The sequence below is a fragment of the Burkholderia sp. JP2-270 genome, assembly GCF_003233675.1.
Lineage (GTDB): Bacteria > Pseudomonadota > Gammaproteobacteria > Burkholderiales > Burkholderiaceae > Burkholderia > Burkholderia pyrrocinia_C.
In genome coordinates, this window is record NZ_CP029826.1 from 1,379,596 (window position 1) to 1,437,266 (window position 57,671).

Here is a 57,671-nt window from a genome sequence, read left to right on the forward strand (position 1 = left end):
GCCGCGCCGGCCGCGGCCGGCGCGGCGGCGGAGGTCGGCCTATACGCCGTCGAATGGCGCGAGCAGCCGCTCGAACACGAATCCGAGGCCACCGGCGGCGACTGGCTGGTGCTGCTGACCGAGCCGTTCGCGGCGGCCCGAGCGGCGCTCGCCGCGCTGCCGGCCGCGCCGCGCTGCCAGGTGTTCGCGCGGCCCGGAGGCGATCTCGGCGCGCGCTACGAGGCGCTCGCCGCGCAGGTGCTGGCGGCCTTGCAGGCGCCGCTGCGCGAACCGGTGTCGACACCGTTGCGGGTGCAACTGGTGATCCCCGCCGCGGCCGAGGACGAGCCGCTGTTTGGCCTCGCCGCGCTGCTGCGCAGCGTCGAGCAGGAGAATCCGCGGATCCGCGCGCAGGTGATCGGCGTCGATCCCGAGCGTATGGACGCGTCCGACCTGGCGATCCTGCTGGCCGCCGAGCGCGTGCACCACGGTCCGGCCGCGATCCGTCATCGCGACGGCGCGCGCAGCGTGCTGCATCACGCGCCGCTGCCGGCCGCCACCGGTGCGCCCGCGCCGTGGCGCGACAGCGGCGTGTATCTGCTCACCGGGGGCGCGGGCGGCCTCGGCGCGCTGTTCGCGCGCGAGATCCTGCGTCACGCGCCCGGCGCAAGGGTGGTGCTGGCCGCGCGTGCGGGCTGGCCCGACCCGGCACGCGCCGCGCTGGCCCCGCTCGGGCCGCGGCTGCAGCTACGCACGCTCGACGTGACCGATGCGGGCGCCGTCGAGGCGCTGCTGCATGACCTGCACCGCGAGCACGGCACGCTCACCGGCATCCTCCACGCCGCCGGCGCGCTGCGCGACGGCTTCGCGCTCGGCAAGTCGGCCGCCGATCTGGCCGCCGTCTGCGCGCCCAAGGTGCGCGGCCTGCTGAACCTCGAACGCGCCAGCCGCGCGCTGCCGGTCGAGTTCCTGGCGAGCTTCTCGTCGCTGGCCGGCGTGCTCGGCAACGTCGGCCAGTCCGACTACGCGCTCGCCAACGCGTTTCTCGACCGCCGCGCGCTGCAGACCCGCCGCAGCATCTCGATCGCCTGGCCGCTATGGCGCGAGGGCGGCATGCGCATCGACGCGGAGACCGAACGCGCGCTGCGCGAGAACCTCGGCCTCGCGCCGATCGACAGCGAACGCGGCTTCGCGGCGTTCTATCAGGCGCTCGCCGCCGCCCGGCCGCAGGTGCTGGTGGCCTGCGGCGATCTGGCGAGGCTGGCCGCGCGCTTCAACGGCGCCGCGCCCGTCGCGGCGGCCCCGGCGCTCGAGGCCGCCGGGACCGCCGCCTCGGCCGAGCTGCGCGCCGCGCTGTTCGCGCGGCTCAAGGCGCTGTTCTCCGAGTGCACGCGCTACCGAGTCGAGGAACTCGACGCGCTGGAGCCGCTGGAGAGCTACGGCATCGATTCGATCATGATCACGCGGCTGAACCAGCGGCTCGCCGCGTTCTACGCGAGCCTGCCGAAGACGCTGCTTTATGAGCACCGCACGCTGGCCGCACTGGCCGGCTATCTGCTCGACCAGCACGCGGCGGCGAGCCGGCGCTGGGCCGGGCTCGATGCCGCGCCGGCCGCATCGGCACGGGCGGCCGGCGCGGCCGATCCGGCACGCGGCGCCGTCACCGGTGCGGCCGCCGCCGGGCCAGCCCGGGCCGCCACGGCCTCCGGCCGCGCGGCCGAGGCGCACGACGATGCGATCGCGATCATCGGTTTGAGCGGCCGCTATCCACGCGCCGCCTCGCCGACCGAATTCTGGAACAACCTGCGCGACGGCCGCGACTGCGTCGGCGAGATCCCGCCCGAGCGCTGGCCGCTCGAGGGCTTCTACGAGGCCGACCGCAAGCTCGCGCTCGCGCAGGGCAAGAGCTACGGCAAGTGGGGGGGCTTCCTCGACGGCTTCGCCGATTTCGATCCGCTGTTCTTCGGCATCTCGCCGCGCGAGGCGAGCGGCATGGATCCGCAGGAACGTCTGTTCATGCAGGCCTGCTGGGACGTGCTGGAGGACGCCGCGATCAGCCGCGAGACGCTCGCCACGCAGTACGGCGGCAAGGTCGGCGTCTACGCCGGCATCACCAAGACCGGCTTCAACCTATACGGCCCCGCGCTGTGGCGCGACGGCGAGACGCTGCATCCGCGCACCAGCTTCAGCTCGGTGGCGAACCGCGTCTCGTACACGCTGAACCTGAACGGCCCAAGCCTGCCGCTCGACACCATGTGCTCGTCGTCGCTGACGGCGATCCACGAGGCCTGCCGCGCGCTGCGCGCCGGCGACTGCGAGCTGGCGATCGCGGGCGGCGTGAACCTCTACCTGCATCCGTCGAGCTTCGTCGAGCTGAGCGCCTCGCAGATGCTCTCGTCCGATGGCCGCTGCAAGAGCTTCGGCGAGGGCGGCAACGGTTTCGTGCCGGGCGAGGGCGTGGGCGCGGTGCTGCTCAAGCCGCTGGCGCAGGCGCAGGCCGACGGCGACCCCATCCACGCCGTGATCCTCGCCACCCAGATCAACCACGGCGGCAAGACCCACGGCTACACCGTGCCGAACCCGTCGGCGCAGCGCGACGTCGTGCGCGCCGCCCTGGAGCGCGCCGGCATCGACGCGCGCAGCATCGGTTTCGTCGAGGCGCACGGCACCGGCACCGAGATGGGCGACCCGATCGAGATCGAGGGGCTGACCCAGGCCTTCCGCGGCGATACCGACGCGCTCGGCTACTGCGCGATCGGCTCGGTGAAGTCGAACATCGGCCATCTGGAGGCGGCCGCCGGCATCGCCGGGCTGACCAAGGTGGTAATGCAGATGAAGCATCGCCACCTGGTGCCGAGCCTCAACGCCGACGTCATCAATCCCAACATCGATTTCGAGCGCACGCCGTTCGTGCTGCAGCGCACCTCCGCGCCATGGCGGCGAATGGCCGGCCCGCGCGGGGAATGGCCGCTGCGCGCCGGGGTCAGCTCGTTCGGCGCGGGCGGCGCCAACGCGCACGTGATCGTCGAGGAATTCGTGCCGCTCGCGCGGCCCGCGCGTGCGGCCGCCACCACGCCGAGCCTGGTGGTACTGTCGGCGCGCACCGAGGCGGCGCTGCGCGGGCGCACCGGGCGTCTGCTGTCGTACCTGTCGCGCACCGATCGCACGCCGGCCGTCAGCCTCGAACCGCTGATCGCCGAACAACTGGCCGGCGTGCTGCACGTCGCGCCGGCGCAGATCGAGGCCGACGTCGGCTTCAGCGACTACGGGGTCGGCGAGTTCGAGCTGCGGCAACTGCTGGAGCGGCTTGCCGAGACCGCCGGGCTGGTGGCGCCGGACGACGCGTGGCGCGACTGCGGCAGCGTCGCCGAACTGGCGGCCTGCCTGCAGCCGGCCACCGTCGACGGCGGCCGCCTGGAGGACATCGCCTACACGCTGCAGGTCGGCCGCGAGCCGATGGAATGGCGGCTGGCCTGCGTGGCAGGCAGCCTCGCCGAACTGACCACGCGCCTCGAGCAGTATCTGGCCGGCGACGTCGGCGCGCCCGGCGTCCACGCCGGGCAGGCGGCGCAGGGCGGCGAGGAGCGCGAGGCGCTGGCGCACCGCAACCAGCACGCCGTCGAAGCGGCGGTGGCCGCGCGCGACCTCGGCACGCTCGCGAGCCTGTGGGTGAGCGGACAGCGCATCGAGTGGGCCGCGCTGCATCGCGACGCGCAACCGCGCCGCATGCATCTGCCGAGCTATCCGTACGCCCGCAACACCTACTGGATCGCGGAACGCTATCGCGGCCTCGCGCCCTCGTCGGCTGCATCGGCTGCATCGGCTGCATCGGCCGCCGTCGGGCCGGCGGCACCGGTCGCGGCGCCCGTGAGCGCCGCACCGGTCGCGCCGGCAGTGGCGCCCAGCGCCGCCGAGACCCGCGAGTACGTCGAGCGGATCGTGGTGGAGCGGCTCTGCGCCTCGCTCGACCTGCGCCCCGACGAGGTGCGCGCCGATCAGTCGTTCGCCGACTATGGCCTCGACTCGATCCTCGGCGTCGAACTGGTCGACGGCCTCAACGCGACGCTCGGCCTGGATCTCGACACCACCTGCCTGTTCGACTACAGCACGCTGCAGCGGCTCGTCGAGCACCTCGTCTCGCAATACAAGGGGCCGGTCGCGGCGGCAACCGCCCCGCGCGAGGCGGCCGTGGCCGCGGCCTCCGGCGCGGCGTCCGTCACCCCGGCGGCGACGCGCGAGGACGCCATCGCGATCGTCGGCATCAGCGGCCGGTTCGGCCGCTCCGACGATCTCGACGCGCTCTGGGAGCACCTCGCGCAGGGCCGCGACCTGATCGAGCCGGTCACGCGCTGGCCGCTGCCGGCCGACGCCGAAGCGAGCGAGGCCGCCTGCCGTCACGGCAGTTTCGTGGAGGGCATCGCGGAATTCGACCCGCTGTTCTTCAACATCTCGGGGCTCGAGGCGACCTACATGGATCCGCAGCAGCGGCATTTCCTGCAGGAAGCCTGGAAGGCGCTGGAGAACGCCGGCTACGCCGGCTCGCAGGTGGCCGGCACCGATTGCGGCGTGTACGTCGGCTGCTGCGGCGGCGATTACCAGGACCTCTTCCTCGGCAAGCCGTCGCCGCAATCGCTGTGGGGCAACATGGCCTCGGTGATCCCGTCGCGGATCGCCTACTACCTGGACCTGAAGGGCCCCTCGATGGCGATCGACAGCGCCTGCTCCAGCTCGCTCGTCGCGATCGACCTGGCATGCAAGGACCTGCGCAGCGGCGACACGCGCATGGCGCTGGCGGGCGGCGTGTTCCTGCAGGCAACCCCGAAGCTCTACACGGCCGCCCATCGCGCCGGGATGCTGTCGGCCACCGGCCGCTGCCACACCTTCGACGCCAGCGCCGACGGCTTCGTGCCGGGCGAGGGCGTGGGCGTACTGGTGCTCAAGCGGCTTTCCGACGCGCTGGCCGACGGCGATCACGTCCACGGCGTGATCCGCGGCTCGGGCGTCAACCAGGACGGCACCACCAACGGCATCACGGCGCCCAGCGCGCGCTCGCAGGAGGCGCTGCTGCGCCGCATCTACGAGCGCTTCGGCATCGACGCCAGCGAGATCGGCATGGTCGAGGCGCATGGCACCGGCACCCGGCTCGGCGACCCGATCGAGTTCGGCGCGCTCACCCGTGCGTTCCGTGCAGACACCGAGCGCCGCGAATACTGCGCGATCGGTTCGCTGAAGACCAATCTCGGCCACACCCAGTACGCCGCCGGCGTGGCGGGCGTGCTGAAGATCCTGCTGGCGCTCGAGCACGAGCAGATCCCGCCGTCGCTGCACTACCGCAGCGGCAATCCGGCGATCCGCTTCGCCGACAGCCCGTTCTACGTCAACACGCGCCTGCAGCCGTGGGCACGCGAGGCGCAGCGGCCGCGGCTGGCCGCGGTCAGCTCGTTTGGCGCGGGCGGCACCAACGCGCATCTGGTGATCGGCGACGCGCCGGCCAGCACGCTGCGCCATGCCGACAAGCCGGCGTGGCTCGTCACGCTGTCGGCCCGCACCCCGGGTCAACTGCGCCAGCAGATCGAACGCCTGCGCGCGCACTGCCTGCGCAAGCCGTCGCTCGACCTCGGCAACCTCAGCTTCACGCTGCTGGCGGGCCGCAAGCACTTCGGCCGCCGCGCGGCCTGGGTGGTGCGCGATCTCGCCGAGCTGGTGGCGGCGCTCGGCACCGCGCTCGACGCGGGCCGCGAGACGGCGGCCGCGGCCGTCGCGGCGCCGGCGAGCGCCTGGGCGGAGCAAGTGACGGCACTCGCCGCCGCAGGCTCCGACGGCGAGTACCGCGCTGCGCTCGGCGCGCTGGCCGACGCCTATCTGCAGGGCGCCGAGCCGGAGTGGCGCACGCTGTACGCCGACGGCGACTATCGACGCATGCCGCTGCCGACCTACCCGTTCGCGCGTGAGCGCTACTGGCTCGACGCGGCGGCCATGACGCTGGCGCTCGACGCGCGTCCGATCGAGCCGTGCGCGCTGCCGGTCCCGCTGCCCGCGCCGGCCTCGGCCGTGACGCAGGCGGTGGCGGGCGCGCATCCGTGGCTCGCGGCGGGCGCCGTCGGCAGCGGCACACCATCGCTGCGCGCCAACTTCAGCGGGCGCGAGTTCTTCGTCGTCGATCACGTCGTGCAGGGGCGCACCATCATGCCGGGCGTCGTCTCGCTGGAGCTGGCGCGCGCCGCGTTCGCGGCCGTCACCGGCAAGCAGACCGGCGTCGAGATCTCCGACGTGGTGTGGGTACGGCCGTTCGTGACCGGCGAGCCGATGCCCGAGGTCTGTGTCGACCTGCTGCCCGACACGGCGGGCCGCTACGAATTCCGCGTGCGCGCGGCCGGCGACGCCGAGTTCATCTATACCCAGGGCTTCGTGCAGGCCGGCTCGGCCGCGCCGGCCGTGCTCGATCTGGCCGCGTGGCACGCGCGTTGCGCGAGCGCGACAGTCTCGCGCGAGCGCTGCTACGACGCGATCCGCGCGATGGGCATCGATCACGGCCCGAGCCTGCGCGCCATCGAGTCGGTGCAGACCGGCGCCGGCCTCGCCCTGGCGCGGCTGGTGCAGTCGGCCGGCGCGCAGGCCGGCGGCGTGGTGCTGCATCCGGCCCTGCTCGACGCCGCGATCCAAGCCTCGATCGCGCTGCTGATGGGCGAGAACCGCACCGCGCTACCGTTCGCGCTGCGCTCGCTCGACGTGCTGGCGCCGTGCGTGGGCACGTTGTGGGCGGCGATCCGCCTGCACGAGCCGCGCGCGGGCTGGCAGGAGCTCGACATCGAGCTGTGCGACGAAGCTGGCACGCTGTGCGCGCGCTTGAGCGGCTACAGCTCGCGGATCCTCGCGCCGCGTCCCGACGCCGACGGCGCGGCCAACGCGGCATCCGCCGCACGCGGCAACGCGGCACCGGCGGGCACGGCGGCGCAAGGCGCGAACGCCGTCGCCGACGGCGCGGCGTTCCCGGTGCTGCTGCAGCCGGTGTGGGACGTCACGCCGCTGCCGAGCGCCGCGCTGCAAGTGGGCCGGCTGCTCGTGATCGGCGCCGAGCCGGCGCTCGTCGACGCGCTGCGGCGCTTCGATCCCGAGTTGCAGAGGCTCGCGTTCGCGGCCGACGAGAGCCGCGACGCGTTGGTCGCGCGGCTGGCCGCGCTGCGCGGCTTCGATCATGTGGTGTGGGCCGGCGACACGGCACCCACCGTGCCGGGCGAGGAGGACGCCCTGCTGGCGCGTCAGCCGCTCGGTGTGCTGCGCGCATTCCGGCTGATCAAGGCGCTGCTGGCCGCGGGCCGCGACGAGCACGCGCTGCACTGGACCCTGCTCACCACGCGCACCCACGGCTGCGACGCGAACGACACGGTGCAGCCGGGTGATGCCGGCCTGCACGGCTTGTTCGGCTCCCTCGCGCGTGAATATCCGAACTGGCCGGTGCGCGTGATCGATCTCGACTCGCGAGGCGCCGCGCCGCTGCAGCAGGTGTTCGAGCTGCCGTTCGACGCGCACGGCGACGCGTGGCTGTATCGCGGCGGTCAGTGGTATCGCCGCCAATACGTGCCGCTGGTGCCGCAGGCCGAGGCACTGCCGCCGTATCGCGAGGGCGGCGTCTACGTGGTGATCGGCGGCGCCGGCGGGGTGGGCGGGGCGTGGAGCGAGGCGCTGGTGCAGGACCATCGCGCGCAGATCGTCTGGCTTGGCCGCTCCGCCGCCGACGCGCGCGTCGAGGCGCGCCTCGACGCGCTCGCGGCGCACGGCCCGCGCCCGCTCTACCTGAGCGCGGACGCCGGCGACCGCGCGTCGTTGCAGGCCGCGCGCGACGAGGTACTGCGCCGCTTCGGCCGCATCGACGGCGTGCTGCACTCGGCGATCGTGCTGCAGGACCGCACGCTCGCGCGCATGGACGAGCAGGCGTTCCTGTCTAGCTACCGCGCGAAGGCGGACGTCAGCGTGCGGATGGCGCAGGTGTTCGGCGAGCTGCCGCTCGATTTCATGCTGTTCTTCTCGTCGATCCAGTCGTTCGCGCGCATGCCGGGTCAGGCCAACTACGCGGCCGGCTGCGTGTTCAAGGACGCGTTCGCGACCTATCTCGACCAGACCGGGCGCTTCCCGGTGCGCATCATGAACTGGGGCTACTGGGGCGAGGTCGGGGTAGCCGCGACGGCCGACTATCAGGCGCGCATGGCGCGCGCCGGGATCGCCTCGGTCGAACCGCCCGAGGCGATGACCGCGCTCGACGTGCTGCTCGCCGGCCCCAGCCGGCAGCTCGCGCTGATCAAGGTCACGCGCCTGTCGGCGATGGACGGCACCAGCCAGAGCGAGGCCATGACGGCCGCCGCCGCGCCGCTGCCCGCGCTGGTCGCGACGCTGCCGGACCCGGCCGCCGACGCCGGCGTGACGAGCCTGTGCGAGCGCGTGGTCGCGCAGACCGCGGAGATGGACCGCCATCTCGCCAAACTGCTCTACGCGCAACTGCGCGAGTTCGGCCTGTTCGGCGCGGAGGGCGCCACGCTGGCGGGCCTGCGCGCGCGGCTGCCGGCCATGTACGAGCGCTGGCTCGACGAGACCCTGGCCGTGCTGCAACGCCATGGCTGGATCGCGCGGCACGCCGACGGTGCCTATCACGCGCTGCAGCCGGTGGATGCCGGGGCGGCCTGGGCCGACTGGGAGCGCGACACCGCCGGATGGCTGTCCGACGACAACCGGCGCTCGCGCGTGCAGCTGGTCGAGGCGATGCTGCGCGCGCTGCCCGAGATTCTGGGCGAGCGCCGACCGGCCACCGCGGTGATGTTCCCGAAGTCGTCGTTGAAGCTGGTCGAGGGGGTGTACAAGAACAACCCCGTCTCCGACCATTTCAACGCCGTGCTGGTGGATGCGCTGGTGGCCTGGGTGAAGGCGCGCGTGGCGCGCGATCCGGCCGCACGGGTGCGCATCCTGGAGGTGGGCGCCGGCACCGGCGGCACCAGCGCGCGCGTGTTCCCGGCGCTGCGCCCGTACCAGGACAATATCGCCGAGTACTGCTACACCGACCTGTCGAAGGCGTTCCTGATGCACGCGCAGCGTGAGTTCGGGCCCGCCAATCCGTATCTGGCCTACCGGCTGTTCGACGCCGGCAAGCCGCTCGACGGGCAGGGCATCGACGCGCAGGCCTACGACGTGGTGATCGCCACCAACGTGCTGCACGCCACCGTCAACATCCGGAACACGCTGCGCAACGTGAAGGCCACGCTGCGTCCGAACGGCATGCTGCTGCTCAACGAGATGAGCGACAACCTGCTGTTCAGTCATTTGACCTTCGGCCTGCTCGAGGGCTGGTGGCTCTACGACGATCCCGCGCTGCGGCAGCCGGGCTCGCCCGGCCTCTATCCGGAGGTCTGGCAGGCCGTGATGGAAGCCGAGGGCTTCCGCTCGGTGCGCCTGCCGGCCGCCTCGGCGCGCGCGCTCGCCCAGCAGATCATCGTCGGCGAGAGCGATGGCCTGGCGCGTCAGCCGGTCGGCCCGGGCACCACGGTGGCGATGCGCCTGCCGGCGCGCGCCGCGCGGCGGCGGGCGACGCTCGTCGCCAGCGCGGCGTCGCGCGTCGCGCGTGCCAGCGTGAGCGTCGCGCCGCGAAGCGCGGAGGCGACCGCCGCTGTCGCTTCGGCGCCGGCGGTGCTGTCGCGCGGAGCGGCGAACGACTATCTGCGCGAGCTGGTGGCGGAGGTGATCCGCATTCCGGCCGCCGAGATCGATCCGGCCGAGCCGCTGGAAAGCTACGGCATCGATTCGGTGCTGGTGGTGCAGCTGACGGCCAAGCTGCGCAGCGTGCTGCCGAACATCGGCGGCACGCTGCTGTTCGAAGTGGCGACCATCGACGCGCTGAGCGAGCGCCTGCTGTCGACACATACGGAGCCGCTACGCTCGCTGCTGACCGGCGCCGAGGCGGCGGCGCCGGTCGCGGCCGACGCGGCGGGCGCGGTGAACGAGACCATCGTGCCGGCGGCACCGGCGCCCGTCGCGACCGAGCCGGACGACGCGGTTGCGCCCGAGGCGCCCGCCGCGTCGTCCGATGCCGACGGTGGCGCCGCGCTGCGCGCCGGTGCGCTCGACTACCTGCGCGGGCTGGTGGCGGAGGTGATCCGCATCCCGGCCGTCGAGATCGATCCGGCCGAGCCGCTGGAAAGCTACGGCATCGATTCGGTGCTGGTGGTGCAGCTAACGGCCAAGCTGCGCAGCGTGCTGTCGAACATCGGCGGCACGCTGCTGTTCGAGGTGGCAAGCGTGGCCGGGCTGGCCGACCGTCTGCTCGTCACGCACGCGCAGGCCTTGCACGCGCTGCTGGCCGGCACCGAGGCGGCGCCTGTCGTCGAGACGGCAGCCCCCGTCACCGCGTCGCCGGTCGAGGCGGCCGCAGCCGAGGCGGCCGTCGCCGCGCCGACAGTCCAGCCGACCGCGCCGGCCGCCGTCGCGGCGGCCCTGCCGGCTGCGGCGCCGCGCGAGGACATCGCGATCGTCGGCCTGTCGGGCCGCTATCCGAAGGCCGAGAACGTGCGGCGCTTCTGGGAGAACCTGCGCGACGGCCGTCACTGCATCGGCGAGATCCCGGCCGAGCGCTGGAACTGGCGCGACTACTTCGACGAGCAGAAGGGCAAGGAAGGCGCGATGTACAGCAAGTTCGGCGGCTTCCTCGACGACTTCTCGAAGTTCGATCCGCTGTTCTTCCGCATCTCGCCGGCCGAAGCCGAGCGCATGGATCCGCAGGAGCGCCTGTTCCTGATGCAGGCTCACGCGGTGATCGAGGACGCGGGCTACACGCCGGCGCAACTGGCCGACGCGCATCCGCGCATGGGCGTGTTCGTCGGCATCATGAACGGCCGCTACGCCACCAGCGCGGCCTACTGGTCGGCAGCCAACCGCGTCTCGTACCTGTTCAACTTCACCGGCCCGAGCCTGGCCGTCGACACCGCGTGCTCGTCGTCGCTGACGGCGCTGCACCTGGCCGTCGAGAGCCTGCACAGCGGCGCGAGTGATTGCGCGATCGCCGGCGGCGTGAACCTGATCTCGGTGCCGCAGCACTACATCACGCTCTCCGAGATGGTGATGCTGACGCCCTCGGACAAGTGCCATTCGTTCGGCGCCGGCGCGCAGGGATTCGTCGACGGCGAGGGCGTGGGCGCGGTGCTGCTCAAGCCGCTGTCGCGAGCGATCGCCGATGGCGACCACATCTACGGCCTGATCAAGGGCACCGCGATCAACGCGGGCGGCAAGACTCACAGCTACACGGTGCCGAGCCCCGCGGCGCAGGCCGCGCTGGTGCGCACCGCGTTCGAGCGCGCCGGCGTCGATCCGCGCACCGTCAGCTACATCGAGGCGCACGGCACCGGCACATCGCTGGGCGATCCGATCGAGATCAGCGGGCTCACGCGTGCGTTCGGCGAGCACACCGCCGACACCGGTTTCTGCGCGATCGGTTCGGTCAAGTCGAACATCGGTCACGCCGAGAGCGCGGCCGGCATCGCCGGCCTGACCAAGGTGCTGATGCAGATGAAGCACCGCCAGATCGCGCCGTCGCTGCATGCCGAGACGGTCAATCCGGAGATCGACTTCGCCGCCACGCCGTTCGTGCTGCAACAGGCGCTCGGCCCATGGGAGCGGCCCGTGATCGACGGCCGCGAGGTGCCGCTGCGCGCGGGCATCAGTTCGTTCGGCGCGGGCGGCGCGAACGCCCATGTGATCGTCGAGGAATACCTGCCGGCGCAGAGGGCCGCCGCGCCGGCCATGGCCGACGCGGCTCCGCACGCGGTGCTGCTGTCGGCGCGCGACGCCGACCGGCTGCGCGAGATGGCCCAGGCGCTGCACGACTTCCTCGGCGAGCCACAGGCGCCCGCGCTGGCCGATCTCGCGCACACGCTGCAGGTCGGCCGGGTCGCGCTCGACCAGCGGCTCGCCTTCGTGGCCGCCAGCCTCGACGAGGCGCGCGACAAGCTGGCCGCCTATCTGGCCGGCCGCCACGACGAGGCCGGCCTCTGGCTCGGCCGCCGCGAGACGCGCCGCGGCGCCGCGGCCGCGCGCGACGACGGCCTGCCGGCGCGCTGCGCGGCCTGGGCCGCCGAGCGCCGCTACGACGCGTTACTGCCGCTGTGGGTGAGCGGCACGGCGCTCGACTGGGCCGCCTACGTGCTCACGCCCGGCGCGCGCCGGGTGAGCCTGCCCACCTATGCGTTCGCGCGCGAGCATTTCTGGCTGACGCTGCCGTACCGTCCGGGCGCGATGGATGCGCCTCGCGCGGCACCGGTGCTGCATCCGCTGCTGCACGCGAACACCTCGAATCTCGACGGCCTGCGCCTGAGCACACGCCTGCGCGGCGAGGAGTTCTTCCTGGCGGATCACGTCGTGCAGGGTCGGCGCGTGCTGCCGGGCGTCGCCTATCTGGAGATGGCGCGCGCCGCGCTCGCCGAGCTGTCGCCCGCGCCGGAAGGCGCCGCCGCGGTGCTCACCAACGTGGTGTGGTCGCGGCCGTTCGCGCTCGACGACGCGCCGGCCAGCCTGCACATCGGGCTCGTGCCGCACGAGGACGGGCGCGTCGCGTTCAGCATCCACAGCGACGGCGGCGTGCACAGCCAGGGCAGCGCACGCTGGGATCCGGCGCCGGTGGCCGAAACGCTCGACCTCGACGCGCTGCGTGCCTCGATGGGCCGCGCCGAGTTCAGTCCGGCGCAGTGCTACGACGCGTTCGCCGAGCTGGGCCTCGCTTACGGGCCGGGCCATCGCGGGCTGGCCGCCGTCTACGCGGGCGAGGACGCCGTGCTGGCGCGCCTCGCGCTGCCGGTGGCCGCGCCCGGCGGGGTGTCGGCGTTCCTGCTGCATCCGGGCGTGATGGACTCGGCGCTGCAGGCGAGCGTCGCGTTCCTGCTCGGAGACGACGGCAGGCTGCGCGACAGCACCACCGTGCTGCCGTTCGCGGCCGCGCGCGTCGAGGCGCTGGCGCCGTGCGTCGACGACATGTGGGTGTGGGTGCGCCGTGAGGCGGGCTCGACCGCCGCCAGCGCGGTGCAGAAGCTCGAGTTCCTGGTCTGCGACGCGCAGGGCGCCGTGTGCGCGCGCATTCTCGGCTTCGCCGCGCGCCGCTTCGCGGGCCAGCCGTCCGCGGGCGGCACCGCGCCGGCCGTGGCGGCGCCCGGCCTGCCGGCCGACGTCGACGCCGACGCCGAATTCGCGAGCATGGCCCTGGCCGGCGAGCCGGCCGTGACATCGAACCGTGTGGCGGACGCGTCCGCCGAGGAGATTCCCCTGAATACCGATACGCAATTGCATGAACGCACCGAGCGTTACCTGAAGTCGCTGCTCGCGAATGCGACGCGCATGGCGGCCGAGCAGATCACGCCCGACGTGCCGTTCGAGGAATACGGGCTCGATTCGATCATGGTGATCAAGCTCACCAGCGAGCTGGAGAAGCATTTCGGCGCGTTGTCGAAGACGCTGTTCTTCGAGTACGGCAGCCTCGCCGAACTCGCCGGCTACTTCGTCGAGGGCCATGCCGAGCAACTCGACACGCTGCTCGGCAGCTCGCGCCGCACGGCGGCGGCCCGGTCCGCCGAGACGCCGGCTCCGGTTCCGGCCGCGACGGCACCCGCGCGCGCCGTGCCGGCAGCGGCGGCGAAGCCCGTTGCGCGCGCCGCGGCTCCGGCTCCGGCCGCCGCGATGCCGTCGCGTCAGCCGGCGGCAGGCGGTGCCATCGCGATCATCGGCCTGGCCGGCCGCTATCCGATGGCAGCCGACGTCGACGCGTTCTGGGACAACCTGCGCGCCGGCCGCGACTGCGTCTCCGAGGTGCCGGCCGAGCGCTGGGACCACACGCCGTACTACAGCCGCGACCGCTCGCAGCCGGGCACGGTCAACAGCAAGTGGGGCGGCTTCATCGACGGCGTCGACGAGTTCGATCCGCTGTTCTTCAACATCTCACCGCGCGATGCCGAGATCATCGATCCGCAGGAGCGCGTGTTCCTGCAGAACGTGTTCCATACGTTCGAGGATGCCGGCTACACGCGCCAGTCGCTCGCGCGCGCAGGCGGCCAGGTGGGCGTGTTCGTCGGCGTGATGTACGAGGAATACCAGCTCTACGGCGCCGAGCAGAGCCTGCAGGGGCGCCGCATTGCGCTGTCCGGCAGCCAGGCGTCGATCGCCAATCGCGTGTCCTACTACTTCGACCTGCGCGGCCCGAGCCTCGCGCTCGATACGATGTGCTCGTCGTCGCTCACGGCGATACATCTGGCCTGCCAGAGCTTGCGCGACGGCGAATGCGCGATGGCGATCGCGGGCGGCGTCAATCTCACGCTGCACCCGAACAAGTATCTCGCGCTCGGCCAGGGCAAGTTCGTGTCGAGCAAGGGCCGCTGCGAGGCGTTCGGCGACGGCGGCGACGGCTATGTGCCGAGCGAGGGCGTGGGCTCGATCCTGCTCAAGCCGCTCGCGCAGGCCGAGGCCGACGGCGACCACATCTACGGCGTGGTCAAGGCCAGCGCCGTCAACCACGGCGGCAAGACCAACGCCTACACGGTGCCCAACCCCGGCGCGCAGGCCGAGGTGATCGCCCGCTCGCTGGAGCGCGCCGGCGTGGACGCGCGCACCATCAGCTACATCGAGGCACACGGCACCGGCACCTCGCTCGGCGATCCGATCGAGATCACCGGCCTGTCGAACAGCTTCCGCCGGCAGACGCGCGATACCGGTTTCTGCGCGATCGGCTCGGTGAAATCGAACATCGGCCATTGCGAGAGCGCGGCCGGCATCGCCGGCGTCACCAAGGTGCTGCTGCAGATGCGTCACCGCGAGCTGGTGCCGTCGTTGCATTCCGCGCAGCTCAATCCGCACATCGATTTCGCCGCCACCCCGTTCGTCGTGCAGCAGCAACTCGCCGCCTGGGAGCGGCCGTGCCTCGAGGTCGACGGCGAGCTGCTCGAATATCCGCTGCGCGCGGGCGTCAGCTCGTTCGGCGCGGGCGGAGCGAACGCGCACGTGCTGATCGAGGAATACCAGGGCACGTCGCAAGCCGCGGCCGCTGCGAGCGGGCCCGCGCTGGTGGTGCTGTCGGCGCGCAACCCGGAGCAACTGCGCGAGGCCGCCCGGCGCCTGCGCGATCGGCTCGCGCTCGACGAGCCGGCACTTGCCGAACTCGCGTTCACGCTGCAGACCGGCCGCGAGGCGATGGACGAACGGCTCGGGCTGGTGGTCGGCTCGGTGGCCGAGCTGCGCGAGCGGCTCGACGCGTTCCTGAGCGGCGACGACGCCACCGCCGATCTGCATCGCGGCAACGTGCGCGCCGGCCGGCAGACGCTGGCCGCGTTCAGCGGCGACGACGATCTGCGCGACGCGATCCACAGCTGGATCGCCAAGGGCAAGTTCGACAAGCTGCTGGCGATGTGGGTGCAGGGTCTGGCGATGGATTGGACGCTGCTGTACGGCGGCGCGCGGCCGCGCCGCCTCAGCCTGCCCGGCTATCCGTTCGCGAAGACGCGCTTCTGGGTGCCCGGGCTGCAAGCCGGGCAGCCGGCGCCGGCCGCCGCGGTGGCGCTCGATCCGGTGGTCGGCCCGGCGGCGGCCGTGAGCGCGCCGCGCGCGCCCGTATCGGCACCCGCTGCCGCCCAGCCGGCCGCGGCCGCGCTGGACGGCGTGCTGCTGGCGCGCCCGCAATGGGTCGACCAGCCGCTGGCGTTCCCCGCCACGGCGTCGACGGGCGGCGTGCAGCGCGTGCTGCTGTACGCGCTGCCCGACATCGACGCGCCGGCGCTCGCGAACCGTCTGGGCGACGCGCAGTGCGAGACGCTGCAAGCCGAGGGCGCCGATGCCGGCGAACGCTTCATGAGCCTGTCGCGCCAGCTGTTCGCGACGGTGCGCGGCATCCTGCAGGACAAGCGCCGCGGCGAGACGCTGCTGCAACTGGTGCTGCCGGCCACCGGCGAGGCGGCAGCATTCGCGGGCCTGTCCGGCCTGCTGCGCACCGCGCAGCTCGAGAATCCGCGGATCCGCACCCAGGTGGTGCTGGTGGCCGACGGCATCGGCCTGCCCAGGCTCGCGGGGCTGCTGCGCGCCGAGCGCGCGCAGTTGCCCGCGCGCGGGCAACTGCTGCGCTATCGCGGCAGCCGCCGCGAGCTCGCCTCGCTGGTCGAGATCGCACCCGCGCCGGCCGCCACGCCCGTCTGGCGCGACAACGGCGTGGTGCTGATCACGGGCGGGGCCGGCGCGATCGGGCTGGTGTTCGCCCGCGCGATCCTGGCCGCGAGCCCGACCAGCACGGTCGTGCTGACCGGCCGCTCGCAGCTCGACGGCGCGCGGCTGGCGGCGCTCGAGGCGCTCGGCCCGCGCGTGGTCTACCGCTCGCTCGACGTGGTCGACGCAAGTGCCGTGCACGCGCTCGTCGACCGCCTGAGCGCCGAATTCGGGCCGCTCACCGCCGTGCTGCACGGCGCCGGCTTCCTGCGCGACAGCTATCTGCTCAAGAAGTCCGAGGCGGATTTCGTCGCGGTGCTGGAGCCGAAGGTGCGCGGGCTCGTCAACCTCGATCTCGCCACCCGCGCCGCGCCGCTCGACGTGTTCGCGACCTTCGCGTCGCTGGCCGGCGTGACCGGCAATCCCGGGCAGGCCGACTACACCACCGGCAACGCGTTCATGGACCACTACATGGCCGGCCGCGAACTGCGGGTGCGCAGCGGCGAGCGGCAGGGCCGCAGCCTCTCGCTCGACTGGCCGCTGTGGGCCGACGGCGGGATGCGTCCGGACGAGACCAGCGTCACGCTGATGTTCGACAACTTCGGCCTCGCGACGATGGACGACGCCACCGGGATGGCCGCGTTCGACGCGGCGTTCGCGAGCGGTCACGCGCAGGTGCTGGTCGCCACCGGCGAGCGTCGGCGCCTGATCGACACCTTCGGCGTAGTTGCCCGCAAGCCGGGCACGCGCGAGGAGGCCAACGGCGCGCCCGCGCCGGCCGCCGCGGCGCGCGTCACACCGGCCGCGACGCAGCCGGCCGCGGCCGCGATCGCCGACTCCGAACTGCTGGACCGGCTGCTGGCGCGCCTGCGAGAGCAGGTGGCGAGCCTCATCAAGGTCGAGCCGACGCTCGTCGAGTTCGACGCCGAGCTGAGCGAATACGGCTACGACTCGGTGTCGCTGACCGATCTGGCCGATCGCCTGAACCGCGAGTTCGGCCTGGACCTGACGCCGGCGCTGTTCTTCGAATTCCCGACGCTGCAACGCATGGCCGGGCATCTGCTGGCCACGCGGCGCGCGCCGCTCGCGGCGCGTCTCGCGCCGGCGGTTGCCGCCCCGGAGGCGCCGGCGGTGCCGGCAGCCGTCGCCGCGCCCATCGCGCAATCGAGCGCCGCGCCCGTGGCGCCGGCCGTCACGATCTCCGCGACCGAGCTGCGCGATCGCGTCGGCGCCTACCTGCGCGAGCAGGCCGCCGCGCTGATCAAGGTCGAGACCAATGTGATCGACCTCGATCTGGAGCTGAGTGAATACGGTTACGACTCGATCTCGCTGACCGATCTGGCCGATCGCGTCAATCGCGAACTCGGGCTCGAACTGACGCCTGCGCTGTTCTTCGAATACCCGAGCCTGCAAGGGCTGGCGGGCCATCTGGTGGAGGCGCATACCGTGCTGCTGAAGCACAGGTTCGCGCCGGCACCGTTGGCCGCGACGGTCCATGAGACGCCGGTATCGGCCATCGCGGTCGAGGTGGAGACAGCGGTGGCGGCGCGCGAGCCGATGGTGACCGCCGCGGCTTCGGCCGCATCGGTCGGCGCGCCGGCGGCCGGCGCCGACGCCGAGCTGCGCGATCGTCTGTGCGGCGCGCTGCGTGAACACGTGGCCCGGCGTCTGCATGTCACGCCCGAGCAGGTCGAGCTGGGCACGGCGCTGAGCGAATACGGCTACGACTCGGTGCAGTTGACCGAGCTGACGAACCAACTCAACGCGGCGTTCGGCTTCGAATTGACGCCGGCGCTGTTCTTCGAATTCCCGACGCTGCAAGCGCTCGCCGAGTATCTGTTGCGTACCGAGCGCGAGCGGCGCGCGCGCGTCTGGCCGGCGACGGTGGCGCGCCCCGCTGCGGCGGCACCTTCGGCGGCTGCCACGGTCGTGGCAGCGGCGGCGGTCACACCCGCTGCGGCGGTCGCGGCGGCTGCGGCGCCGACGCAAGGCACCGGCACGGCCCACTCGAACGAGCCGATCGCGATCGTGGGCCTGAGCGCCTGCATGCCGATGGCCGAGGACGCCGACGCGTTCTGGCAGAACCTGCTCGACGGCCGCGACTGCGTGACCGAAATCCCGGCGGGCCGCTGGGACTGGCGCGCGGTGGCCACCGAGCTGGCGGGCGGCGAGGGCGGCACGCGCGTGAAGTGGGGCGCCTTCATCGACGGCGTCGACGAGTTCGATCCGCTGTTCTTCGGCATCTCGCCGCGCGAGGCGCTGGTGATGGATCCGCAGCAGCGCCTGTTGATGACCTACGTCTGGAAGGCGATCGAGGACGCCGGCTATTCGTCGGAGTCGATCTCGGGCAGCCGCACGGCGCTGTTCGTCGGCACCGGGCTAAGCGGTTACCAGAACCTGTTCTCGGCCGAGGCGCGGGCGGGCGAGGGCTACAGCGCGACCTCGGCGGTGCCGTCCGTCGGCCCCAACCGGATGAGCTACTTCCTGAACCTGCACGGTCCGAGCGAGCCGATCGAGACGGCCTGCTCCAGCTCGCTGGTGGCGATCAACCGCGGTATCGCGGTCCTGCGCGACGGTACCTGCGAGATGGCGATCGTCGGCGGCATCAACACGATCGTCACACCCGACGCGCATGTGAGCTTCAGCAAGGCCGGCATGCTCAGCGAGGACGGCCGCTGCAAGACCTTCTCGGAAGCCGCCAACGGCTACGTGCGCGGCGAGGGCGTGGGGATGCTGGTGCTGAAGCGTCTGAGCGACGCGCAGGCGGCCGGCGATGCGATCTATGCCGTGATCCGCGGTGGCGCCGAGAACCACGGCGGCCGGGCGAGTTCGCTGACGGCGCCCAACCCGCAGGCGCAGGCGGCCCTGCTGACGGACGCGTATCGCCGCTCGGGCGTCGATCCGCGCACGGTCAGCTATATCGAGGCGCATGGCACCGGCACCAAGCTCGGCGATCCGGTGGAGATCACCGGCTTGAAGAGCGCATTCGCAAACCTCGGCGTCGAGTCGGGCGAGGAGCCATTCTGCGGGCTCGGTTCGGTCAAGAGCAACATCGGCCACCTGGAGCTGGCCGCGGGCGTGGCCGGCGTGATCAAGGTGGTGATGCAGATGAAGCACGCCACGCTGGTCAAGAGCCCGCACAGCGAGCCGGAGAATCCGTATATCGGTTTGTCGGGCAGCCCGTTCTATGTGGTGCGTGAAAACCGTCCCTGGGTGGCGCCGGTCGACGAGGCTGGCCGTCCGCTGCCGCGTCGCGCGGGTGTCAGCTCGTTCGGCTTCGGCGGCGTGAACGCACACGTGGTGCTCGAAGAGTACGTGGCGCCGGTGGAACAGGCGGCACGGCCGAGCGGCCCGGCGCTGGTGGTGCTGTCGGCCCGCACGGAAGCGGCGCTGACCGAACGCGCGGCGCAACTGCTCGCCTGGCTGGAACGCAACCCTGACGCGGATCTGTACGCGCTGGCCTATACGCTGCAAGTGGGCCGCGACGCGATGGACGAACGTCTGGCCTGGGCGGTGGATTCACTCGATGAGCTGCGCGAGCGGCTCGGTGCGTTCACGCAGGACGGTCGGCTCGGCAGCGGCGTGCGCGGTCAGGTCAAGCGCAACAAGGACGCGCTCGCCGGCCTGACCGGCGACGACGATATGGCCGTGCTACTCCAAAGCTGGCAGCAGAAGGGCAAGTTCACGCGACTCCTGGGCGTGTGGGCGAAGGGCATCGCGGTGAAGTGGGACCGGCTCTATCAGGGCCCGCGTCCGCGCCGTCTGCATCTGCCGGCCTATCCGTTCGCCCGCGAGCGGCACTGGGTGGAGCCGGGCGCGACGACGACAACGGCAGGCGCGGCGCCGGTGCTCGGCGCGGCGCAACTGCATCCGCTGCTGCATGCCAACACGTCGAGCCTGGAGACGCAGCGCTTCACCTCGCAGTTCGACGGCAGCGAGCCGTTCCTCGCCGATCACGAGGTGCAGGGCCGGCGCGTGCTGCCGGGCGTCGCCTATCTGGAAATGGCGCATGCCGCGCTGGTGCGCTCGGGCGCCTGCCGCGCCTCGGATCGCGTCCAGTTGAATCAGGTGGTCTGGTCGCGGCCGTTCGCGGTCGAGCCGGGCACGCCGCAGGCGGCGCATATCAGCCTGCTGGCCGAGGACGACGAGCGCGTGAGCTTCGAGGTCCATAGCCACGATGCGGCCGGCCGGACGCACCTCGTGCACGGCCGCGGCGTCGCCCGGCTCGGGCTGGCACAGGCCGCGCCCGAGGCGCTGGATCTCGACGCGCTGCGTGCGCGCATTCGGCGCGCGAGCTTCACGGCCGCGCAGTGCTATGCCGCGTTCGACCGGCTCGGGCTCGTCTACGGGCCGAGCCATCGTGGCCTGGCCGAGCTGCATGCCGGCGAGCAGGAGGTGCTGGCGCGGCTGTCGCTGCCGGTGCTGCCGGCCGGCATGACGCTGGCGCCGGGGCTGCTCGATTCGGCCTTGCAGGCCGCGATCGGGCTGGTGCTGGGCGCCGACGGCGAACTCGCCGACGCGACCCCGATGCTGCCGTTCGCGCTGCGCGAGCTGGACGTGCTGGCGCCGTGCCAGCGCGAGATGTGGGTATGGGTTGCCGCCGTCAAGGACGACAGCACGGCGGTGCGCAAGCTCGACATCGCGCTGCTGGACGAAACCGGGCGCGTCTGCGTTCGGCTGAACGGCTTCGCGTCGCGCCGCCTCGATGCGGCCGTCGCGCAGGGCGAGTCCGGCCACGACGACGAGGCGTGGCATGACGATGACCTCGATGCCGGCCACGGCGAGGACGCGACGCTGATGCTTGCGCCGGTCTGGCAAGCGGCCGCGCTGCAAGCCGGCGCGTCGGCACCGGTCGCGCGCCGTGTGGTGATTCTTTGCGGTTTCGAGGCGCAGCTCGCTGGCGAGCTGTCGGTGGTGCTGGCCGATACGCGCTGCGAGGTGGCGCCGGTGGTAGGCGACGACCTCGGCGCGTGCTATCACGGCCTGGCGCGCCATCTGTTCTCGCGACTGCAGGCACTGGCGGCCGAGAAGCCGGCATCGGACCTGCTGGTGCAGGTAGTTGTGCCGCTGACGGGCGAACTCGCGGTGCTGGCGGGCCTGTCCGGCCTGCTGAAGACGGCGCAGCTCGAATATCCGCGTCTGAAGACGCAGCTGCTGTGTCTGCCGGCCGAGATGAACGGCGTGGTGATGGGCGATCTGCTGCGCGAAGAAGGCGAGCAGGCCGCGCCGGCCGCGCTGCTGCGTTATCGCGACGGCGTACGCGAGGTTCGCGTGGCGCGGGAGCTCGCGCAGGCGCCGGCCAGGCCGATCTGGCGCGAGGATGGCGTATATCTGATCACGGGCGGTGCCGGCGCGATCGGGCTGGTGTTCGCCGGCGAGATCGTGGCGCAGGCGCCGCGCGCGACGGTGATCGTGAGCAGCCGCTCGGCACTCGATGACGCTTCGCAGGCGCGGCTCGCCGTGCTCGGCGAGCGCGTCGTGCATCGCCGCGTGGACGTGACGGATGCGGCGGCGGTGAATGCGCTGGTGGAGGGCATCGTCGTCGAGTTCGGGCGGCTGGACGGCGTGTTGCACGGCGCCGGGCTGCTGCGCGATGCGTATCTGGCGAACAAGAGCGTGGAGGAACTGGACGCGGTGCTGGCGCCGAAGGTGGCCGGTCTCGTGAACCTGGATCAGGCCACGCGCGACGTGCCGCTGGAGCTGTTCGCGGCGTTCTCGTCGCTGGCGGGCTACGGCGGCAATCCGGGGCAGGCGGACTACGCGGCGGCGAACGCGTTCATGGATCACTATGTGATCGCGCGCGCCGAGCGCGTGGCACGTGGCGAGGCGAGCGGGCGCAGCGTATCGGTGAACTGGCCGCTGTGGGCGGAAGCGGCGATGCGTCCGGACGCGGCGAGCATCGAGCTGATGCGTCGCACGGCAGGGCTGGTGCCGCTGGAGAACGCGGCGGCGCTGAAGGCGTTCGCGCAGGCGGTGGCGAGCGATGCGGCGCAGGTGCTGGTGGCGGCGGGCGAACGGGAGAAGCTGCTCGCGCTGCTCGGCGCGGCCGTGGACGACGCACCCGACGTGAGCGAAGCCGTCGCGCCGGCGCCGCAGGCGGGGCCCGGTGCCGGCGTGGATCTGTCGCGCGTGGTCGGCGCGACGCTCTTGAGCCGCGTGTCCGCGTTGATCAAGGTGAAGCCGGAGGACATCGATCTCGACGAGGAACTGGCAGGTTACGGCTTCGACTCGATCTCGCTGACCGAACTGGCCACCGAACTCAATCGCGCCTACGAGTTGGACCTGATGCCGACGGTGTTCTTCGAGCATCCGACGCTGGCGGCGCTCACGGCCTATCTGGTCGAGACGCATCGCGAGACGATGGCGCGCCATCTGGCGCCCGTCTCCGCCACGACACCTGCCGCCGCGGCCAGGCCGGAGCTGCGCGCGGCGGCGAGCGCGCCGTCGACGCGACGCGCCCGGGCCAATGCGCCGCGTCGCCGTGTCGAAGCCGACGACGAGCCGATCGCGATCGTGGGCCTGAGCGCCTGCATGCCGATGGCCGAGGACGCCGACGCATTCTGGCAGAACCTGCTCGACGGCCGCGACTGCGTGACCGAAATCCCGGCGGGCCGCTGGGACTGGCGCGCGGTGGCCACCGAGCTGGCGGGCGGCGAGGGCGGCACGCGCGTGAAGTGGGGCGCCTTCATCGACGGCGTCGACGAGTTCGATCCGCTGTTCTTCGGCATCTCACCGCGCGAGGCGCTGGTGATGGATCCGCAGCAGCGCCTGTTGATGACGCATGTCTGGAAGGCGCTGGAGGACGCCGGCTATTCGTCGCAGTCGATCTCGGGCAGCCGCACGGCGCTGTTCGTCGGCACCGGGCTGAGCGGTTATCAGAACCTGTTCCCGGCCGACGAACGGGCCACGGAAGCCTATAGCGCGACCTCGGCGGTGCCGTCCGTCGGCCCCAACCGGATGAGCTACTTCCTGAACCTGCACGGTCCGAGCGAGCCGATCGAGACGGCCTGCTCCAGCTCGCTGGTGGCGATCAACCGCGGTATCGCGGTCCTGCGCGACGGTACCTGCGAGATGGCGATCGTCGGCGGCATCAACACGATCGTCACACCCGACGCGCATGTGAGCTTCAGCAAGGCCGGCATGCTCAGCGAGGACGGCCGCTGCAAGACCTTCTCGGAAGCCGCCAACGGCTACGTGCGCGGCGAGGGCGTGGGGATGCTGGTGCTGAAGCGTCTGAGCGACGCGCAGGCGGCCGGCGATGCGATCTACGCCGTGATCCGCGGTGGCGCCGAGAACCACGGCGGCCGGGCGAGTTCGCTGACGGCGCCCAACCCGCAGGCGCAGGCGGCCCTGCTGACGGACGCGTATCGCCGCTCGGGCGTCGATACGCGCACGGTCAGCTATATCGAGGCGCACGGCACCGGCACCAAGCTCGGCGATCCGGTGGAGATCACCGGCTTGAAGAGCGCATTCGCAAACCTCGGCGTCGAGTCGGGCGAGGAGCCATTCTGCGGGCTCGGTTCGGTCAAGAGCAACATCGGCCACCTGGAGCTGGCCGCGGGCGTGGCCGGCGTGATCAAGGTGGTGATGCAGATGAAGCACGCCACGCTGGTCAAGAGCCTGCACAGCGAGCCGGAGAATCCGTATATCGGTTTGTCGGGCAGCCCGTTCTATGTGGTGCGTGAAAACCGTCCCTGGGTGGCGCCGGTCGACGAGGCGGGCCGTCCGCTGCCGCGTCGCGCGGGTGTCAGCTCGTTCGGCTTCGGCGGCGTGAACGCGCACGTGGTGCTCGAAGAGTACGTGGCGCCGGTGGAACAGGCGGCACGGCCGAGCGGCCCGGCGCTGGTGGTGCTGTCGGCCCGCACGGAAGCGGCGCTGACCGAACGCGCGGCGCAACTGCTCGCCTGGCTGGAACGCAACCCTGACGCGGATCTGTACGCGCTGGCCTATACGCTGCAAGTGGGCCGCGACGCGATGGACGAACGTCTGGCCTGGGCGGTGGATTCGCTCGATGAGCTGCGCGAGCGGCTCGGTGCGTTCACGCAGGACGGCCGGCTCGGCAGCGGCGTGCGCGGTCAGGTCAAGCGCAACAAGGACGCGCTCGCCGGCCTCGCGGCCGACGAGGACCTGCCGGCGCTGCTGGCTTTGTGGCAGGCCAAGGGCAAGTGGGACCGGCTGCTGTCGATGTGGGCCAAGGGCCTCACGCTCGACTGGCGCACGCTGCACGCGTCGCCGACGCCGCGCCGCCTGCATCTGCCGGTCTATCCGTTCTCGCGCGAGCGTTACTGGGCCGAGACGAAGCCGGCGGCACGCATCGCGGCGAGCGCGGCGCCAATGCTCGGCGCGGCGCAGCTGCATCCGCTGCTGCATGCCAATACCTCGAACCTGGAGGCGCAGCGCTTTACCTCGCAATTCGACGGCAGCGAGCCGTTCCTCGCCGATCACGAGGTGCAGGGCCGGCGCGTGCTGCCGGGCGTCGCCTATCTGGAGATGGCGCATGCCGCGCTGGTGCGCTCCGGTGCCGGCGCGGCGACCGAGCTGGTGCTGAACCAAATCGTCTGGTCGCGCCCGCTGGTGGTCGAGCCGGGCACGCCGCAGGCGGTGCATATCGACTTGCAGGCCGAGGACGACGGCCGCGTGAGCTTCGAGGTCTACAGCGGCGATGCGACCGGTACGGCGCGCCGCGTGCATGGCCGCGGCGTCGCGCAGGCACGGCCGCACGCCGAAGCCGCGCCGCAGACGCTGGATCTCGACGCGCTGCGTGCGCGCATGCGGCGCGCGAGCTTCACGGCCGCGCAGTGCTATGCCGCGTTCGACCGGCTCGGGCTCGTCTACGGGCCGAGCCATCGTGGCCTGGCCGAGCTGCATGCCGGCGAGCAGGAGGTGCTGGCGCGGCTGGCGCTGCCGGTGCTGCCGGCCGGCATGACGCTGGCGCCGGGGCTGCTCGATTCGGCCTTGCAGGCCGCGATCGGGCTGGTGCTGGGCGCCGACGGCGAACTCGCCGACGCGACCCCGATGCTGCCGTTCGCGCTGCGCGAGCTGGACGTGCTGGCGCCGTGCCAGCGCGAGATGTGGGTATGGGTTGCCGCCGCCAAGGACGACAGCACGGCGGTGCGCAAGCTCGACATCGCGCTGCTGGACGAAACCGGGCGCGTCTGCGTTCGGCTGAACGGCTTCGCGTCGCGCCGCCTCGATGCGGCCGTCGCGCACGACGACGACCCGCTGCTGCTGGCACCGGCATGGCAGCCGATGGCGCTGCCGTCGGACGCGCCGATCGTGCCGGTCGCGCGCCGCGTCGTGCTGTTGTGCGGTTTCGGCGGGCAATTGCTGGGTGAGCTGTCGGCGGTGCTGGCCGATACGCGCTGCGAGGTGGCGCCGGTGGTAGGCGACGACCTCGGCGCGCGCTATCACGGCCTGGCGCGCCATCTGTTCTCGCGACTGCAGGCGCTGGCGGCCGAGAAGCCGGCATCGGACCTGCTGGTGCAGGTAGTTGTGCCGCTGACGGGCGAACTCGCGGTGCTGGCGGGCCTGTCCGGTCTGCTGAAGACGGCGCAGCTCGAATATCCGCGTCTGAAGACGCAGCTGCTGTGTCTGCCGGCCGAGATGAACGGCGTGGTGATGGGCGATCTGCTGCGCGAAGAAGGCGAGCAGGCCGCGCCGGCCGCGCTGCTGCGTTATCGCGACGGCGTACGCGAGGTTCGCGTGGCGCGGGAACTCGCGCAGGCGCCGGCCAGGCCGATCTGGCGCGAGGATGGCGTATATCTGATCACGGGCGGTGCCGGCGCGATCGGGCTGGTGTTCGCCGGCGAGATCGTGGCGCAGGCGCCGCGCGCGACGGTGATCGTGAGCAGCCGCTCGGCACTCGATGACGCTTCGCGGGCGCGGCTCGCCGTGCTCGGCGTGCGCGTCGTGCATCGCCGCGTGGACGTGACGGATGCGGCGGCGGTGAATGCGCTGGTGGAGGGCATCGTCGTCGAGTTCGGGCGGCTGGACGGCGTGTTGCACGGCGCCGGGCTGCTGCGCGATGCGTATCTGGCGAACAAGAGCGTGGAGGAACTGGACGCGGTGCTGGCGCCGAAGGTGGCCGGTCTCGTGAACCTGGATCAGGCCACGCGCGACGTGCCGCTGGAGCTGTTCGCGGCGTTCTCGTCGCTGGCGGGCTACGGCGGCAATCCGGGGCAGGCGGACTACGCGGCGGCGAACGCGTTCATGGATCACTATGTGATCGCGCGCGCCGAGCGCGTGGCACGTGGCGAGGCGAGCGGGCGCAGCGTATCGGTGAACTGGCCGCTGTGGGCGGAAGCGGCGATGCGTCCGGACGCGGCGAGCATCGAGCTGATGCGTCGCACGGCAGGGCTGGTGCCGCTGGAGAACGCGGCGGCGCTGAAGGCGTTCGCGCAGGCGGTGGCGGGTGATGCGGCGCAGGTGCTGGTGGCGGCGGGCGAACGGGAGAAGCTGCTCGCGCTGCTCGGCGCGGCCGTGGACCAACCCGCCGACGACGGGTTCGAAGCGTTCGAGGCAGAACAGAAGGCCGACGACGCGTATCAGGCGAACCCGGCCGCGCGTCAGCCGGCTGCCGGCGGCGCCGACCTGTCGCGCATGGTCAGCGCAGCGCTGCTGGATCAGGCTTCGGTGCTGATCAAAGTGAAGCCGGAGGACATCGATCTTGACGAGGAACTGGCCGGTTACGGCTTCGACTCGATCTCGCTGACCGAGCTGGCCACCGAATTGAACCGAACCTACGACCTGGACCTGATGCCGACGGTGTTCTTCGAGCATCCGACGCTGGCGGCGCTCACGCGCCATCTGGTCGACGCGCATCGCGAGACGATGGCGCAGCACTTTGCGACTGCGGCGGAAGCCTCGGACGTGGCTGTGGCCGAGCGCCCGGTGGCGCCGGCGGTGATCCGGCCGGTCCAGCTGGCCCGGCGCGCGCCGGCGAAAGCGGCGCGTCGTCGCGCCGCGCCGTCCGAGGCGCCGGCAGCGGCCATCGCACCGGCCCGGGCGCCGCTCGACGAGCCGATCGCGATCGTGGGCCTGAGCGCCCGCATGCCGATGGCCGAGGACGCCGACGCGTTCTGGCAGAACCTGCTCGACGGCCGCGACTGCATCGAGGAAATTCCTGCGATGCGTTGGGACTGGCAGGCCGTCTACGGCGATCCGACAGACGACGCGGGCCGTACCCGCGTGAAGTGGGGCGGTTTCATCGACGGCATCGACGAGTTCGATCCGCGCTTCTTCGGCATCTCGCCGCGCGAGGCGCAGGTGATGGACCCGCAGCAGCGCCTCCTGATGACGCATGTCTGGAAGGCGATCGAGGATGCCGGCTACTCGGCGCAAGCGCTGTCCGGCAGCCGCACCGCGCTGTTCGTCGGCACCAGCCTGAGCGGCTACGGCAATCTGCTCGCGCAGTCCGCGCAGGCGCAGGCGGCCTTCACCTCGACCTCGGTGGTGCCGTCCATCGGCCCCAACCGGATGAGCTACTTCCTGAACCTGCACGGTCCGAGCGAGCCGATCGAGACGGCCTGCTCCAGCTCGCTGGTGGCGATCAACCGCGGTATCGCGGTCCTGCGCGACGGCACCTGCGAGATGGCGATCGTCGGCGGCATCAACACGATCGTCACACCCGACGCGCATGTGAGCTTCAGCAAGGCCGGCATGCTCAGCGAGGACGGCCGCTGCAAGACCTTCTCGGAAGCCGCCAACGGCTACGTGCGCGGCGAGGGCGTGGGGATGCTGGTGCTGAAGCGTCTGAGCGACGCGCAGGCGGCCGGCGATGCGATCTACGCCGTGATCCGCGGTGGCGCCGAAAACCACGGCGGCCGGGCGAGTTCGCTGACGGCGCCCAACCCGCAGGCGCAGGCGGCCCTGCTGACGGACGCGTATCGCCGCTCGGGCGTCGATCCGCGCACGGTCAGCTATATCGAGGCGCACGGCACCGGCACCAAGCTCGGCGATCCGGTGGAGATCACCGGCTTGAAGAGCGCATTCGCAAACCTCGGCGTCGAGTCGGGCGAGGAGCCATTCTGCGGGCTCGGTTCGGTCAAGAGCAACATCGGCCACCTGGAGCTGGCCGCAGGCGTGGCCGGCGTGATCAAGGTGGTGATGCAGATGAAGCACGCCACGCTGGTCAAGAGCCTGCACAGCGAGCCGGAGAATCCGTATATCGGTTTGTCGGGCAGCCCGTTCTATGTGGTGCGTGAAAACCGTCCCTGGGTGGCGCCGGTCGACGAGGCTGGCCGTCCGCTGCCGCGTCGCGCGGGTGTCAGCTCGTTCGGCTTCGGCGGCGTGAACGCACACGTGGTGCTCGAAGAGTACGTGGCGCCGGTGGAACAGGCGGCACGGCCGAGCGGCCCGGCGCTGGTGGTGCTGTCGGCCCGCACGGAAGCGGCGCTGACCGAACGCGCGGCGCAACTGCTCGCCTGGCTGGAACGCAACCCTGACGCGGATCTGTACGCGCTGGCCTATACGCTGCAAGTGGGCCGCGACGCGATGGACGAACGTCTGGCCTGGGCGGTGGATTCACTCGATGAGCTGCGCGAGCGGCTCGGTGCGTTCACGCAGGATGGCCGGCTCGGCAGCGGCGTGCGCGGTCAGGCACAACGCAACAAGGACATGGTGTCGAGTCTGGCGGCCGACGAGGATTTGCCGGCACTCCTGGCTACCTGGCTCGCCAAGGGCAAGTGGGACCGGCTGCTGTCGATGTGGGTCAAGGGTCTCGCGCTCGACTGGCGGATCTTCTACCCGACGCGTCCGCCGCGGCGCCTGCATCTGCCGAGCTACACGTTCGCGGCCGAGCGTTACTGGCTCGAGCCGGCGCCGGCCGATGTCGTGAGGTCGACGCCGGTGGCGGCGCAAAGCCCAGCCCCGGTACCGGCCGCGCCCGTCGCGGCGGCAGTGGTCGAGGCGGGCGGCGATACGCTGCTGGCGCGCGTGTGCGCTCATGCCGGGCGGCTGTCAGGCCTGCCGGCGGAGCCGTTCGCCATGCACTCGCTGCACGAATTGGGCCTCGATTCGGTGTTCCTGCTGCAGTTGTCGTCGGCGCTGATCGCCGAGTTCAAGACGCGGGGCGTGACGCTCGAGAGCGCGGCACTGTTGCGTTGCGCGAGCGCGGCCGAACTCGTGGCCTGCATCGAGCAGACCGTCGGCGCGGGCGCGCCGACGCAAGCCGCCGCGCAGGCGACCGAGGGCGAGCCGCATGGCGTCCCGGCCGATTTTCCGGCCGCCGCCCAGCCGCAAGAGGAGCAGGGCCGTCGTCGCTTCTACGCGATTCCCGCCGCGGCCAGCGCGCAGACGCAGCCCGTCGAGCCGCCGCTGCGCAGCGACCCGCGCAACCAGTTGTGCGAGGCGCTCCGCATCGCGGCCGTCGAACCGGCGCGGCTCGACGCGAAGCTGGTAGTGGACGAATCGCACGCGTTCTTCTTCGACCATCCGCTCGACCACGTCTCCGGCCTGCATCTGGGCGCGGCGATGAGCGAGGCGGTGCAGGCGGCCCATCTGCATCGGCACTGCCTGCCGGCCGACACCGCGCTGTTCGTCTCGCAAGTGCGACTGCATTTCGTTGACCTGTGTCGCAAGGAGCCCGGCGCGACAATCCACGTGAGCGCCGCCACTGGCGCATCCGACGCGTATCGGGCGCAGGTGATCCAGAACGACCGCGAAATGGCGCACGCCGAGTTCGTGGTGAGCGCGGTGCCGCCGCGTCCACCGCGCGCGTCCGGCGAGATGCCCGAGCGCGCCGAGCCGGCGCCCGCACGCAGCCTTAACAAGCTCGACGCGGCCAACGTGCTGCTCAGCGAGGCGCGCGGCGAGGCCGGTCAGCCGAGCTGCGCGCTCGTGATGCAGCCGAACAACTCCTATTTCGGCGATTTCCCGGCGCCCTGGATCGACATCGTGGTGCTGGCCGAGGCCGCCCGTCAGTCGATGCGGCTGTTCACCGCCGAGAACCGGCTGGCGGCCAGCCTGCCGGCGCGCGGCGAGGCCACACGCGACGTGCTGAAGACGCTGCACGTCGCGCTGGATCGGCCGCTGTACTGGGACGACGCCGTGGAGCTCGTGTTCGAGCGCAACGAAGTCACCGAGGTCGGCGATGCCTCGCATTTGCGCATCGACGGCGTGTTCGTGGCGGACGGCCAGCCGTGCGGCCGGTTCTCCACCAGCGCCTTGTCCCTGAGTGCCGCCTTGCAGGAAGCGTGGGCACGGCGCGCGATCTGAGCGCCGCGTGCCCCGAGCCATTTTGAAATTTCACTGAAATCTGTCGCGGAGACAAACCCGATGAATTCCACCAGCCTGCAAACGATCCGCCTGATCGCCGTCGATCTCGACGGCCCGTTGCTGATCGACACATTCAGCCCGATCATGCACAAGCTGTGCAGCGAGTATTACCGGATCGACTACACGCGCGAACTGGAGCGCAACACCTTCTCGCGCTCGCGCGCCGAGGTGGTGGAGTACCTTCGCCGGAAGATCGGCGAGCAGATGAGCGAGACCGAGCGCAAACAGAGTGACGAGGAGAGCATCGCTAGCTATTTCCACTACCGCGACGAATACATGCGTGACCACCCGCACGGCATGAAGCCCGAGGTGCCCGCGTTCCTCGATCTGCTGACCTCGCTCGGCGTGACGGTGATCTGCTACGGCGGCCTCGACGAGGACTACATGCGCCGCGCGCTCGGCGAACAGGCCGCGCGCTTCGCCACCTACATCTGCACCAACGAGTTCCGTCCCGGCGTGCGCGAGATCGTGCGCGACTTCTACAAGCTGGCGCCGCATCAGGCGCTGTTCATCGACGACGTGAACTTCGTGGCCGAGCACGCCAAGGCGCTCGGCACGCCATTCATCGGCGTGCCGTCGAACGAGCCCTGGAGCTGGCAAAAGCGCGACATGGAGGAGACCGGCGTGCGCCGCATCGTCGATTCGGTGAGCCGAATCGATCTGGCCTTGCTGCAGGAGATCGATGCCGCCGCCGCGCACGGAGGTGGCTGGTGAGCCCCGCCCGCGAGCGTCGGGGGAGGGCCGCGCCATGACCGCAATGAATCGCCGCATCGTGCTCGCCTCGCGGCCGAAGCAGGCGCCCGAGTTGGGCAACTTCCGGCTAGAAGAGGTGCCGCTCGTCCAGCCGGGCGAGGACCAGGTGCTGGTCCGGCAGCACTACCTGAGCCTCGATCCGTACATGCGCGACCGGATGAGCGTATCCAAGAGCTATGCCGCGCCACAACCGCTCGACGAGGTGATGATCGGCGGCACGGTGGGCGAGGTGCTGGCCTCGCGCAACGCGCGCTTCAAGCCCGGCGATTTCGTGGTCGGCATGGGCGGCTGGCAGGAGTACGCGCTGCTCGACGGCGCCGAACTCGGCGGCTGGCGCCACGTCGATCCGGCGCGCGCGCCGCTGTCGGCCTACCTCGGCGCCGTCGGCATGCCCGGTGTGACCGCGTGGTACGGCCTCGCGCGCATCATCGCGCCGCAGCCCGGCGAGACCGTCGTGATCAGCTCCGCGGCCGGCGCGGTGGGCGGCGCCGCCGGCCAGCTGGCGCGGGCGCGCGGCGCGCGGGTGGTCGGCATCGCAGGCGGCCCGAAGAAGTGCGCGTACGTGGTGGAGGAGCTCGGCTTTGACGCCTGCCTCGACCATCACCAGTACGGCGATCTCAAGTCGATGAGCGCCGCGCTGAATCGCGCCTGTCCGGACGGAATCGACGGCTATTTCGAGAACGTCGGCGGGATGCTGCTCGACGCCGTGCTGATGCGCTGCAACCCGTTCGCGCGCGTGGCGCTGTGCGGGATGATCGCCGGCTACAACGGTCAGGCGATTCCGCTCACCATGCCGCAATTGCTGCTGATCAATCGGGTCCGGCTCGAAGGCTTCATCATCGCGGACCAGGGTGACGCCTGGTTCGACGCGCTCGAGGAACTCGGCGCGCTGGTGGCGGCCGGCAAGCTGCGCTATCACGAGTCCGTCGCAGACGGCCTCGCGCGCGCGCCCGAGGCGTTCATCACGCTGCTCGGCGGCGGCGGTCACGGCAAACAGGTGGTGAAGCTCCTGGCTTGACGGCGGGGACGGGGCGCGACGGCGGTATGGCGCGCGCCTGCAGTCGGAGATGACTGTGCGGAGCACCGACATATGTGATTTGACATTAATGCAATTGGCGTGCCCAGGGATGTAGGCGCTAGATTGAAATGTCTGCCTTGGGGGTGCGGCGGAATTCTTGGACTATTTGGGAGCTAGTCCATGTACTCATACGAAGAACGCATCCGAGCAGTCAAGCTCTACTTGAAGCTTGGAAAGCGCCTTACCGCGACCGTTTGTGAACCTGTCCGCATTTTTGTGGGCGAGGCGGTTGAACAACAGGTTATCCACGCGCCTGCGTAAACCGTTCGCCGAACAGAATAGCAAACTGGTTCATCGCTGATTTCCAGTCGAAGGCGGCCCTCACGGTCTTGGCCAGTACGTTGCGCAGCGCCAGCCAGAGCAGCTTGATGGCCGCCTCGTCGTTCGGGAAGTGACCGCGCGTCTTGATGATCTTGCGCAATTGCATGTTCAAGCTCTCGATGGCGTTTGTCGTATAAACGACTCGCCGAATTTCCGGCGGGAACACGTAGAACGGCACGACGTGCTCCCACGCGCGTTGCCACGACTGCACGATCGTCGGGTACTTCGCGCCCCAAGGTCCGTCGGCGAAGTCTTGCAGCGCTTGCCTTGCTGCCTCTTCGCTGGCAGCCGCGTAGATCGGGCGCAGCGCCGTGGCGAGTACCTTGCGGTCCTTGTAGCTGGCGTATTCGAGGCTGTTGCGGATCAGATGCACGATGCAGGTCTGAACGGTGGTCCGCGGATAGGCCGCGCTGATGGCTTCGGTTAGCCCCTTCAGGCCATCGACCACGGCGATCAGGATGTCCTGGCAGCCGCGCGTCTTGAGTTCATTGAACACTTTGAGCCAGAACTTGGCGCCCTCGGTCTGCTCGATCCAGAGGCCCAGCACATCGCGCTGGCCATCGGCTTGGATGCCCAAGGCCAGATAGACGGCCTTGTTGCTGACCACCCCGTCGTCGCGGATCTTGACCCGCAGCGCATCGAAGAACACGACCGGATACATCGCCTCGAGTGGGCGGCTCTGCCAGCTCAGCGCTTCGGCCATCACCTCGTCGGTGACCGAGCTGATGAAGTCGGGCGACACTTCGGTGCCGTATTGCTCGGCCAGAAACCCTTGAATCTCGCGCACGCTCATGCCACGCGCGTACATCGCAATGATGCGTTCGTCGAAGCCGGTGAAGCGGCGCTCGTGCTTGGGAATCAGGATCGGCTCGAAGCTGCCGTCACGGTCACGAGGGACTTCGACACGAACCGGGCCGCGATCCGTGATGACCGTCTTGCCGCTGGCGCCGTTGCGCTCGTTGGCTTGTCCGGCCGGCTTGGACTGGCCCGACGGGTAGCCCAGATGCAGATTCATCTCGGCGCCCATCGCGCGTTCGATGACCGCCTTGTTGAACGCCAGCATCAGATCCTGGACCTCGGTCGGCGTCATCGGCCCCTCGACCAGTTGGTCCAGCAGTTCTTTGGGCAACTCAGGCAGCGGCCCGCGGGCCGCTGCCTGACGCGCTACGGTTTGCCTCTTCTTCTTCATCGGCATATCCATGACTTTTATACCTCATGATATGCCCCGCCCACGAAATGACGGATAGGTCCCCGTTTGTCAACTAGGCTATCCCACAACGAAATCGCTCGAACGCTGGTATCAGATGTACGAGCGATGTCTGGACTTGCCGAAGGAACGTATCTGCCTGAGGCCGCGCTATTCGGCAGAACAAAAAAAGGCGGCCACAGACCACTATATGACCCATGGCCAGTGTCTGGCAGCAACGACAAAGGGTTTGGGGTATCCGGGACGCGGAACGCTCGTCGCCTGGCTCGACGAGCTGCATCCAGAGCGAAAGAAGCGCGTTCTCGGGAAGGCGTCGGGTGTTCGGTATACACCAGAGCTCAGACGGACAGCGGTCATCGATCTATGCACTCGACGAGAAAGCGCAGAGGAAGTTGCTAAAAAACCGGGACTTTCGCGCCGCAGCACCGAATGAAAAATGGCTCACAGACATCGCAGAGTTCCAGATTCCGGCCGGGAAAGTCTATCTGTCGCCGGTCATCGATTGCTTCGATGGACTGGTGATCAGTTGGTCGATCGGTACGCGGCCAGACGCCGAGCTTGTGAATACGATGCTCGATGCTGCCATCGAAGCAATCGGTAGCAGCAACAGCCGGCCCGTGGTCCATTCAGATCGCGGTGCGCATTATCGCTGGCCGGGCTGGCTTACCCGGATACGTGAGGCCAAGCTGATTCGCTCAATGTCGCGCAAGGGCTGTTCGCCCGACAACGCGGCGTGCGAAGGCTTCTTTGGAAGGCTGAAAACGGAACTGTTTTACTCTCGAGACTGGCGGACCGTGAGCGCCGACCAGTTCATTAAGGTGGTTGACTCGTACATTCGCTGGTACAACGAGAAACGGATCAAGATCTCGCTTGGCGCACTCAGTCCGATTGAATACCGGGAGAGCCTCGGGCTGACGACATAAACCAGTCCAAGAATTCCGCCGCACCCCCAAAGCGGACATTTCAATCTAGCCACTACAGCGAATGTCATACCCGGATTCAGATGTCCACCTGCCAGCTATTTAAAAATGTCCGGTTTTAAGGTTGGTTTTGCTGCGTCTCTTTCTTCGCTTTAACCGTTACGCAGTGTCGAAGGTCGGCGCCTGAACGGGCAGGGCGCTTACGCTCGCTTCCTCAGCTTTTGCAGACCGACGGCCAGGTTTGTCCGCTGGCTTGGCGGTTTGACGACGTTGCGCCAGATCGACGATCACATGCTCGACGTCGGCCTGTGTGATCTTGCGTTGCTTCTTCTTACCCGGCTCGGCCTCGTTTCGGTTAGTCCGCGTCGAGTCGCCACGATGCGTTCGAGACGGCGCTTTACCGATTCGGCGGTTATCGCGTTGCGCCTGAAGCGCTTGCGCGACCTGCAACACATGGCTCAAACGCTTGTGCTCGACGACGGCACCCTGATCGATTTCAGCCAAACGATCGTACTGCCGGCAGCGCAGCACGCGATCGTCAGCACGGAGCTCGATCCGTCCATCCGGGTACTCCCACACCTCGATCTGCCGGTCGATCAGCTTCCTGTTCTCCGGCGTGTCGTCCAGTAAGTACATCACCCGGTCATACTGTACCGTCAGCGACTTCGTCACTTTCCGCGGCTCACGCCATGTCAGCACCACGTCCAGACTCTCGTCGGGCCGCAGCGGCCGGTGTGCATTGAAGTCGCTCTTCGGCGGCTTCGCGAAGCGTGTGTTGTAGGCGGCCATGAAGGAGGGCGCGTATGCGTTGGCGTCGGCCACCGTGTTAATTCCGCGCAATCGCATCTCCTTGACCAAGCGGTCCTGCAACGTCAGATGCGCGCGCTCGACGCGCCCCTTGGCCGAGCTGCTGTTCGCGCAGAACGTGTCGATGTTCAGCTCGTACATCGCGCGGCCGAACGGCGTCACACGGTTACCGGTCTTTCCTGGCTTCACGTTGCGGAATACGCTGGCCTTGTCGCTGTAGAACGCCCCAGGTTTGCCGTGCCGTTCGATGTATGCCCGTGTTGCCTCGAAGTAGCTGAACGTCGATTCGGTCTGCGTGAAGTGCAGCATCATCAGCCGGCTCGTTGCGTCGTCCACATACACCAGCAGCGTGCAGGCCGGCGCCCGTTCCTCGAACCACCGATGATCGCTGCCGTCGATCTGAATCAATTCACCGAGGCACGCCCGGCGCGCACGCGGCTGATAGACCTTCGGCGGTCGTTGCCGACGCGGAATCCATAACCCAGCCTCCGTCATTAGCTTCCTGACCGTCTCCTTGGCCAGCCGAATGCCGTGACACTCCCAGAGCTTCTCGCAGGCCAGCGTCGGCCCGAAATCGGCGTAGCGATCACGGATGATCGACAGCGCCCGGTCAGCGGCTCCTGGATCCAGGCGGCGGTTGCCGGGCTTCGACCGGTGTCCCGACACCAATCCCACCGGGCCGTGCTCACGTAACCGGGCGACCAGTCGGCGGACCTGCCGGCTCGTCAATTCCAGCCGTTCCGCTGCACGCCATGGTTTGAGCTTGCCGTCGGCTACGTCCTGAATGACCTTGAATCGGTCCAGCTCTCGCATCGTCATCGTGATCCGCTCCGTTGCAGCCATCGCAGCCTCCGGCGCCGGATACCCGGCGACCGGTCAGCTTACGCGGCCCGAAAGCGGACATTTCTATGTAGCCAAAAGCGGACATTTCAATCTAGCCACTACAACCCATAAATTCGATAAATCACCTTATGTCAAATAAGGCGAAGAGTATCGACGCGCTCGACGATTAAACCTCCTTTTTCATACCGTTCGCCGAGTCGCCCAACACTCTTGCTGCGATATCCCGCAACCGCGGATCAAATTGAGCCCGGCGGTGTGCTCGCCGCCGGACATGATAGTGGTTACTCAACTGGATCAGCCGGACATGCGCCGGCGGCACCCAACCGTCAACTGCTCTCCGCAGCGGTGAAGTCGCCGGGCGGCAATGGTCGGTTCGCCACGTCCTTTGCTTCGGCGCGCGTCAGGCCGAGCGTCTGCAATACCATTGCCGCAGCCCGCTCGGGGAGCCGGCCTTCGTCTCCCCCCGGCTTCCTCGCATCGCCCGCAGCCGTGTCGGGCGCGTAGCACTCCGCCGCGATCGCCGCCAGGATCGTCCCCGTCATTGCGAGCACGCTCGTGAACGGATCGCCGACGACGAAGCGGCGTACCGCGATTCCGCGCTCGCTGTCCCGCCGCAAACGCCGGCCCAGCCCGTGGTCGAGCGCACGCGCGGAAAAGCCCTCCCGCATCAGGAACCGTCCCCAGAGCCGCTCGCGGCGCGCGCGCATCAGCGTGTGACGCACGCAAACCGACACGACCTCGGCCGGATCCGACAGACCGCTCGCAAGACGCTCGAGCCCGTCCGCGAAATCGTCGAACACCCACTCGGTCAGCGCGGCGAAGATGCCGTCCTTCGATTCGAAGTGGTAGTAAAACGAGCCGAACCCCACATCCGCCGCCTCGGTGATCTCGCTGATCGCGACGTTGTCCCTGCCCTTTTCCGCCATCAGGCCGAACGCCGCCCGCAGCAAGCGCATACGTGTCGCCTCCTTGCGCCGGGCACCGCGCGGTTGACGCTGTTCCGCTTCGGCCACTGACGCGTTCGGGCGACGCGGCCGGACCGGTTTGTCGTCCACGAGCGCACCTTCCCTTTCCATAAGAATTTTCTGCATGCCGCAAGTTTGGATGATGCAATCATACTTGACAATAGTATCAGTTATGAGTCTAATCTCGAAAATAGCAGAACCGGTTCCTGTCCAGACACTGTTCCGGACCCACGCCAGCGAGCGTTGGTGACGCGCAGGCGGCCCCGTCTGCATACTCAGCGGCCATCGTCGTGCGCAAGCCGTGTCATGCCGGCAATCGGAATGATCTGCACCTCAAACGTCGGAGTGCTGATTGATCGTCATGCGCACCGTCGGCGGAGACGCCCGCGCGCGCCTGCATAAACCGGGGTGACCCGCCGTGGTCGCCGAACCATTTTTAGTTTGACCCTCACTTGTCTTGGAAACATCGTGAAATCACCCGGACTTGACGCGCGGACTTCAACGCGCTCGTTTCTGACACGCATCGCGCCACCGCTTCGGCGCGCCCCGATCGCATTCGCCTGCTGTGCGATTCTTCTCGCGGCTTGCCACTCGCACGAGGCCCCGGCGCCCGAACTGCAACCGGTAGTCGCGCTGCCGGTTCATGCGGACGACGGCGCAGTGCAGCGCGTGCTGCCCGCGCAGGTTCAGGCGCGATATTCGACGCCGCTGTCGTTCCGGGTCGGCGGCAAGATCGTCGAGCGGCGCGTGCGAATCGGCGACACCGTCAAGGCCGGCCAGACCCTCGCGATGCTCGATCCGGCCGATCTGCACAACACGTTGCTGAACGCGCGCGCGCAGCTCGATGCCGCCGAGCATCGCCTCGCCTATGCGAAGCAGCAACTGGATCGTGACCGCGCCCAGGCTCAGGCCAACCTGATCGCGCCCGCGCAGCTCGAGACAACGCAGGACGCGTATGCATCTGCGGTCGCGCAACGCGATTCCGCGCTCGCGCAAATGGCGCTCGCGGGCGATCACCTGCGCTACGCGACGCTGGTCGCGGATCACGACGGCGTCATCACGTCGGAAGATGCCGATACCGGGCAGAACGTCGAGCCCGGCCAGGCGGTGTTTCATCTGGACTGGAGCGGCGACCTCGACATCGTCTGCGACGTCGCGGAGCGCGATCTGCGCGGTCTCGCGGTCGGCCGCACCGCGCACGTCAGCCTGACGGCACTGCCGGGCAAGGTGCTCGACGCACGCGTGCGCGAAGTCGCGGCGGCCGCTGATCCGCAAAGCCGCACCTGGCGCGTGAAGCTGACGCTGGTCGCGCCGGGGCCGGACGTCCGCTCCGGGATGACTGCCAGCATCTCGTTCGACGGCGCCGCCGACACCACCGCGGACCACGCGATCACGCTGCCGGCCACCGCACTCTTCCATCGCGGCGAAGCGCCGGCGGTCTGGGTCATTCGCAAAGGCAGCGACACGCTGGAGCTGCGCCCGGTGACGGTCGGACGCTACGACGAGCGTACGGTCACGGTCACGTCCGGCCTCGCGGAAAACGAGCGTGTCGTGATGCAAGGCGTCCATACGGTGAGTACCGGCCAGCACGTGCGCGTCGTGCCGCCGCTGCATGCGGAGGACTTCGCATCATGAACGCTCCAGAACACCGGTCCTCGACGGACGGTGCGCTCGGCGCACAAACCGGTTCCGCGTCGCGCGACGACGGCCGTTTCAATCTATCGGCATGGGCGCTGAAGCATCAGCAACTGGTGATCTTCCTGATCGGCCTCGCGACGATCTTCGGCATGATCGGCTATACGCGCCTCGCGCAATCGGAGGATCCGCCGTTCACGTTCCGCACCATGGTGATCCAGACCTATTGGCCGGGCGCCACGGCGCGCGAAGTGCAGGAACAGGTCACGGACCGGATCGGCCGCCAGCTCCAGGCCGCGCCTTACGTCGATAACATCAAGAGCTATTCGCGCCCCGGCGAGTCGATGATCTTCTTTGCGATGAAGGATTCGGCGCCGGTCGACCAGGTGCCGGAAACCTGGTATCAGGTGCGCAAGAAGGTCGGCGATATCCGGGCGACGCTGCCGAAGGGCACTGTCGGCCCGTTCTTCAACGACGAATTCGGCGACGTCTATACCAACATCTATGCGCTCGAAGGCGACGGCTACTCGCCCGCGCAACTGCACGATTACGCGGACAAGCTGCGCACCGTGCTGTTGCGCGTGCCGGGTGTCGCGAAGGTCGACTACTTCGGCGACCCCGCCCAGCACGTATTCGTCGAGATCTCGAATGCGCAACTGACTCGGCTCGCGATCACGCCGCAGCAACTCGCGCAGGCCATCGATGCGCAAAACGCCGTCGCACCGGTCGGCACGATCACGACAGCGGACGACCGCGTGTTCGTGCGGCCGAGCGGCGCGTTCAAGGGCACGCAGGCGCTCGCCGACATGCTGATCACGGTGAACGGCCGGACGTTCCGGCTCGGCGACGTCGCGAAGGTCACGCGCGGCTACGATGATCCGCCCGTCACGCAGATGCGTACGAACGGTCACGCGGTGCTCGGCATCGGCGTCACGATGCAAAAAGGCGGAGACGTGATCGACCTCGGCAAGGCGCTCGACGCGAAGGCAGCCGAGCTCCGGGCTGGTTTGCCCGCCGGACTGAAGCTGGCCGCGGTGTCGAGCATGCCGCATGCCGTCAAGCACTCGGTGGACGATTTCGTCGAAGCGGTCGGCGAAGCCGTCGCGATCGTGCTCGTCGTCAGCCTCGTGTCGCTGGGCCTGCGCACCGGCATGGTCGTCGTCATCACGATTCCGATCGTGCTCGCCGTGACGGCACTGTGCATGCACGTGTTCGGCATCGGCCTCGACAAGGTGTCGCTCGGCACGCTGGTGCTCGCGCTGGGGCTGCTGGTGGACGATGCGATCATCGCCGTCGAAATGATGGCGGTGAAGCTCGAGCAGGGTTGGAGCCGCGCGCGCGCGGCGGCCTTCGCCTACACGAGCACGGCGTTCCCGATGCTGACCGGCACGCTCGTCACGGTATCCGGCTTCCTGCCGATCGCGCTCGCGAAATCGAGCACCGGCGAATACACGCGGTCGATCTTCGAGGTGTCCGCGATCTCGCTGATCGTGTCGTGGTTCGCGGCCGTCGTGCTGGTGCCGCTGCTCGGCTACCACATGCTGCCCGAGCAGCAGCATCACGACGCTCATGCACATGGGCAGGACGTTTATGAAACGGGCTTTTACCGGCGGCTGTCCGGATGGATCTCGGCGTGCATCGAGCGCCGCTGGGTGGTGCTGGGCGTCACGGCCGTGCTGTTCGCGATCGCGATGGCGGCATTCACGCGCGTGCCACAGCAATTTTTCCCGAACTCGGAGCGCCCCGAACTGCTGGTCGACATGCGTTTGCCCGAAGGCGCTTCGTTCGACGCGACACTGCGTGAGACCACGCGGCTCGAGAAGGTGCTCGACGGTCGGCCTGAAATCGATCACGTGGTCGATTTCGTCGGCACCGGTGCGCCGCGCTTCTACCTGCCGCTCGACCAGCAACTCCAGCAGCCGAACTTCGCGCAGTTCGTGATCACGGCCAAGGACGTCGAATCGCGCGACCGCTTGTCGCATTGGCTCGAGTCGACGCTGGCAAGCCGCTTCCCGACCGTGCGCACGCGCGTCGCGCGCCTCGAGAACGGGCCGCCCGTCGGCTTTCCGATCAAGTTCCGCGTGAGCGGCGACGACATCGCGACCGTTCGCGGCATTGCCGAAAAAGTCGCTGACATGATGCGCGCCGATGCCCGCACGCGCAACGTGCAGTTCGACTGGGACGAGCCGGCGGAGCGATCGGTGTCGTTCGAAATCGATCAACTGAAGGCACGCCAGCTCGGCGTGACGTCGGAAGACGTGTCGAGTTTCCTCGCGATGACGCTGTCCGGCTATACGGTCACGCAGTATCGCGAACGCGACAAGCTGATCGACGTCGACCTGCGCGCGCCGAAGCGCGAACGGATCGACCCGTCGCAGCTCGCCGGCCTGGCGATCCCGACGCCGCACGGCCCCGTGCCGCTCGGCACGATCGGCCACGTGCGCGACACGCTCGAATACGGCGTGATCTGGGAACGCGACCGCCAGCCGACCGTCACGGTGCAGGCCGACGTTCGTGGCGAAGCGCCGAGCATCGGCGTGACGCGCGCCATCGACGGCACCCTGGCGACGCTGCGCGCCACGCTGCCGACCGGTTACCGGATCGAGATCGGCGGTGCAGCCGAGGAGAGCATGAAGGGCCAGACGTCGATCAACGCGCAGATGCCGCTCATGATCATCGCGGTGCTGACGCTGCTGATGATCCAGCTCAAGCGCTTCTCGCGCACCTTCATCGTCGTGCTGACGGCCCCGCTCGGCCTGATCGGCGTGGTCGCGGCGCTGCTGCTGTTCGGAAAGCCGTTCGGCTTCGTCGCGCTGCTCGGCGTGATCGCGATGTTCGGGATCATCATGCGCAACTCGGTGATCCTGGTCGACCAGATCGACCAGGACATCGCGGCCGGGCAGCCACGCTTCACCGCGATCGTGGGCGCGACCGTGCGCCGCTTCCGGCCGATCATGCTGACCGCCGCAGCCGCGGTGCTCGCCCTGATTCCGCTGTTGCGCTCCGGCTTCTTCGGCCCGATGGCCACCGCGCTGATGGGCGGCATCACGATCGCGACGGTGCTGACCATCTTCTTCCTGCCGGCCCTCTACGCGACCTGCTTCAAGGTGCGCAGCGACGAACGCGAGTCGCGCGCGATGGACATCGCGTCCTCGGAGACATGCTGATGAAATTTCCCCTTACCACATCGGTGCTCGCCGCGAGCGCGGCGCTCTGCCTGAGCGGCTGTGCAATGGCCCCGAGCAGCACGCCGCCGGCGATGCTGTCGCCGGCGCACTACGGCGCGACGCCTCAGGCGCCGCGCACCGCCGAAGCGGCAGGCGTCGCGCAGCAGTTCGACGTCGGCGCCGCGCCCGTCCCGCAATGGTGGCGCCTGTACCGGTCCAGCGCGCTCGACGCGCTGGTCGACGAAGGCCTGCGCGTGAACCCGACACTGGCCGCGGCAGAAAAGACGCTCGCCGCCGCGCAGGAGGAGCTGCACGCGCAGATCGGCGCGTCGACGCTGCCGTCGATCGACGCAAACGCGCAGGTGGCCCGCACGCGCACGCCCGACATCTCCGGCGGGGGCGCGCAAAGCCTGCGCTACAACGTCTTCGTCGGGCAACTGCAGGCGCATTACACCTTCGACCTGTTCGGCGCCACGCGATATGCAAACGAGGCGAGCGCCGCGCGCGTCGACGTGCGCGGTTGCGAACTCGAAGCGGCAAGGCGTGCGCTGGCGACCAACATCGTCGGCACCGCAATCCGCGCCGCGACGCTCGACCGCCAGATCCTGCTGACGGAGCGCCTGGTCGCCGTTGCCGAGGCATCCGCGCTCGAAGACCAGCAGCGTTACGCGCACGGCGCGGTGTCCCACGTGCAGTCGCTGGCGTCGACGCAAGGCGCGGCGTCGCTCGCCGCGACGCTGCCGCCGCTGCGCCAGCAGCGTGCGAGCGCGGTTCACGCGCTGGCGATCCTGCTGGGCCGCACGCCCGACGCGCCACCGCCGGTCCCCTCCTTCACCGGACTGTCGCTGCCGGAACACGTGCCCGTGGTCGTGCCGTCCGACCTGCTGAAGGCACGGCCGGACATCCGCGCGGCCGCGGCAGCCGTGAAGGCGGCATCGGCGGACGTTGGCGAGGCGACCGCCCAGTTGTTCCCGAGCCTGTCGCTCACTGCGACGATGGGGCGCGGCGGCTTCAGCTGGCCAGCGCTGTTGTCGGGCGCGGGCGGCCTGTGGGCCATCGGCGCCGGGCTGTCGCAGCCGATCTTCCACGGCGGTGCGCTGCTGGCTCACCGGCGGGCGTCGCGCGATGCGTACGACGCCGCGGTGCTGCAGTACAGGGCGGCCGTGCTGTCCGCATTCGGCGACGTCGCCGATTCGCTCGCCGCGCTGGACAACGACGCGCAAGGACTGGCCGCGAACGAACTCGCGGCGCGCGCGGCAGGCGAGGCTTTCCATGAAACGGCGCAACGCCGCACATTGGGTGCCGTTCCGATGTCCGCGCAACGGTCGAGCGAACAACTCTATCTGAACGCGGAACTCGATGCGGTGCGTGCCGCGAGCCGCCGGATGACCGATACGGCGGCGCTGCTGCAGGCAATGGGCGAACTGCCGCCCGCTACTGGCACGACGGTTGCGGCCCGGCAATAGCCGCTGCTTGCGTCGATGGACCGGCCGCGCGCCTTCGGGCCGCACCGGTCCGCAATCTCGAAGCCCGGTGCCCGGCGTACCGTGCATCGCGCGGCGCCGCGCCTTCATTACCCGCATGGTTGATTCCCGATGAAATCCGACAACCTGGTCGCCTGCCACGAATGCGACCTGCTGATTCAGCGTCCGCCGCGCCTGCGCGCGCTCACGGCACACTGCCCGAGATGCCGCGCGCGTGTGAGCGGTGCGGCGCACGGCCGCCGCTCGCTCGACCGGCTGTGCGCATTGACGGTCGCCGCGCTGGTGACGTGTTGCGTCGCGCAGGCCTTTCCGATCGTTGCGCTCGATGCGGCCGGCATCGCGTCGCATGCGACGCTCGGTGACGCGGTTCGCGCGCTATGGTCGAACGGTCAGCCGCTGGTGGCCGCGCTCGTGTTCTGCACGACGATGCTGTTTCCAATTCTGGAGCTCGCCGCATGGCTGTACCTGCTCGCGCCGCTGCGCGCGGGCCGCGTACCGCTCCACTTCGCACAAGTGCTGTGCGCCATTCACCGATTGCGGCCGTGGAGCATGGTCGAGGTGCTGATGCTCGGCGTGCTCATCACGATCGTCAAGCTGACGAGCCTCGCACACGTGCTTGCCGGGCCCGCGCTATTCGCGTTCGCCGGGCTTACCGTGATGCTCTGCGTGCTGTCGACGATCGAACCGGCCCGACTGTGGGAAGCGCACGACGAACTCGTCGCACTGCGGTCAGGCGATGCCGACCGTACGAAACCGCCCCGCCCCGACACGACGCGACATGCTGCGCCCCGGGCCGCGGAAAGCAGCGGATCGGCGGGCATGACGGCCAGCGCCGCGGGATGGATCGCCTGTCACCTCTGCGCGCGCGTGCAGCCGGCACACACATGCGGCGAGCGCTGCACGCGCTGCGGATCGCCGCTGCACGCGCGCCGTCCGCACAGCATCGCGCGCACGGGCGCGCTCGTCGCTGCCGCTGCGTTGCTCTATATCCCGGCGAACCTGTTGCCCGTCATGCACGCGACCTCGCTCGGCCGGGCCGAGGACGACACGATACTCGGCGGTGTCGCGTACTTCTGGACGTCCGGCGACTGGGCACTCGCCGTCATCGTGTTTATCGCGAGTGTGCTCGTGCCGATGCTCAAGCTTGCGGCCCTCGCATTCCAGGCGATTGCCGTCCATCGCGGCGTGCAATGGCGGCCGCTCGAACGAGCTCGGCTGCATCGGCTGGTCGAGCGCGTGGGCCGCTGGTCGATGCTCGACGTATTCGTCGTCGCGCTCACGATCGCGCTCGTGCATTTCGGCTCGTTCGCCGACATCACGCCCGGCCCCGGCGCGCTCGCGTTCGGCGCCGTGGTCGTGCTGACCATGTGCGCGTCGATGCAGTTCGACCCGCGGCTCATCTGGGACGGTGCGCCCCGCCCCGTCGCCGCCCATCACCAACCTTGAACCGGCGCAAGCGCCCGCTTTATTTCGAATCCCAAAACGATGTCTTCTTCCGACTTTTCTCCACCTGAGATCCGGCCGCGCAGCCGCTGGATCCCGTCTCTCGTCTGGATCGTGCCGCTCGTGTGCGCGCTGATCGGGCTGTCGCTCGTGATCCGGACCGTCACCGCCAACGGTCCGACGATCACGGTCACGTTCGCCAACGCCGAGGGCCTCGAAGCCGGCAAGACCAAGGTCCGCTACAAGGACGTCGATATCGGCTCCGTCCAGACCATTACGCTCACCCCCGACTTCAAGCGCGTGGTCGTCGGCATTCAGTTGACGCACGACGCCGCGCGCTTCGCGAACCGCGACACGCGCTTCTGGGTCGTTCGACCGCGCGTCGGTGCCACCGGCATTTCCGGCCTCGGCACGCTGCTCTCCGGCGCATTCATCGGCGCGGATTTCGGCCGCTCGCCGCAGAAACAGACCGATTTCACAGGTCTCGAGACGCCGCCTGCCGTCACCGCGGACCAGCAGGGCCGACGCTTTCTGCTGCACGGCGACTCGCTGGGCTCGGTCGACATCGGCTCGCCGGTGTTCTACCGGCATCTGCAGGTCGGTCAGGTCGTGGGATTCTCGCTCGACAAGGACGGTACCGGCGTCGACGTGCAGGCGTTCGTGAAGGCGCCCTACGACAAGTACGTCAGCGTCAATACGCGCTGGTGGCACGCGAGCGGCGTGGATCTTCGGCTCGATTCGAGCGGCCTGAAACTCAAAACGCAGTCGCTGGCGACCGTGATCGTCGGCGGTCTCGCGTTTCAGTCGCCGCCTGGACAGGCGGACGCGCCGCAGGCAGCCGACAACACGCCGTTCCGGCTCGCCCCGGACGAAGCCGACGCGATGCGCGACCCCGACGGCACGCCGCTGATGGTCGTCATGCGCTTCGACCAGTCGCTGCGCGGGCTGTCGGTCGGCGCGCCGGTCGATCTGCGGGGCATCGTGCTTGGTCAGGTCACGAACATCGGGATCGAGTACAACGAACACACGCGCAACTTCAGCATGAAGGTCGCGATGGCGCTGTATCCGTCGCGACTGAGCCGACACAGCGATACGGCGCTGCCCGCGCCCGATACGGCCGGCGGCCACGAACTGCTCCAGCACCTGGTGCTCCAGGGGCTGCGCGGGCAGTTGCGCACCGGCAGCCTGCTGACCGGTCAGCTCTACGTGGCGCTCGACATGTTCCCGAAGGCGCCGCACGCGAGCGTCGACGCGCGCCGCACGCCGGTGGAACTGCCGACCGTGCCCAACACGCTCGACGAACTGCAGGTGCAGATCGCCGACATCGCGCGCAAGCTCGATCAGGTTCCGTTCGACCGGATCGGCAACAATCTGAACGGCGCGCTCGCGCATGCGAACCAGTTGTTCGGTCACCTCGATGAGCAGGTCGTGCCGCAGGCGCGCGACACGCTGGCCGCCGCGCAACGCACGTTCAGCGCGGCAGAGTCGACGTTGGGGCAGAATTCGCCGATGCAGTCGGACGTTCATGAGGCGATGCAGTCGCTCACGCAAACGCTGCAGTCGTTGAATGCGCTTGCGGACTATCTGGAACGTCATCCCGAATCGCTGCTGTTCGGCAAGAAGGGGGACCGGCAATGAAAGCGCGTTCGTTTGGTCGTCTCCGTATGCCGGCGCGCATCGCGACGTGCGTCGCACTCGCGGTGCTGAGCGCGTGCGCGTCGCCGCCGGTGCATTTCCATACCCTCGCGGTGACAGACGATGCGGGTGTTGAGGCCACCGCTGCGCATCCCGCATGGCTGATCGACATCCAGGCCGTGCACGTCGCGGCGCCTGCGGACGGCAACCGGCTCGTCGTGCAACGCGGCCCCGATCGGACCGACATCCTGGAGCAGGAGCGTTGGGCCGCGCCGCTCGGCGACGAGATGCGCGGCGGACTGTTGACGCGCGTCGCGTCCCGGCTCGGCACGATCGATGTTCATCGCGTCGCCCACCCGAACGGCGCGCCCGTCTACCGGGTCGCGGTGGACGTCCAGCGAATCGAATCCTGGCCGGCATCGCACGTGCTGCTCGATGCGACGTGGAGTGTTAGTTCCGGGTCCGGACAGCCGGCACTGACGTGCCGCAGCATCGTTCGGTCCGGTGCGTCGACGGGCTACGAAGCACTCGTCGAGGCGCAGCGTCGCGCGCTCGATGCGCTCGCGCTCGGGATCGCCGCGGGCATTCGCGCGGCAACCGCGCACGCCGCGCCACCGGCCGATTGCCGATCGGGCGCACCCGGGCGCCCGATCGCGCCCCCCGCTGTCGATCGCGACGCGCCGGACGCGCTCGACGATTGAATCGGCGCCATGACGACGCGACATTTCCCGCGGCGCGATATTGCGCCGCTTCAGCCCTTTCCACCGCACGGACAGCTCAGGATGAAACCCGCCCGCCTGACCCGCATGCAGCGCCAGCTCGACACCCGCGAACGGCTCATCGCCGCCGCTCGCGATTGCTTCATCGCGAAAGGCTTCGCCGATACGACCGTCGAGCGCATCGTCGAGCGCGCTGGCTATACGCGCGGCGCGTTCTATGCGAACTTCGGGCACAAGCGCGAGCTGTTGATCGAGATCCTGCGCCGCGACCGCCCGAAATTACTAACGAAAATGCGGCCGGCAGTGCATGAGCGCGACGGCTCCCGCGCCGCCGGCTCCGCGGACATCGCCGCCGGCTGGGAATGTTTCCCGCTGTGGGTCGAGGTGCACCTGTACGCGCTGCGCGATGCCGGGATCCGGCAGATCGTCGACCGGCTGCGCGCCGAGCCGGCGCCGCCGGCTGCGGCGAGCGATACGGCAGACGCGTCGGAGTGCATGCAATTGGCGGCGAAATGGGCGGCGGTGCTCGGCGTCGCGCTGTTGCGTGCCGGTGAATAGTACGCACCGCACGAAGAGCTGACCCGGGACACCGCGATGCGTGCGCCGGCTGAACGGTGCACGCCAGGCCCGGCGCCCGAGTCAGCTGGAGGGTACCGCACGAGCGCTCGCGGTGGCTTGGCCGCCGCCTGCGTCACCCCGTTACGTCACTGTGCGGTCTCGGCCGCATCCACGACGGGCAGCGGTCGGCTTGCGATTTTCTCGGCTTCCGCACGCTTGAGCCCCAGCGTATGCAGCAGCGTCGCCGCCGTGCGTTCCGGAAAGTGCTCTCCGCTGAAGCCGAGTTCCTCCAGGACACCGGCTGCCGGTGCGCCCGGAGCGACGAAGTTGAGTTCGGCGGCAATGGCGGTCAGCACCGTACCGCCGACCGAAAGGAAGCCGACGAACGGGTCGGCGACCACGAAGCGCTTCTCGGCGATACCGCGCTCCATGTCCCGCAGCAGGCGTTGACCCAGGCCAAGCGTCAGGACGCGCGCCGAAAAGCCCTCGCGTATCAGGAAGTGTCCCCACACCGGCTCGCGCCGCGCACGCATCAGCGTATGTCGCACCGAGACGGAAATGATTTCCGCCGGGTCGGACAAGCCGCTGGCCAGGCGATCGAGCGAATCCGCGAACTCCTCGAATACTGATTCCACGAGGGTCGCGTAGATCGCCTCCTTCGATTCGAAGTGGTTGTAGAACGAGCCGAAGCCGACGTCGGCAGCCTCGGTGATTTCGTTGATGGCAACGCCTTCCATGCCCTTCTCGGCCATCAGTCTGAGCGCGGCATCCAGCAGGCGGGCACGGGTCTCCCGCTTGCGGCGCGCGCCACGCGGCTCGCGCTCTTCGGCGACCGCGGGACTGGATGCTTCCGGAGCGGAGCGCTTTGGTGTGCGGCGGCTCGGTGTATTCGTCATGACGTTTTCGATCCTTGTTCGTGTCCAAGTATAGATTCAAATGTCTACATTGACAAAGTCATCATCTATGATTTTAATGTCATCAAGAGCGGCGGAACACGGCCTCGGAAACCGATCGAACGACGAATGGAGATACGGTGGAGACATACATGCACACGGGTGCCAGCGCGCCCATTCACAACAGCCCGCACGCGTCGCCGAAGTGCGGGCTGCCTTCGATGCTCGGCGCGTTGATCGCAGGATTCACGCCAATCGGCGCCGCATCGAGCCATTTTTCGGCCAGTCACGGCACCGGCGACGAGGCGCGCCGCTCCCATGCGAAATCGACGATCGATCTCGCGACATCCCTGCTCCGGCCAGTGATGTCGTGCGACGGTGAGATTGCACGCCTGCCGTTGCGCGGCAAGTCCCTCGATGCGACGGCGCCCGCCTTTGCGATTGTCATCCGACCTGCCTGATTGTCATCCGCCATGAAATTGACCACCACACAACCGGCTCGCCACCCGCACCCCACAACGAAGGCATCGGCGCTCGCCTATCTGATCTTCGATCGTCCCGATCTCGACGAAGCAGAGCACTTTCTCAACGACTTCGGGCTCCAAACGGTGCTGCGGGATGACACGCAATTGCTGCTGCGCGGAACCGGCACCGCACACTTCTGTTATGTCGTTCGCCACGCGCCGAAGGCCCGCTTCGTAGGCTTCGGATTGCAGGTCGACAGTCGTGCCGATCTGGAGGCGCTCGCCAAAGTCCCTGGCGCGTCGGAGATCGAGGTATCGGACTGGCCAGGCGGCGGCCTCCGGGTGCGGCTCGCCGATCCGTCGGGTTTTCGGGTCGACGCGATTGCCGGCCAGACCCGGGCCGACACGTTGCCGCACCGTGCCGCGCTTTCATTCAACTCGATCGACACGCCGTTGCGGATCAACGCAACGCAGCGACCGCCGGCGAGCGCGCCCGAGGTCATTCGGCTCGGCCACGTCGTGCTCGAGCTCGCCGACTACCAGGAAACCTGCGCGTGGTACACGCGACATTTCGGATTCATCCCCAGCGATGTCCAGGTGCTGCCGGACGGCTCACCCGCGGTTGCCTTCATGCGGCTCGATCTTGGCGACCGGCCGGCCGACCACCATACGCTCGCGCTCGCCCAGGGGTTCGTGCCGACTTATAGCCATAGCGCGTACGAACTGATCGACGCCGATGCCGTCGGCATGGGCCAGCGCATGCTCCGCGACAACGGATGGGCGCACGCGTGGGGCATCGGCCGACACATTCTCGGCAGCCAGATCTTCGACTATTGGCAGGACCCGTGGGGCGACAAGCACGAACACTATTGCGACGGCGATCTGTTCACGGCCGACGAGCCGACGGGCGTGCACGCGGTCAGCCGCGAAGCGATGGCGCAGTGGGGCCCGACGATGCCGCGCAGCTTCACGAAGCCACGGCTCACGCCGTCGAGCCTCGCGGCGCTGTTCCGCAACCTGCGCCGCAGCCCCGATCTGACGGTCAGCAAGCTGCTGACCCTGGCGAAGCTGTTCGCCTGATCCCCAACCGCCCATTCGACTCACGAGAGATCATTCATGTCACTGCATGTCCTGCACTTCCGGCATCATGGCCGCGCCCAATGGGGTGTGGTCGCCAACGGCGCCGTCACGCCGATTCCCGGCGACTTCGAGACAACCGCGAGCTTTCTCGCGGCGAATCCGGTTGAACGACTCGTCTCGCTCGACGGACCGACGATTCCGGAGTCGGACGTGGAGTGGCTGCCACCGGTGACCGCCAACCAGCAGTTCGTTTGCCAGGGGGCGAATTACCGTCGGCACATGATCGAATCCGGCATGGATCCGGACGCGAAAAAGTTCAACATGATCTTCACGAAGGCGACGAGTTGCATCGTCGCCGCCGACTCACAAGTCGTGAAACCCCGGCACGTCCGGTTTCTCGACTACGAAATCGAGCTCGGCCTCATCCTCAAACGCGACATCACGTCTCATCAGCAGATCACCGACGCGAACCTGCACGACTATGTCGCCGGCACCGTGATCGTCAACGACTATTCCGCGCGCGATGTCCAGATCCCGCAGATGCAGTTCTACAAGGGCAAGAGCTTCCGGACGTTTGGCCCGGTCGGCCCCTATCTGTGCCTGCTCGAGCGGCGTGACTTCCCGAAGCTGAAGGCGCTCGACCTGACGTTGACCGTCAACGGCGCGGTGCGCCAACGGGACTCGACATCGAACCTCGTCTACGGTCCGGCGGAAACGTTGACCGAGTTGTCGGGCGTGCACGACCTTCGCGCCGGCGACCTGCTCGCGACCGGCACGCCAGCCGGCTGCGCACTCAGCATCCCGTCGCCGCTCAAGCAGCGAGCCGTCGCGCTTTTTCCCGAATCCGTCAAATGGAAGATGTTCATGAAGGTGCAGGCGGGGCGAGCGCAGTATCTGAAGTCCGGAGACATCGTCGAAGCCCGGATCGCGAGCCGCGACGGAACGATCGATCTGGGCGTGCAACGTAACGAGATCGTGGACGAAGCAGCATGAACGGTATCGAGACCCAGGACGACGTGCTCGCAATCGAAGCGCAGGGCCTTCCGGCCAACCTTCCGGCCAGCACGTACGAGATGATTTGCGCCGGTGCGGCCATCGATCCGTCCGCCCCCGCCCTCTCCTTTTTCATGACCGCCGACGCGCACCGCGACGCCGAGTGCTGGACCTATCGCGAGCTGGTCCGCGACATCACGCGCACGGCCAACATGTTCGCGCGCCTCGGTGTGAATTCGCAGTCGGTGATCGCTTATTTGCTGCCCAATCTGCCCGAAACGCATTTCGTGATCTGGGGCGGACAGGCGACCGGCATCGTATGCGCGATCAATCCGCTGCTTGAAGGCGAAGCGATCGGTCAGCTGCTCAAAGCCGCCGGCGCCAGCGTGCTCGTGACGCTCGCGCCATTTCCCGGGACCGAGCTCTGGCAAAAAGTCGCGGACATCCTTCATGAGGTCGAGCCGCTGCGGCATCTCGTGCTGGTCAACCTGGCCGATCGCGTGCGGGGCATGGCGCAGTCAGCGGCACGCACGCTCCAGCACGACGCGTGTGCGCACCTGTATGGCGCTGGCGGTTTGCGCAGCGCAGTGCCTGCGCACATCCAGATCCACGACTTCAGTACGGCAATCGCGCAGGAATCCGGTACGGCGCTCGACAATGCGCGCCGCATTCAACCCGGCGACATGTCCTCCTACTTCTGCACAGGTGGAACCACCGGGTTGCCAAAAATCGCGATGCGCAGTCACGGCAACGAAGTGGCGAATGCCTGGAGCGCCGGCCGGTTCCTCGGCGACAGTATCGGCCCCGGCAAAACGTCTTTTTGCGGCTTGCCGCTCTTTCACGTCAACGCCGCGATGGTGACCGGCCTCCTACCATTCTCGCGTGGTGCCCATGTCGTGCTCGGCACACCGCAGGGTTACCGGGGCGACGGCGTCGTCAAACGTTTCTGGGAAATCGTCGAACATCATCACATCAATTTCTTCAGTGGCGTCCCGACACTTTATGCTTCGCTGCTCGACATTCCTGTCGACGATCATGTTATCGACTCGCTCGAATACGGCCTGTGCGGTGCCGCGCCGATGCCGGTCGGCGTCTTCAGGGCCTTCCAGGAAAAAACGGGCATCCGGATTCTCGAAGGTTACGGCCTGACCGAAGGAACGTGCGTGAGCAGCGTCAACCCGCCGAACGGCGAGCGTCGGCTCGGATCAATCGGGCTTCGCATCCCCTTCCAGGCGATGAAGGCGGTCGTCGTGGACGATGCGGGACGGTATCTGCGCGACTGCGCGGCTAACGAGGAGGGGTTGCTCGTGATCTCCGGGCCGAACGTGTTCACCGGCTACACGCGTCCCGACCAGAACGAGGCCCTGTGGCTCGATCTCGGCGACGGCAAGCGCTGGCTCAATACGGGCGACCTCGGCCGCTGCGACATCGACGGTTACTTCTGGCTGACCGGCCGCAAGAAGGAGTTGATCATCCGCGGCGGACACAATATCGACCCGGCGACGATCGAGGAACCGCTGCATCGACACCCGGCGGTCCAGATTGCAGCGGCGATCGGGCGCCCCGATGCCTATGCCGGCGAGTTGCCGGTCGCGTACGTTCAGCTCAAGCCGGGCATGACCGCTAGCGAACACGATCTGGAAATGTTCATGCAGCAGGAGATCGCGGAACGCGCCGCCCTGCCCAAGCACGTCCGAATCGTCGAGGCGATCCCGCTCACAGGCGTCGGCAAGATATTCAAACCGGAACTCAAGCGCCGCGAGACGAGTGACGCACTCCGCGCAGCATTGGACCAGGGCGGAGCGCCAGGCGCATCAGTCGACGTCTCGACCAGTGGTTCCGGCGGAATGTCGGTCTCGGTCGAGCTGAGCAATCCCGGGCTCGAGACTGCCGCGCGCTTCGTGCTGGGACGTTTTCCGTTTGCATTCTCGATCTCGTTCGCAGCGGAACCCATTCGATCGTCCGGTCCGGCAGCAACAGATCTGCGGTGACGGAGGCGCGCGACTAGCCGCGACAACACAAACTCCGAGAGCGGCTCGTCACGATCAATAAGGTATCCAAATTAACGGTAGTTATTTAATCGGACCGAGACAGAGGAGACGCAAGATGAAATTGAGGCGAACGACGAGTTTCGCAGGTGCGGTTGTTTGCATCTGCACGGCAGCACTTGCCGACCACGCAGATGCGCAGACCGCCGGAAGCATCACTACGTCGGTTGGATGGCTGCACGTCGCGCCCCAGGGCGACGCGACGCCCCTGACCGTGCAAAGTGTCGGCGGCGCAACGGTGAATCAGCAGATGCCTGGTACCGGGGCGCATGCCAGCTCGACGGATACGATGGGCATCACCACCGAGTACTACGTCACCGACAACATTGGTGTCGCCATGCTGTTCGGACTGCCACTGACAGTCAATCTGGTCGGTGACGGGACGTTGCAGAAGTACGGAACCCTCGGCACGACAAGGCCGATGCCGCCCGCCATCGAACTTCGATATCACCTGTTTTCAGCTGAATCGAAATTCCGTCCGTACGTAGGACTTGGCGTCAACTACACGTGGTTCACCCAGGTTCGGGCGACCAATCGCCAGTTCGTCACCGACAGCTTCGGGCCGGGCGGCTCGGCGCGCGCGACACTCAGTTCATCGTGGAACCCGGTATTCGAGCTCGGGGCGAGTTACGCGATGACCAAACACTGGTCGGTCGGCGCTTCCGTCGGCTACATGCCGGTGAAGACCCACCTCACGTTATACGGACAGACCGCGACCGGCACGCAGATCGTTTCCACATCGACGCTCCGACTCAATCCCGTCAACGTTTTCCTGAACGTCGCTTACACGTTCTAGCGGGTGCGCCCCGATGCCAGCCCCCCGCATGGAAGCAACACTTTGGATCGAACGATGAAACGACAGGCTCTCAAGACCATTCTCTTTGCATTGCCCAAGGTTCTGGACCTGACGGCGCGCCGCTTCCCCGCCTATCGCGATCGCCTCAAGGAGCGCAATCTCGTCGCGTGGATCGGGCTCATGGATCAAAGCATCGGTCGCGCCATCGAGTTCAGGAATGGCCGCATTCGGTCGCGCGCCGGCGAGCATGCGCGGCCCGATGTGCGCATGGCCTTCAAGGACGTCGCCACCGCCCTGAAGTTCCTTTCCCCGAACCCGGACCAGGGCGAGATCGTCCACGCCGCCAAGAACTTCAAGGTGGTCACCGAGGGCGAGGACGAACTGCTGGTCTGGCTCATGCAAACCCTGAGCATGATGCGCACGGTCGGCCTGACGATGGGCACGCCCATGCGCGACGGCACCCGACGCTACACCACCTGTACCAATGGCGGTCCCCTGTTCGTCTACGTCAAGGATGGCCGCATCGTCCGCGTGACGCCCATCGAGCTGGACGATACGGATGCGGCAAGCTGGGTGATCGAGGCACGTGGACGCCGCTTCAGCCCGCCACGGCGCGGACTGGTCGCGCCCCACGCGTTGACCCTCAAGTCGCTGGTCTACTCCGACAAGCGTATCCTTCACCCGATGAAACGGGTCGACTTCGACCCGGACGGCGAGCGCAATCCGCAGAACCGGGGCAAGTCCGGCTATGTGCGTATCAGCTGGGACGAAGCCCTGGACATCGTCGCCAAGGAGATCAACCGGCAGAAGCGTGTTCACGGCCCCGGTTCCATCACTTTCCCGATGTCGTCCCACCACCAGTGGGGCAACGTCGGCTACTACCTCAGCGCGCTGACGCGCTTCGCCAACCTGATCGGCTTCACCCGGGTCGCCGCGAATCCGGACAGCTGGGAAGGCTGGTACTGGGGCGCCATGCATCATTTCGGCAACTCGATGCGCGTCGGCGTGCCCTCCGGCTACGGGGGCCTCGAGGATGCTCTCAAGGAAGCCGAAATGATCGTCTTCTGGTCCTGCGACCCCGAAAGTACCAACGGAGCCTACGCAGGATTCGAAGGAACGCCGCGCCGCATATGGGCCAAGGAGCTCGGCATCGAGTTCGTTCACATCGACCCGCATTGCAATCCGACCGCACAGTTGCTGGGCGGCCGCTGGATCCCGATCCGGCCGCAAACCGACGCCGCCCTGGCTACCGCCATCATGTATGTCTGGACCGTGGAAGGCCTGTACGACAAGGACTACGTCGCGACCCGCACGACCGGTTTCGACGATTGGAAAGCCTACCTGCTGGGCGAAACCGACGGCACCCCCAAGACTCCTGAGTGGCAGGAGAGCGAGACCGGCGTGCCGGCCAAGGACGCCCGTGCGCTTGCGCGCCTATGGGGTAAGAAGAAGGTGCATCTCGCCGTCGGGATGACCGGCGCGGGATTCGGTGGCGCGGGCCGCGGCGCGACCGGGGCGCAATGGGCGCGCTGCATGATCATGATGATGTCCATGCAGGGCTGGGGCAAGCCGGGGGTGAATTTCGGCTGCCTCGAAATCGGTGTCCCGCACGATCTCCAGTTCTACTTCCCTGGCTACGCGGACGGCGGAATTTCGGGCGACCTGGCGTGGACCGCCAATGCGGTGGACAACTACCAGCGCATGCCGCATATCTTGACCATGAATCCCGTCAAGCAGATGGTGCCGCGACAGCAGATGCCCGATGCGATTATCAACGGTCACGCCACCGGTTATCTCTGGGACGGCATGTCCCAGGAAGCCCAGTTTGCGCCGTTCACCTACCCGATGCCCGGCTATTCGCCGATCCACATGATCTATCGCTACGGCGGATCCGCGTTCAGTACCGTGACGAATTCCGGACGCTGGACGGAGGCCTACCGGCACTCGAGCATCGAATTCGTCGTCAATCAGTCGATCTGGATGGAAGGCGAAGCCCAGTTCGCCGACATCATCCTGCCCGCGTGCACTTCGCTGGAGCGCTGGGACATCGGGGAATGGGCGAATTCGGGCGGCTACGCCCACCATGGGTATGGCACGGTCAACCATCGCATGCTGACGCTGCAGCACAAGTGCATCGAACCCTTGGGCGAGTCCCGCTCCGACTACGACATTTTCACCGCCATCCTGACTCGGTTGGGCCTGGGTGGCATTTTCACCGAAGGCTGTGGCGATCTTGACTGGGTCAAGCGCGTCTTCGACTCGTCGGATCTGCCCGATCAAATTTCGTGGCGCGAATTCTGCCGCAAGGGCTACTTCGTCGTGCCGCCCGAAAAGCCCGAGCTACGCCATCCCGTGGACATGCGTTGGTATGCGGAAGACAGGAGGAAGGACCTGCCGGAACCTCATCCGCTGCCGTCGCAGTTCTCGGAAAAGTTCGGCAGGGGCCTTCAGACGCCAAGCGGCAAGCTGGAGTTCGTGCCCGAGTTGCTGAAGCGGCACACGGCGGACAATCCCGAGCGGCCGCCGCTCAACCGCTATATCCCCTCCTGGGAGGGCCTGCGCTCGGACCTGGCTCGGCGCTACCCGCTGCAATTGATCGCCACCCACAGCCGCTACAGCTTTCATACCCATTGTGACGGCAAGAATTCCGCGGTGAACGGCATCGACGATCATCGCGCGCTGATCGCGGGGCACCGGTTCTGGCTGCTGAGGCTCAATCCCGCCGACGCCGCCATTCGACGCATTGCCCATCGCGATCTCGTCAAAGTGCACAACGACCGCGGCGCCGTGATCTGTGCGGCCGATGTCTCGCCTCTGGTAAACGCCGGAGTGGTGAAGTCCTACGAGGCGAGCGCTGAATTTCAGCTGATCGAAATCGACGGCGAGCAAGTCGAGATTGGCGGTTGCATGAACATGCTTACCCCCGACCGGCCGCAGACCTCCGGCACCAGCAGCATGAGCCCGAATTCCTGCCTGGTGCAGGTCGAGAAATGGCGCGGTGCCGAAGCTTTCATGCTCGGTCGCGCAGCGTGAGGAATTTCAAATGAGCAAGTGGAACCTGATTATCAAAGTCGGGCGTTGCGAGAATTGCCAGAACTGCGTGATCGCCGCGCGAGACGAGCACGTCGGCAACGACTTCCCCGGTTACGCCGCACCCGCCGCGGCCAGCGCCGAGAGCCCCATCCGCATCCTGCGTCGTGTACAGGGCGCCTCGCATATGGTCGAGACCACTTATCTGCCGGTCATGTGCAACCACTGCGACGACGCGCCCTGCATGCGCGTGGGCGGCAGCGCCATTCGCAAGCGTGCCGACGGCATCGTCATCATCGATCCGGACAAGGCGCGAGGCCGAAAGGACATCGTGAAGGCCTGCCCCTACAAGGCGATCGTCTGGAACGAAGAA

At 68.7% G+C, this 57,671-nt stretch carries 21 protein-coding genes and 1 pseudogene (2 of these 22 only partly in view); 18 read left to right on the forward strand and 4 right to left on the reverse strand.

Going from position 1 to position 57,671, the window contains the following annotated elements; all coding sequences use genetic code 11:
• The 3 genes in view from DM992_RS38930 to DM992_RS38940 are tightly spaced (at most 60 nt apart) and all read left to right on the forward strand, a layout consistent with a single transcriptional unit that may run on beyond the window.
• Positions 1–30,399, forward strand: partial view of an SDR family NAD(P)-dependent oxidoreductase gene (locus tag DM992_RS38930; protein WP_111021522.1) — the 3' portion only. The gene continues 126 nt to the left of window position 1, outside the view; only the last 30,399 of its 30,525 coding nucleotides appear in the window; its start codon lies off the left edge, out of view; it ends in the stop codon at positions 30,397–30,399.
• Positions 30,400–30,459: 60 nt separating this feature from the next.
• Positions 30,460–31,173, forward strand: a complete 714-nt coding sequence (locus DM992_RS38935; protein WP_111021523.1) for a hypothetical protein — start codon at positions 30,460–30,462, stop codon at positions 31,171–31,173.
• Between the two features lie 34 nt (positions 31,174–31,207).
• Positions 31,208–32,230, forward strand: a complete 1,023-nt coding sequence (locus DM992_RS38940; RefSeq protein WP_111021524.1) for an NADP-dependent oxidoreductase — start codon at positions 31,208–31,210, stop codon at positions 32,228–32,230.
• 301 nt (positions 32,231–32,531) lie between these two features.
• On the opposite strand, the gene DM992_RS38945 is transcribed toward DM992_RS38940, so the two are convergent.
• Entirely contained in the window at positions 32,532–33,800 is a 1,269-nt protein-coding gene (locus DM992_RS38945) for an IS256-like element ISBcen18 family transposase (protein WP_111021666.1), read from the reverse strand.
• A 10-nt stretch (positions 33,801–33,810) separates the two neighbouring features.
• On the opposite strand from DM992_RS38945, the pseudogene DM992_RS38950 reads away from it, so the two are divergent.
• Positions 33,811–34,741, forward strand: a pseudogene (locus tag DM992_RS38950) (IS3 family transposase).
• Positions 34,742–34,897: 156 nt separating this feature from the next.
• Here the strand turns inward: DM992_RS38950 and DM992_RS38955 are convergent.
• Together DM992_RS38955 and DM992_RS38960 are read right to left on the reverse strand one after the other, a co-directional pair.
• Entirely contained in the window at positions 34,898–36,388 is a 1,491-nt protein-coding gene (locus DM992_RS38955) for an ISNCY family transposase (protein ID WP_111016989.1), read from the reverse strand.
• 326 nt (positions 36,389–36,714) lie between these two features.
• The gene (locus tag DM992_RS38960; protein WP_111021667.1) at positions 36,715–37,344 is read right to left on the reverse strand and encodes a TetR/AcrR family transcriptional regulator; all 630 of its coding nucleotides are present in this window, start codon (positions 37,342–37,344) and stop codon (positions 36,715–36,717) included.
• Positions 37,345–37,923: 579 nt separating this feature from the next.
• On the opposite strand from DM992_RS38960, the gene DM992_RS38965 reads away from it, so the two are divergent.
• From DM992_RS38965 to DM992_RS38995, 7 genes are all read left to right on the forward strand, one after another.
• The gene (locus DM992_RS38965; RefSeq protein WP_343212491.1) at positions 37,924–38,988 is read left to right on the forward strand and encodes an efflux RND transporter periplasmic adaptor subunit; all 1,065 of its coding nucleotides are present in this window, start codon (positions 37,924–37,926) and stop codon (positions 38,986–38,988) included.
• Positions 38,985–42,155, forward strand: coding sequence for an efflux RND transporter permease subunit (locus tag DM992_RS38970; RefSeq protein WP_111021526.1), 3,171 nt, complete (start codon positions 38,985–38,987; stop codon positions 42,153–42,155). The genes DM992_RS38965 and DM992_RS38970 overlap by 4 nt, the downstream gene beginning before the upstream one ends.
• Positions 42,155–43,621: an efflux transporter outer membrane subunit gene (locus DM992_RS38975; protein ID WP_204356200.1), complete on the forward strand. Its 1,467-nt coding sequence runs from the start codon at positions 42,155–42,157 to the stop codon at positions 43,619–43,621. Before DM992_RS38970 ends, DM992_RS38975 begins: the two co-directional genes overlap by 1 nt.
• A gap of 129 nt (positions 43,622–43,750) precedes the next feature.
• The gene (locus DM992_RS38980; RefSeq protein ID WP_111021528.1) at positions 43,751–45,085 is read left to right on the forward strand and encodes a paraquat-inducible protein A; all 1,335 of its coding nucleotides are present in this window, start codon (positions 43,751–43,753) and stop codon (positions 45,083–45,085) included.
• A gap of 39 nt (positions 45,086–45,124) precedes the next feature.
• Positions 45,125–46,720 carry an MlaD family protein gene (locus DM992_RS38985; RefSeq protein ID WP_111021529.1) on the forward strand — a complete coding sequence of 532 codons (1,596 nt, stop codon included), beginning with the start codon at positions 45,125–45,127 and terminating at the stop codon, positions 46,718–46,720.
• The gene (locus DM992_RS38990; protein ID WP_111021530.1) at positions 46,717–47,418 is read left to right on the forward strand and encodes a PqiC family protein; all 702 of its coding nucleotides are present in this window, start codon (positions 46,717–46,719) and stop codon (positions 47,416–47,418) included. Before DM992_RS38985 ends, DM992_RS38990 begins: the two co-directional genes overlap by 4 nt.
• A gap of 81 nt (positions 47,419–47,499) precedes the next feature.
• Positions 47,500–47,994 carry a TetR/AcrR family transcriptional regulator gene (locus tag DM992_RS38995; RefSeq protein ID WP_111021531.1) on the forward strand — a complete coding sequence of 165 codons (495 nt, stop codon included), beginning with the start codon at positions 47,500–47,502 and terminating at the stop codon, positions 47,992–47,994.
• A gap of 146 nt (positions 47,995–48,140) precedes the next feature.
• Here the strand turns inward: DM992_RS38995 and DM992_RS39000 are convergent, their stop codons facing one another.
• Complete coding sequence (locus tag DM992_RS39000) at positions 48,141–48,890, reverse strand: TetR/AcrR family transcriptional regulator (protein ID WP_111021532.1); 750 nt, start codon at positions 48,888–48,890, stop codon at positions 48,141–48,143.
• Between the two features lie 149 nt (positions 48,891–49,039).
• Here DM992_RS39000 and DM992_RS39005 point away from each other — a divergent pair, with 149 nt between their 5' ends.
• The 7 genes from DM992_RS39005 to DM992_RS39035 all read left to right on the forward strand — a co-directional run.
• Entirely contained in the window at positions 49,040–49,348 is a 309-nt protein-coding gene (locus DM992_RS39005) for a hypothetical protein (RefSeq protein ID WP_111021533.1), read from the forward strand.
• Between the two features lie 12 nt (positions 49,349–49,360).
• On the forward strand, positions 49,361–50,431 hold the full coding sequence (locus tag DM992_RS39010) for a VOC family protein (RefSeq protein ID WP_111021534.1): 1,071 nt from the start codon (positions 49,361–49,363) through the stop codon (positions 50,429–50,431).
• Between the two features lie 36 nt (positions 50,432–50,467).
• The gene (locus DM992_RS39015) at positions 50,468–51,424 is read left to right on the forward strand and encodes a fumarylacetoacetate hydrolase family protein (RefSeq protein WP_111021535.1); all 957 of its coding nucleotides are present in this window, start codon (positions 50,468–50,470) and stop codon (positions 51,422–51,424) included.
• Positions 51,421–53,415, forward strand: a complete 1,995-nt coding sequence (locus DM992_RS39020; RefSeq protein WP_111021536.1) for an acyl-CoA synthetase — start codon at positions 51,421–51,423, stop codon at positions 53,413–53,415. Before DM992_RS39015 ends, DM992_RS39020 begins: the two co-directional genes overlap by 4 nt.
• A gap of 115 nt (positions 53,416–53,530) precedes the next feature.
• A complete protein-coding gene (locus DM992_RS39025) occupies positions 53,531–54,268 on the forward strand; it encodes an OmpW family outer membrane protein (RefSeq protein ID WP_017335051.1) in 738 nt (245 codons plus the stop codon).
• Between the two features lie 54 nt (positions 54,269–54,322).
• Entirely contained in the window at positions 54,323–57,301 is a 2,979-nt protein-coding gene (locus DM992_RS39030) for a molybdopterin-dependent oxidoreductase (protein WP_111021537.1), read from the forward strand.
• Between the two features lie 10 nt (positions 57,302–57,311).
• Positions 57,312–57,671: the start of a 4Fe-4S dicluster domain-containing protein gene (locus tag DM992_RS39035; protein WP_111021538.1), read on the forward strand. Its footprint extends 510 nt past the window's final position; only the first 360 of its 870 coding nucleotides appear in the window; it begins with the start codon at positions 57,312–57,314; its stop codon lies off the right edge, out of view.

Bases quoted from the DNA above. Each gene is read 5' to 3' on its own strand.
- DM992_RS38990 (WP_111021530.1), top strand. From the start codon at position 46,717: ATGAAAGCGCGTTCGTTTGGTCGTCTCCGTATGCCGGCGCGCATCGCG.
- DM992_RS38970 (WP_111021526.1), top strand. From the start codon at position 38,985: ATGAACGCTCCAGAACACCGGTCCTCGACGGACGGTGCGCTCGGCGCA.
- DM992_RS39020 (WP_111021536.1), top strand. From the start codon at position 51,421: ATGAACGGTATCGAGACCCAGGACGACGTGCTCGCAATCGAAGCGCAG.
- DM992_RS38995 (WP_111021531.1), top strand. From the start codon at position 47,500: ATGAAACCCGCCCGCCTGACCCGCATGCAGCGCCAGCTCGACACCCGC.
- DM992_RS38940 (WP_111021524.1), top strand. From the start codon at position 31,208: ATGACCGCAATGAATCGCCGCATCGTGCTCGCCTCGCGGCCGAAGCAG.
- DM992_RS38960 (WP_111021667.1), bottom strand. From the start codon at position 37,344: ATGCGCTTGCTGCGGGCGGCGTTCGGCCTGATGGCGGAAAAGGGCAGG.
- DM992_RS39000 (WP_111021532.1), bottom strand. From the start codon at position 48,890: ATGACGAATACACCGAGCCGCCGCACACCAAAGCGCTCCGCTCCGGAA.
- DM992_RS39030 (WP_111021537.1), top strand. From the start codon at position 54,323: ATGAAACGACAGGCTCTCAAGACCATTCTCTTTGCATTGCCCAAGGTT.
- DM992_RS38945 (WP_111021666.1), bottom strand. From the start codon at position 33,800: ATGAAGAAGAAGAGGCAAACCGTAGCGCGTCAGGCAGCGGCCCGCGGG.
- DM992_RS38985 (WP_111021529.1), top strand. From the start codon at position 45,125: ATGTCTTCTTCCGACTTTTCTCCACCTGAGATCCGGCCGCGCAGCCGC.
- DM992_RS38935 (WP_111021523.1), top strand. From the start codon at position 30,460: ATGAATTCCACCAGCCTGCAAACGATCCGCCTGATCGCCGTCGATCTC.
- DM992_RS38980 (WP_111021528.1), top strand. From the start codon at position 43,751: ATGAAATCCGACAACCTGGTCGCCTGCCACGAATGCGACCTGCTGATT.
- DM992_RS38955 (WP_111016989.1), bottom strand. From the start codon at position 36,388: ATGGCTGCAACGGAGCGGATCACGATGACGATGCGAGAGCTGGACCGA.
- DM992_RS39025 (WP_017335051.1), top strand. From the start codon at position 53,531: ATGAAATTGAGGCGAACGACGAGTTTCGCAGGTGCGGTTGTTTGCATC.
- DM992_RS39005 (WP_111021533.1), top strand. From the start codon at position 49,040: ATGCACACGGGTGCCAGCGCGCCCATTCACAACAGCCCGCACGCGTCG.
- DM992_RS39015 (WP_111021535.1), top strand. From the start codon at position 50,468: ATGTCACTGCATGTCCTGCACTTCCGGCATCATGGCCGCGCCCAATGG.
- DM992_RS39010 (WP_111021534.1), top strand. From the start codon at position 49,361: ATGAAATTGACCACCACACAACCGGCTCGCCACCCGCACCCCACAACG.
- DM992_RS38975 (WP_204356200.1), top strand. From the start codon at position 42,155: ATGAAATTTCCCCTTACCACATCGGTGCTCGCCGCGAGCGCGGCGCTC.